Here is a 50,000-nt window from a genome sequence, read left to right as displayed (position 1 = left end):
GTTTTGGCGGAGGCGGTGGATTCGGCGGCGGAGGCGGCTGGGGCGGCGGCGGTGGCCTTTCCGGTGGCGGTGGTGCTTCGGGAGGCTGGTGATGATCCAACGTCTGTTCCGCCATGTATGTTCGCCGTCGGTACGTCGCGCGTTCCCGCCAGCCACGCTGCAGGCGATCACCGAGGCCATCGCCGCCGGTGAGCAGCGCCACGGCGGTCAGGTGATGTTCGCTGTGGAGGCCGATCTGCCTCTGTCCGCGTTGTGGCACAAGGTCACCCCGAGGCAGGCCGCCGAGCATGCCTTCGCACGCCTGCGCACCTGGGACACCGCTCACAACAACGGGGTGCTGATCTACCTGCTGCTGGCCGACCATGCCATCGAGATCGTCGCCGACCGCGGCCTGCATGGCCGGGTCAGCCCGGCGCAGTGGCAGCGGGTCTGCACCCATCTGCGCGAGGGCCTGCGTGGTTCCAATCCGGTGGAAGCGCTGCAGGATGCCATCGACGAGGTCTCCAGCCTGATCGAAGGGCACTTTCCGGCCTCGACCCGGTCGAACGATGACGCGTTGCCGAACTCGCCCCAGCTCCTTGGTTGAGCCGGGGCGGCACTGGCCCGAGAATAGGCGTTCAACCGCAAGGCACCTTCCATGATCTATTTCCACGACATCGACCCCATCGCCCTCTCGCTGGGGCCGATCAAGGTGCATTGGTACGGCATCATGTACCTGCTGGGCTTCACCGCTGCCTGGCTGCTGGGACGCACGCGCATCGCCGCCGGTCGCCTGCCGGGCGTCGACGCCAACGGCTTCTCCGACCTGCTGTTCTACGCCATGCTCGGCGTGGTGCTGGGCGGGCGCATCGGCTACATGCTGTTCTACGCGCTGGGCGATTTCCTGCACAACCCGCTGCTGCTGTTCAAGGTATGGGATGGCGGCATGAGCTTCCACGGCGGCCTGCTGGGCGTGCTGGGCGCCTGCTGGTGGTGGTCGCGCAAGCACCGCCTGCACTTCTTCGACACCATGGATTTCATGGCGCCGCTGGTGCCGCTGGGCCTGGGTTTTGGTCGCATCGGCAACTTCATCGGCGCCGAGCTGTGGGGCAAGTACACCGACGGTACCTGGGGCGTGGTGTTCCCGTCCGGCCTGCCGGCGCCGCTGAACCAGCTCGACCACGCCACCTTACAGGCGCAGTTTGCCACCGGCACGCTGAACCAGTTCGCGCGCCATCCCTCGCAGCTGTATGAAGCGCTGCTGGAAGGCCTGGTGATGTTCGTGGTGCTGTGGACGGTGTCGGCCAAACCGCGCCATCGTTACCTCGTCGGTGGCCTGTTCGCGCTGATGTATGGCCTGTTCCGCTTCGCGGTCGAGTTCGTGCGCATGCCCGACAACGGTGTCTACGTCGCGTTCGACTGGCTGACCCGTGGCCAGATCCTGAGCCTGCCGCTGATCGCCTTCGGCCTGGTGCTGCTGGCGATGTCGCGCCGCGCGCCGGTGCTGCAGCCGCAGCCGCTGGTGGCCGCCGGGGGCAAGGCATGAAGGCCTACCTGGACCTGCTCTCGCATGTGCTGGAGCACGGTGCGGAGAAGAGTGATCGCACCGGCACCGGCACCCGCAGCGTGTTCGGCTGGCAGATGCGTTTCAACCTGGCCGAAGGCTTCCCGCTGGTCACCACCAAGAAACTGCACCTGCGCTCGATCATCCACGAGCTGCTGTGGTTCCTGAAGGGCGATACCAACATCGGCTACCTGAAGGACAACCAGGTACGTATCTGGGACGAGTGGGCCGATGAAAACGGCGACCTCGGCCCGGTCTACGGCAAGCAGTGGCGCAGCTGGGCCACCGCCGATGGCCGCGAGATCGACCAGATGCAGTGGCTGGTGGACGAGATCAAGCGCAACCCCGATTCGCGCCGGCTGGTGGTCAGCGCCTGGAACGTGGGCGAGCTTTCGCAGATGGCGCTGATGCCGTGCCACAACCTGTTCCAGTTCTACGTGGTGGACGGCAAGCTCAGCTGCCAGCTCTACCAGCGCAGCGGCGACATCTTCCTCGGCGTGCCGTTCAACATCGCCAGCTATGCGCTGCTGACCCACATGGTGGCGCAGGCCACCGGCCTGGGAGTGGGCGACTTCGTGCACACGCTGGGTGACGCGCACCTGTACTCGAACCACTTCGAGCAGGCCCGCGAGCAGCTGGCGCGCGAACCGCGCGCGCTGCCCAAGCTGTGGTTGAACCCGGAGGTGACCGACCTGTTCGGATTCCGGTTCGATGACATCCGCATTGACGGCTATGACCCGCACCCGGCGATCAAGGCGCCGGTGGCGGTGTGAGTGCCATGAAGCTGTCGATGATCGTGGCGCTGGACCGCAACCGTGGCATCGGCCAGGGCAATGCCATGCCCTGGCACCTGCCGGATGATTTCAAGCACTTCAAGGCGCTCACCCTGGGCAAGCCGATCCTGATGGGGCGCAAGACGGCCGAGTCGATCGGCCGCGTACTGCCGGGGCGCACCAACCTGGTGCTGACCCGCAGCGGCCAGGTGCCGTTCGCGGGCATGCGCGCGGTGGCGTCGCTGGACGAGGCCAAGGCGATTGCCGAAGGCGAGGGCGCCCGCGAGCTGTGCATCATCGGCGGCGGCGAGATCTTCCACCAGCTGCTCGACCAAGCCAGCGACCTGTACCTGACCTGGGTCGATGCCGAAGTGCCTGCCGATACCCATTTCCCCGAAGTCGACATGCGGGACTGGCGGAAAGTCAGCAGCGAGCCGCACCCGGCCGACGAACGCCACGTCTACGCGTTCCGCTTCGTGCATTACGTGCGCCGCTGATCGCGCAAATACCAACGAAAACACCGACGGGGATATCGACGGGGTAGAGTCGACTGTTAGTCGACTGCTCTCGGCGGCCCCCCGAAAAACCCGCGCTGCGCGCGATAGTCGACTGACAGTCGACTCTGCCTGGGCTGTCGCTACGGCATCCGGTAATGCCCGATGGTGGCGTGCTGGAACCGCGGGTCCTCTTCGCGCGTGCTGCGCCCAGCGGCGAAGACGCGCAACGGCTGCGATGGACCGTGGGCGGTGCTTCCACCGCCGGTGGTGGCCGGGCCCGGGGTGGGCAGCGGCACCCGTCCATGGTGCCGGGAACGATCAGGTCACGCCTGCGGCGGGGTCCCGTTGTTGCCAGGGCCTGCGGAGCCGCCCCCACCGCCGCCACGGCGACGACGACGGCGCGGGCCACGGTTGCCCGGGTTGGCGGCCGCGGCGTTGGCCCCGCCCGGATCCCTGCCCTGCGCCGATGCAGCCGGGCGCTCGCGTGCTGGTCGCGCTGGCGTGCGTGCGTTGGGCACGGGTGCGGGGACATCGCGGCCCGGCACCTGCACCACGCGCAGTTCATCGGTATCGAGCTGGATCGCGGTCAGCTTGCCGCCCCAGACTGCGCCGGTGTCGATGGCATGCACGCCCTGGGTGATGGTCAGGCCCAGCGCCGACCAGTGGCCGCAGACGATCTTCAGGTCGCGCTCGACCCGGCCTGGCACTTCGAACCAAGGGTACAGTCCCTGTTCCTGCGTGCCCGGCGTGCCCTTGTCCTCGATGCCGATGCGCCCGCGCGGGGTGCAGTAGCGCATGCGGGTGAGCACATTGATGATCGCCCGTGAACGGTCGTAGCCGGACAGGTTCGGCGCCCAGCTCGGCTTGTCGCCGTACATGTTGCGGAACAGCTTGCGGTAGCCGCCACCGTGCAGTTGCGCCTCGACCTCGGCGGCATGCTTTTCGGCCATCTGCGTGGTCCACTTCGGTGCCAGGCCGGCGTGCACCATCATCCAGCCCAGCTCGCGATCCACGTGCACCAGCTTCTGCAGGCGCAGCCAGTCCAGCAGTTCGTCGCGGTCCTCGGCCTGCACGATGCGCAGCAGGTCCGGATTGACCTTGCGCTGTTCCTCTTCGGTGCGTGCACCGACGGCCAGCAGCGAAAGGTCATGGTTGCCCAGCACCACCACGCTGTGCCCGCGCAGCGAATGCACCAGCCGCAGCGTTTCCAGCGACTGGCCACCGCGGTTGACCAGGTCGCCGCAGAACCACAGGGTGTCCTGCGCCGGGTCGAAGCGGATCTTCTCCAGCAGGCGCTGGGTGACGTCGTAGCAGCCCTGCAGGTCGCCGATCGCCCACACACTCATCGTTCGGCCTCCGTGTCAGTGCAGGGTACGCGGGATGGCCAGCACGAAAGGTGCGACCGGCGCGGCGAATTCGGTGCCGTCGTCGGCGACCATGTCGTAGTGGCCCTGCATGGTCCCGTGATCGGTCCCCAGCATGACACCGGACGTGTAATGGAAGTCTTCACCGGGACGCAGGCGCGGCTGCTCGCCGATCACCCCGTCGCCATCGACATGCTCGACGCGGCCATTGGCATCGGTGATGCGCCAGTGGCGTGCAACCAGGCGCGCGGCAACACGGCCCTGGTTGTGGATGCGGATCGTGTAGGCGAACGCATAGCGCCCGTCTTCCGGCGCGGATTGGTCGTCGAGGAAGCGCGGTGCGACTTCGACGGAAATGGCGTAAACGTCAGCGTCTTCCATACCGGCAGTGTAATCAGGAGGCATTGGCCAAAGCGATGAATTCAGCCACATCCAGCTGTTCGGCGCGGGCATCGGGGCGCACGCCGGCGGCGACGAACTGCTCGGCCGTCACGACGTTGTTGAGCGCATTGCGCAGGGTCTTGCGGCGCTGCCCGAAGGCGGCCTTGACCACCTCGGCGAAACGGGCGTGGTCGTTGATGTTGATCGAGGCCGGGTCACGCGGCACCAGCCGTACCACGGCCGAATCGACCTTCGGCGGCGGCCGGAACGCGCCCGGCGGCACCACGAACAGCGAGGTCACCTGGCAATAGGCCTGCAGCATCACGCTGAGGCGGCCGTACACCTTGCTGCCGGGGCCGGCGGCCATGCGGTCGACCACTTCCTTCTGCAGCATGAAGTGCATGTCGCGGATCACCGCGGCATGTTCCAGTGCATGGAACAGGATCGGCGAGGAGATGTTGTAGGGCAGGTTGCCGACCAGGCGGATCGGCTGGCCGGCAGCCAGCTCGGTGAAGTCCACGCGCAGCACGTCGCGGTGGACGATGGTCAGCTCGCCCAGCGGCTCGGCGGCGGCGGTCAGCGGCGCGATCAGGTCGCGGTCGAACTCGATCACCGTCAGTTTCGGATGCACGCGCAGCAGCGGCAGGGTGATCGCGCCCTGACCGGGACCGATCTCGACCAGGCGATCGCCTTCTTTCGGGTTGACCGCCATCACGATCTTGTCGATGTAGTGGCGATCGGCCAGGAAATGCTGGCCAAGCTGCTTCTTGGCCGGTGCGGTGAACACCGGGCCGGAGGGGGAATGCGGGGAATTCATGCGCTCAGTGTACGTTGCCGCGCAAGCTGCGCACACAGCGTCGTTGCCGCCTGCAGGCTGGAAGGATCGGCAATGCCGCGGCCGGCCAGGTCCAGCGCGGTGCCATGGTCTACCGCCACGCGCGGGTAGGGCAGGCCCAGGGTCAGGTTCACCGCCTGCTCGAAACCGGAGTACTTCAGCACCGGCAGCCCCTGGTCGTGGTACATCGCCAGCACGGTGTCGAAACCGGCCAGCTTGGCCGGCAGGAACGCGGTATCGGCCGGCAGCGGCCCGACCAGGTCCATGCCCTCCGCGCGCAGGCGCTGCAGCAGCGGGATGACCAGGTCCAGTTCCTCGCGGCCCAGATGGCCGTCTTCGCCGGCGTGCGGGTTCAGGCCGAGCACGGCGATGCGTGGCGCGGGCAGGCCGAACTCGCGGCACAGCGCGGCGTGCACGGTGCGAAGGGTGTGTTCCAGGCTGGGCGCGGTGATCGCATCGGCCACCTCGCGCAGCGGCAGGTGGGTGGTGGCCAGGGCCACGCGCACGATGGGGTTGGCCAGCATCATCACCACCTTCACCCCGGCCTGGTCGGCCAGCAGTTCGGTGGTGCCACTGTAGGCGATGCCGCCTTCGTTGATGACCGCCTTGTGCACCGGGCCGGTGACCACGCCGTGCAGTTCGCCGGACAGGCAGGCCTGGCCGGCAGCGAGCAGGGCGCCGATGACGGCCCCGGCATTGGCCGGGTCGGCCTGGCCGAAGTGGCTGGGCATGGCATTGGCCACCGCGCGCACACGCAGGTCGCCCGGGGCGCGGGCTTCGGCGTCCTCGGGCAGCAGCTGCAGGGGCAGGTTCAGTGCGACGGCGGCCGCGCGCAGGGTATCCGGGTCGGCGAAGGCCAGCAGCCGGCAATCTTCACGCGGCTGCTGGACGAGGCGGACACACAGCTCCGGGCCGATCCCGGCGGGCTCGCCCGGTACCAGAGCGAGCTCGGGGCGCATCGGTCAGGACTGCGGCGGCGTGGCGGTATTTTCCGCGCGGTCCCCGCTGCGGAAGCTGACATAGGCTTCGCCACGCAGTTCCTGCAGGAAGCGGTTGTACTCGTCTTCCAGCTTGCGGCGGCCGATGGTCTCGCGGATCTGGGCGCGCTGGTTGTCGTTGGTCACGTCGGTCTGGCGGGTGGCCACGCGCTGCACGATGTGCCAACCGGCATCGGTGCGGAACGGCTGGCTGACGCCGCCGTCCTGGATGCCGGCCACCTGCTGGCCGAACGCCGGACCGAACGCGTCGACCGGGAACCAGCCCAGATCGCCGCCCTGGCCCTTGCTGTTGTTGTCCTCGGAGGATTCCTTGGCCACGGTTTCGAAATCCGCGCCGCCGGCGATGCGGGCGCGCAGGGTATCGATCTTGGCCTTGGCGGCAGCGTCGGTCTGGTGATCGTCCACGCGCACCAGGATGTGGCGGCCGTGGTATTCGGTGACCGTGTGCGCGCCACCGCTGGCGGCGCTGGCATCACGCACTTCCACCAGCTTCAGCAACTGGAAGCCGCTGGGGCCGCGGATCGGGCCGACCACTTCGCCGGGCTTCATCTTTTCCATCAGCTGGGCAAAGGCCTGCGGGATTTCATCCAGGCTGCGCCAGCCCAGATCGCCGCCTTCCAGCGCGTTCGGGCTGTCCGAATAACGCACGGCGGCAGCGTTGAAGTCCAGCTCACCCTTGTCCAGCAGGGCCTTCACGCCCTCGGCCTTCTTCTGGCCGGTGGCGATCTGGTCGGCGTTGGAGCCGTCGGGCAGGGCGATCAGGATGTGTGCCAGGTGGTACTGGTTGCCCACCGTGGCCTGCTGCTTCAGCGCGGCGTCCACTTCACCCTCGCTGACGCTGATGCGGCTCTGCGCGAAGCTCTGGCGCAGGCGCTGCACAGTGATTTCATCGCGCACCGAAGCACGGAAATCGTTGAAATCGATGCCGTCGTGGGCCAGGCGCTGGCGCAGTGCATCCAGGTCCGAGCCGTTCTGCTGGGCGATGGCATTCATCGCCTGGTTCAGCTCCTGGTCGCTGACGCGGATGCCGCTGCCCTGGGCGCGGGCGACCTGCAGCTTGACCAGCACCAGTCGCTCGAGCACCTGGCGGCTGAGCACGTCTTCCGGCGGCAGCTGGTTTTCACGGCCGGCGTACTGGGCCTTGATGTTGGCGATCGCACGCTGGAGCTCGCTCTGCAGGATCACGTCCTCGTCGACGACGGCGGCGATGCGGTCCAACGGCTGCGCCTCCTGCGCGAGCACCTGCAGAGGGGCGGACACGCTGGACACCGCCAGCAGGGAGGCGAGAAGAACGGGGAAGCGCTTGGTCATGGGATCTGATTCGGATCGTAGTCATCGCGGGTCACCCCGGTGTTGCTGGGCGGCACGAGATAGAGGTCGTCGCGGTTGTAGCCGAGGATAGCACGGCGCAGGGTGCGGTCCGTGTCCTGGCCGATGGAGCTCAGGCCCTTCAGGACGAACTCCACCTGGATGGAATTGTTCATCTCGCCCTCGCGATTGCGGACGTAGCGGCGGCCGACCACGCGCACGGCCAGGCAGCAGCTGTCCCACTGCACGCCGCCGATGATTTCCAGCGGCTCCTTGTCCTGCAGCGAGTAGTAATAGCGACCGACCAGGCTCCAGCGCGCATTCAGCGGGTACAGGAACGACAGGTCAGCCTGCTCCAGCAGGGTGCGGTCATGCTTGTTGGCCGTCGCCGGGGCGCCGGCGTTGATGCGGTAGCGGTAGCTCAGGTTGATCACGCCATCGTTGGGCATCAGGTAGCGGGCGCGGACGCTGGCCAGATCCTCGCGCTTGTACTTCGGGTCCCACTGGTAGGTGGCGCCCAGGGTCCAGCGGTCGTTGATCATGTAGTTGCCGTCGGCGATCCACGCCGACTTGCCCTTCTCTACCGGCGCGCCGCCCGGCGTGACGGTCACCCGCGACTCGTCGAAGTACTGGATCTGGCCGATCGAGGCCGAGAACCGCTCCTTGCCGGTGGTCTGGTCGATGAAACGGGTACTCAGTGCCAGGGTCAGCTGGTTGGCATCGTTCTGGCGGTCGGCGCCGGTGTAGCGCGAATCGCGGAACAGCTGGCCCCAGCTGAAGGTGAAGTCACGGGTGTCGAAGATCGGCAGTTCGTCCTGGTTGCGGTACGGCGTGCGCAGGTAGAACAGGCGCGGCTCCAGCGTCTGCAGGAAGGACTTGCCGCGGATGCTGGTCTCGCGGTCGAAGAACAGGCCGGCGTCGATGCTGCCGATCGGCAGGCTGCGGCTGGGCGAGGTGTTGCCGCGCAGCTGTTCCGGGGTGGCGGTGGTCGGGTCGATGCCCTGCGAGCGCAGAATCTGGCCACGGATGCCATTCACGCCGTCGACCAGGCCGCGATCGAGCTGGTAGGCCGTATACCGATACGCCAGGGTCGGCGTGATGTACCAGGCCGCGCCGCTGATGGGGAACGACACGTACGGCTTCACGTCCAAGCGCGAACCACCGCTCACACCGATTCCGGATCTCTGTTGGACGCCATTGCGCGTGTACTGCAGGTCCGGACCGGCATCGGCGCCGTACTTGAAGTTGATGTCGTCGTGGGTGAAGCGCACGGCCTCGGCGTAAATGCCGGTTTCCAGCCACGGCAGGATCGGCTTGTCCCAGTTGAAATACAGGCGCGGCTGGCGGTTGTAGGGCAGCGCGCTCTCGTTGAGGGTGTAGTCGGTCAGTTGCCAGCGGTCGGCCATGATCCCGGCCGTCCAGTTCTGGCCGGTGCCGTACAGGCCAATGGTGCTCTGCAGGTTGGAGGCGGTCACGCCCACCAGGCGGTTGGCGAAGTCCTCGACATAGCGCTCGTCGCTCACCCAGGCCAGGTTGGCGCGGGCCTGCCAGTGGCTGTTCACGTTGTGGTAGCCGTCGAACATCACCCGGCCGCGGTCGCGGTCACGCAGCCTGTCGCTGGGCATGTAGCTGGTCAGCACCTCGCCACGGCCGCCGTTGTAGAGGTAGCGGAACTCGTTGTCGAGCAGCAGGCCGCGCCGGCTCATGTAGCGCGGGGTCAACGTGTCGTCGTAGTTCGGCGCCAGATTGAAGTAGATCGGCTGCGCGTAGTCGAAACCGTTGCGGCCGGACATGCCCAGCTGCGGGAACAGCAGGCCGGTCTTGCGGCGGTCATCGATCGGGAACTTGAAGTACGGCGCCCACAGCACCGGCACCTTGCCGATCCGCAGCACGGCGTTGCGGGCGGTGCCGAAGCCCTCGTCGTTGTCCACTTCGATCTGCGGCGCCGACAGCTTCCACACCGGCTGTGACGGGTCGCAGGTGGTGTAGGTGGAGCGGTGCATCTGGCCGACCGCGCCCTGCAGGTCGACCGACTCGGCATCGCCGTTGCCGCGGCGCGACACCAGCTGGTACTTGATGTCGGTGATCTTGTGGGTGTCGCTTTCCTGGTTGCCTTCGGCGCGCTTGGCGACCATCCGGATCGACCCGTCCTGGTAGCGGACATTGCCGTCGGCGATGTAGTTGCCGGTCTCGGTGTCGAAACTGAGCTTGTCGGTACCGACGAACTGGTCGCCCCGGCGCAGCGCCACGTTGCCCTCGTACTGCGGCACGGTGGTGGTACCCAGCAGTTGGTCGCCTTCGATGTCGGTCGGCTGGTTCTCGCGGGCGGCCGCAGCGGCAGCCTTGTCCTGGCCCGGGACCGGCGTGGGGGCGTCGGTGAACGCGGGAATGACGTCGGTGGCCGGGCACAGGCCCCAGTTGAGCGGCTTATCATCAGCCATTGCCGGAAGGCTGATGGCGATGCTCAGAGGCAGGGGAAGCAGGCGGAGGGCTCGGCGCACGCGGTTCGGATTCGGGCGAAAACGGACGGTAGCTTGCCCCATCCCTTGCATAGGGGCAATGAAGGACGCCGGAGCCTGCCGGTTCGGGTTCATCCGGCGGAGGTGCCGGCGGATGGCGTAAGCAGGGCCTGGACATGGGCCACGCTGCACTCGGCCAGGGCCTGCAGGTCATAGCCGCCCTCCAGCATCGACACCACCCGGCCAGCCGCGTGGCGGCGTGCCAGCGCGTGCAGCTCACCGGTGATCCAGGCGAAATCGTCGGTCTCCAGCATCAGATCCGCCTGTGGATCACGCAGGTGGGCATCGAAGCCGGCCGAGATCAGCAGCAGCTGCGGGCGGAAGTCGTCGATGGCCGGCAGCATCTCGTCGGCCCAGACGTTGCGGAAGCGGAAGCCGCCGCTTCCCGGCGGCAGCAGGATGTTCATCAGGTTGCCGGCACCGCGGTCGCGGCGCAGGCCGGAATTGGGGAACAGCCCGGCCTGGTGGGTGCTGTAGTACGAAACCCGGGCGTCATGCTGGAAGATGTCCTGGGTGCCATTGCCGTGGTGCACGTCGAAATCGACCACCGCGATCCGTTCCAGGCCATGGCGGTCGCGGGCATGGGCGGCGGCGATGGCGATGTTGTTCAGCAGGCAGAAGCCCATGGCGGTGCTGCTGGTGGCGTGGTGGCCCGGTGGGCGTACCGCGCAGAAGGCCAGCGGGTCCTCGCCCAGCATCACCGCATCGACTGCGGCGACGCCGGCACCGGCGGCGTGCACGGCGGCGCTGGCCGAGCCCGGCGAGGTCCAGGTGTCCATGTCCAGCTGGCGCAGCGGTGCGGTCTGCGGCTGCAGCACGAAGTCGAGCAGGGCGCTGTCGTGGACCCGGGTCAGTTCGCCGAACTTCGCCGGCGGCGCCTCGCGCCAGTCCAGCTGGCCGGGGAAGGCGGTGTGCAGCGCGTCCAGCACCTGCTGCAGCCGTTGCGGGCATTCGGGATGGCCGGGACCGGGGTCATGCAGCAGGCAGGACGGGTGGGAATAGACCAGCATCGTGCCGACTCAGCGCTGGCGCTGCTGTGGCTGCCACAGCGCTTCGCCATGGCCGTCGGCGCGGGCCAGCACCCGGGCCAGCACGAACAGCAGGTCCGACAGCCGGTTGAGGTATTGCAGCGCCTCGCTGCGGACGGCCTCGTGGCGGGCCAGGGTGACCGTCTCGCGCTCGGCGCGGCGGACGATGGCGCGGGCCAGATGGCAGCGCGCGGCAGCTTCGCCGCCGGCCGGCAGGATGAATTCCTTCAGCATCGGGAGGTTGGCGTTGTAATGGTCCAGCTGCTGCTCCAGGGCCGAGACGTCGGCGGCATGGATCGCGGCGTGGCCGGGAATGCACAGCTCGGCGCCCAGATCGAACAGCTGGTGCTGCAGATGCACCACCAGCGCGCGTACATCCTCGGGCAGGGGCGCGGCCAGCAGCAGGCCGAGCGCGGCGTTGGCCTCGTCGACGGTACCGAAGGACGCCACGCGGGCGTCATCCTTGGCCACGCGTTGGCCGTCGCCAAGGCCGGTACTGCCGTCGTCGCCGGTGCGGGTGTAAATGCGCGAGAGGCGATGACCCATGGCGCGCGGCTCAGTGGCGGATGTCGCGGCGGGCCTGCTGGAGCTTCAACACCTGCTCCACGGCCAGCTGCAGGGCAGCGGCCAGCGCCACATAGATCGCCGTAGTGCGCAGGTAGGGCCCGAACCACTGCGCGTAGTTCTGTGCCCAGCCGGCCAGGGTCGGCTCGGCCACGTTACGGCTGGTCCAGTAGAAGCCGCCCTGCGCCAGCAGGTGGCAGATCGCCACCGACGCGACCAGCAGCAGCGCACCCTTGGCCAGCACCGGCCAGCGCGCGCCCTGGTAGTTGCGGCCCAGCAGCATGCCGCCGGCCCACAGCGAGAAGTACGCCGGCAGCAGCAGCCAGTAACCCGGCGACACGCAGTAGTGCTGCCAGAAATCCAGGCCGCTGCTGCGGATCACGATCCAGTCCACCAGCACGGCGAACACCATCAGCAGCGGAAACGCCCAGCGTGTCCACGTGGCCAGATAGAAGCCACCGATGAAGAACACCGCCCAGGAGGCATCCGGAATGGCCGCGAAGTGGTTGACCCGGGTCGCCGCCAGCAACAGCACGAGGACGGACAGGACGAAGGCGCGGTTGGCGGTGGCGGACATGGCAGCGGGCCCGGAGCGGATTCAGGTTTCATTCTAGCCCGCCGCGCCGGTTGGCGCAGGCGCCGCTTGTTCGGCGTACAGTCGGGGCGAGCGCGTATCATGAACACATGAGTGAACGACATGACGTGCTGATTGTCGGTGGTGGCCTGGTGGGTGCCAGCCTGGCCATCGCCCTGGACCGGCTGGGCCGCGACGTGGGCCTGCTCGAGGCCAGCCCGGCCGGCGAGCTGCCTGCGGTGTTCGACCAGCGCAATCTCAGTTTCGCCGCTGCCACCGTCAATGCGCTGACCGCGCTGGGGGTGATGCAGAAGCTGGCGATGGCACCGGGCCCGATCCGGCGCATCCATGTCAGTCGTGCCGGCGATTTCGGCCGTGTGCAGCTCGAAGCGGCCGATTACGACCGGCCGTGGTTCGGCCAGGTGGTGGTCGCGCGCGATTTCGGCCAGGCGCTGGAAGCGCGGCTTCAGGAGCTGCCGCGCCTGCGCCGTTATCGGCCGATGCGGTTCCTGGGACTGGGCGAGGTGGTGGACGGCTACCGCCAGGTGCGGGTGGCTGACGAGGCGGGTGAACGCGTGCTGCTGGCACGTCTGGTGGTGGGGGCCGATGGCACCACCAGCGGCGTGCGTGGCGCGCTGGGCATCGAGGTCGACCGCCATGATTTCCAGCAGACCCTGTTCGTCGCCCGCGTGCGCAGCCAGCGTGCGCCGGATGGCACGGCCTGGGAGCGCTTCACCGATACCGGCCCGACCGCCCTGCTGCCGCGCGGTGACCGCCACTTCGGCACCGTGCATGGCGTGGCCCGCGATCAGGCCGATGCGGTGATGGCGCTGGACGATGCGGCCTGGCTGCAGCGCCTGCAGGACGCGATCGGCTGGCGTGCCGGCCGCCTGCTCGAATCCGGTCCACGCAGCGCTTATCCGCTCATCCAGGTGCTGGCGCGCGCATTGGCCGGTGAACGCACGGTGCTGCTGGGCAATGCCGCGCAGACCATCCATCCGCTGGGTGCGCAGGGCTTCAACCTGGGCCTGCGCGATGCGCTGACCCTGGCCGAACTGCTGGAGAATGCGCATGAGGATGCCGGCAGTGATGCATTGCTGCAGGCCTATGTTGCACGCCGCGAGGAAGACCGCCGGCAGACGGTGGCGTTCTCCGGCGGCCTGGCACGGCTGACCAGCAACCCGGCGCCACTGATGCGGCCGCTGCGCAGCCTCGGTCTGGTGGCCGCACAACGCGCCTCGGTGCAGTCGATGCTGGTCGGTGGTGCGATGGGCTTCCGTGGCGAAGTACCGCGGCTGTGCCGTGGAGAAACCGCATGAGCCGCCGCGCGCGCCTGGATGTGGCCATCGTCGGCGGTGGCGTGGTCGGTGCCGCGTGCGCGCTGGCGCTGGCCGATGCCGGCCTGTCGGTGGCGTTGGTGGAAGGTCGTGAGCCCGCGCCGTGGCAGGTTGCGCAACCGGACCTGCGCGTGTTCGCCTTTGCCGCCGACAACGTGCAGCTGTTGAACCGCCTCGGCGTGTGGCCGGCGATCGCCCAGGCCCGTGCCTGGCCCTACCGGCGTATGCAGGTGTGGGATGCGGCCGGTGGCGAAGATCTGCTGTTCGATGCCGATCGCTTCGGCCGTCGCGAACTGGGCTACATCGTCGAGAACGGCCTGCTGCAGGACCGCCTGTGGGCGGCGCTGCCGGCGGCGGGCGTGCAGCTGCACTGCCCGGCACGGGTGGAAGCACTGGAGCAGGACGAGGACGGCGTGCGCCTGCGCCTGGATGACGGTCGCCGCCTGGAAGCGGCGTTGGCGGTGGCCGCCGACGGTGCCGAATCGACCCTGCGCCAGCTGGCCGGGATCGAGGTTGAAAAGCATGACTACCACCAGCGTGGCGTGGTGGCCTACGTGGACAGCGATCTTTCCAACCAGGCCACGGCCTGGCAGCGTTTCCTGCCGGGCGGTCCACTGGCGCTGCTGCCGGTGGCCGAGCGCCGCAGCTCCATCGTCTGGACCCTGCCCGAGGATGAAGCGGCTCGCGTGCTGGCGTTGGACGAGGACAGCTTCAACCGCGAACTGACCCGCGCCTTCGCTGCACGCCTGGGCGAACTACGTCTGGCCTCGCCGCGTGCGGCGTTCCCGCTGCGCCGCCAGCTGGCCCGTCACTATGTCGCCGGCCGCGTGCTGGCGCTGGGCGATGCCGCGCATGTGGTGCACCCGCTGGCCGGGCAGGGCGTGAACCTGGGGTTGCGCGATGTCGCCGCCCTGCAGCAGTGGCTGGCGCCGTCGGCCGAGCGCCGCGGCCAGCCGCGGCTGTCGCCGCAGCGCCTGCAGCGCTGGGCACGCGAACGGCGCAGCGACAACCACATCGCCGCCTACAGCTTCGATGCGATCAACCGCCTGTTCTCCAACGACGAAATGCACCTGACCCTGGCCCGCGGTCGTGCGCTGGGCTGTGTCGGCAAATGGCCGCCGCTGGTGCAGGCATTCTGGAAGCGCGCCGCCGGGGTCTGAAGCAAAAAGGGGACGGAGGGGATTAAGTCGTTTGTGCACATACGACTTAATCCCCTCCGTCCCCTTTTTCAATCCACCAGCCAGCCGGCCAGGTCGGCGCGGTCCAGCTTGCCGCGGTGCCTGCGGTCCAGCGAATTGAATTCGTCGGCCAGCGCCGGGTTGGCCTGTGCTTCCTCGCGGCTGATGAAACCATCGCCGTTCACATCCAGCGCGGCGAAGTGGATGCGGTACTGGCCGACCACGCTGCTCGGTTCCAGCGAACGCACGGTCACCTGTGCCTCGCCGGCCGGTCGTGCAATCTCGACGCTGCCGCTGACCCGGCCCGCATCCAGCGGTTGCTGGCGGATCGCGCCGCCGGTGGGGCCCAGCGGCTGGCTCTGCGCAGGGGTGTGCGGCAATTGCTGGGCCACCGCTGGTGCGGCGGCCAGCAGGGTGATCAACATGGCGAGCGAGTGGTATCGCATGGTTCCCTTCCTCGGTAGCGCCGGGCCCATGCCCGGCGGGCATGTTCCTCAGCGCAGCGGCGAGGCCAATACCGTGATCTCCTCACGGTCGTGATAGAGCTGCTTGGCGCGTACCACCAGCGGCTTGCCGGCCTGGTCCTGGAACAGGTCCAGGCACAGGCGGGTTTCGTCCCAGCGCTTCTTCATCGGCAGCTTCAGATTGAAGATGGCGTGCCTGCACCAGCCTTCGCGGAACCAGGTGGCCATGCGTTCGGCCACGCGGCGCGGCTGCTCGACCATGTCGCAGACCATCCAGTCCAGCGGCTGTTCGGGGTGCCAGTGGAAACCATCGGCGCGCAGGTGCTCGACCAGACCGGTGTCCAGCACGTGCTGGCGCAGCGGGCCGTTGTCGATGCTCAGCACGTGCATGTGCTGGCGGGTCAGTACCCAGGTCCAGCCGCCGGGGGCGGCGCCCAGGTCGGCCGCACGCATGCCGGGCTTGGCCAGTGCTTCGCGTTCTTCCGGCGTCAGCAGGGTCAGCAGTGCTTCGTCCAGCTTCAGTGCCGAACGCGAAGGCGCCTCGGGCAGCAGCTTCAGGCGCGGGATGCCCAGTGCCCACGGCGCGCTGTCGGCCGGGTCGGCCACGCAGACGAAGGCATGGGTGCCGTCGACGAACACCACGTGCAGGCGCGGCAGGCGGTTGTTTGGCTTATCAGTGAGCTTGCCGGCCTTGCGCAGCGCCGGGCGCAGTGCATTGCCGAAGGCTCGCGCCAGCCCGGACAGTGGCTTGCCAGCGTCCGAATCGGGGTGCTCCACCCACAGGTCGCCGAAGCGCGGCGCATCGGCCAGCACCTCCAGCATCGGGGTGATGCGATCGCTCGGGTCCAGCTGCGGCAGCTCGGCCAGCACGACCAGCTTCTGCCGCGCGAAGATCAGTTCTCGCCAGCGCAGGCGTGGCGCCAGTGCTGCAGTGTCGTCGCACATGAAAAGCACATAGCCGTCATTGCGCTGGGTGCGCGCATAGCCAGCGAAACCGGCTTCACCGGCGCGGAACTGCAGCTCGCCGGCCAGCTCGGGTTCAAAGCCCTGCCGGCACAGGCACAGCAGGCCGATGCCGGTCTCAGTAACGGGCGCCATCGCTTTCCCCATAGGTTCGCAGCACGCTGCGCGCGGCGTCGCGGTCCAAGCCCTGCACCACTTCGATGCCACGCTTGTTGAGCTCGCCGACCCAGTCGGCCGGCAGCGGGCCTTCATCGAACGGGGTCAGTTCCTCGACGTCGGCCGCACTGGCACCGATCAGCAGGCGGTCGATGCCGGCCCACACGGTAGCGCCATAGCACTGGCAGCATGGCTGCGAACTGGTGGCCAGGGTGACCGGCGACAGCACCGCGTTCAGGCGCGGGGTCTGCAGGCGCTGCTGGGCCAGCATGTAGGCCATGTTCTCGGCGTGCGCCAGCGAAGTCGCGTGCGGCATCACCCGGTTCACGCCAGCGGCGATGACCTTGTCGTCCGGGCCGAACACCACCGCACCGAACGGGCCGCCACTGGCGTGCTCGACGTTCAGCCGCGACAGCTCGATCGCCAGCGCGACCTTGGCCTCGTCGCCCGGATATCGACGATCCAGGTCGATCTGGCCGTGGATCCAGGCGGGAAGGGTCAGGTGGACTTGCGCGTACAGCATCGCGGGGGTGCCTCGTGTGGGATGGAAAAAAGTGCGGTTGCTTGGGGAACCGGCGCGCAGTGTAGCCGCACCGGCCTGTATCGGGTGTGGGCGTGGGTCAGCCTGGCGAGCCGGTGCGGACCACCACGTACTGCTTGCGGAATTCCAGCCCTGCCTGCGGCCAGCTGGCCGCGTAGGCGCGCAGCAGGGGCAGGGCGGCGGCGAAGTCGTGGCCGTTGACCCGGCAATCGGCCTCGCACAGGCCATCGGCATCGCGCGAGGCGAACAGGCGGATGGCCAGGAAAGAACGCGTCTTCAGCAGCGCATCGAATGCATCGATGCTGCGCGTGAACAGGCAGCAGGGGCAGGAGCCATGATCGTCTTCGCTGCGGGGGCCGGTGTCCATCTCATGCTCGCGGTAATGCGCCAGTGGACCGAGCACTACGGTGCGTTCGAGTTCCTGGCCGTCAGCGCCGGCCGGATAGGTCAGGCCCATCATCGGCAGGCCCTGCGCGTCTTGGGCGCCGATCGCGGTCTGCAGGGTCACCAGGTCCACCCGGGCCCAGGCCTGGAAGCCGGACAACAGCGATGCCTGCTCATCGGCACCATTTGCGTGCTGGTACTCGAACAGGCCATCGGCGAACAACTGCGGATGCTGGCTTTCAATGACGGTGGAGGTCTGCCAACCACCGTTGTCGCGCGCGTGTGCGGCCATTGCATGCGGGGTCAGGCGCAGGCCGCTGTCCAGCAGCAGCGCGTTGCCGTCGACGCGGCTGGCGGTGCCGGCGTCCTGAAGGACCTGCTGCAGCAGCGGGAGGAGGGCAGCGGAGGTCGTGGTCATGTCAGGCCTGTCGGTGGATGGGGTGGAACATCCAGGCAGGGCCTGGAAAATCTAATGGTCGAGCGCGTCGAGCTCGGCGCGATATCGCTGCGCGTCGGGCTGCTGCTGCGGATCGTTGCCGTGGTCGCGCAGCCAGGTTTCCAGCTCGCGGCGATAGTCCGCGCGGAAATCGGCATTGCCGGGGCTGAAATGCAGCTTGCGCGCCGCCACTTCCACGCGCTCGCGCGCGCTGGCACGGGCCTGGGCGATGCCGTGCGGGGATTCGTTGGTGAGGATGACGAAGTTGCGTGGGAAGCCCGGCGTGTACTTGACCACGAACGGCTGGTCGCGCGCCGGGATGCGGATGGCGTTTTCCAGCGGCCACAGCGAAGCGGTGTTGGTGTAGAACACCACGTCCACGTCGCGGCCCTCGGCGGTATGCAGCACCCCTTCGTAGCGCCAGATGTACTGTTCGTTGAGCGTGGAACTGGTTCGCTCGGCCTTGACGATCACCGCTTCACCACGCTCGCCCACCACGTTGAGGAAGGTGGCGTTGAGGAAGTGGCCGAGGAACATGTTGAGCATCGCCAGCGGAAACACCACGATGGCGTAGCCCGGAAAGCGCCGCCACCACGAGACCAGTCCGGCCAGCACCATCGCTGCAAAGAACGTCAGCAGCGGATGCTGCGAGATGAACCAGAACAGGACGGAGAGGGCGGTGATCATTGTCGATGGCGTGCGGGCGCCATGCTGGCGCCCGCGCAGGTCCTCAGGCCGACCAGGTATCGCGCAGGGTCACGCTGCGGTTGAACACCGGCTTGGCTTCGGTGTGGTCGCGGCGGTCGGCGACGAAGTAGCCGGTACGTTCGAACTGGAACGACTGCTCCGGTGCGGCGCTGGCCGCGGCCGGCTCGACATAGCCGGTGACGGTGCGGCGCGATTCCGGATTGAGGTAATCGCGGTAGGTCTTGCCTTCCGAGTCATCATCCGGGTTCGGCACCGAGAACAGGCGGTCGTACAGGCGGATCTCGGCCGGCACGCCATGCACGGCGCTGACCCAGTGGATGGTGCCCTTGACCTTGCGGTTGGCGCCTTCCATGCCCGGACGTGATTCCGGATCCAGCCAGCCGCGCAGCTCGGTGATGGTGCCATCGGCATCCTTGATCACTTCGTCGCAGCGGATGATGCCGGCGCCGCGCAGGCGCACTTCGCCACCCGGCACCAGGCGCTTCCAGCCCTTCGGCGGCACTTCGGCGAAGTCCTCGCGATCGATCCAGACTTCGCGGGCGAACGGCACTTCGCGGCTGCCGAAGCTCTCGTCCTTCGGGTGGTTGCTGAAGGTCAGCAGCTCTTCGTGGCCTTCCGGCAGGTTGGTCAGCACCAGCTTGACCGGATCGACCACCGCCATGCGGCGTGGGGCGGCGCTGTCGAGGTCCTCGCGCAGTGCGCCTTCCAGCACGCTGAAGTCGATCAGCGAATTCTGCTTGCTGATGCCTACGCGCTCGGCAAACAGGCGCATCGCAGACGGGGTATAACCACGGCGGCGCAGGCCCTGCAAGGTCGGCATGCGCGGGTCGTCCCAGCCGTCCACCAGCTGTTCGGTGACCAGCGCCATCAGCTTGCGCTTGCTCATCACCGTGTAGTTGATGTTCAGGCGCGAGAACTCGATCTGGCGCGGCTTGGCAGCTTCGCGCGGCAGGCCGGCATCGACCAGCGGCTGGGTCAGCGCATCGTCATGGGCGAAATCGACGTTGTCCACGCACCAGTCGTACAGCGGGCGGTGGTCTTCGAACTCCAGCGTGCACAGCGAGTGGGTGATGCCCTCGATCGAATCACCCAGCGCGTGGGCGAAGTCGTACATCGGGTAGATCGGCCACGCGCTGCCGGTGTTCTGGTGCTCGACGTGCTTGATGCGGTACAGCGCCGGATCGCGCAGGTTGATGTTGCCGCTGGCCATGTCGATCTTCGCGCGCAGGGTGCGTGCGCCATCCGGGAATTCACCGGCGCGCATGCGGCGGAACAGGTCGAGGTTCTCCTCGACGCTGCGGTCGCGCCACGGCGACGGGCGGCCCGGCTCGGTGAGAGTGCCGCGGTAGGCGCGCACTTCCTCGGCCGACAGGTCGCAGACATAGGCCTTGCCCTGTTCGATCAGCTTCTCGGCGGCCAGGTAATAGGCCTGGAAGTAGTCCGAAGCATGGCGCAGCTCGTTCCACTCGAAGCCCAGCCAGCGCACGTCGTCCTGGATCGCGGCCACGTACTCCGGATCTTCCTTGGCCGGGTTGGTGTCGTCGAAGCGCAGGTTGCAGACGCCGCTGAATTCGCCGGCGATGCCGAAGTTCAGGCAGATCGACTTGGCATGGCCGATGTGCAGGTAGCCGTTCGGTTCCGGCGGGAAGCGGGTCTTGATCGCCTGGTGCTTTCCGCTGGCCAGGTCCTCGCGCACGATCTGGCGGATGAAATCGCGCTTTTCGTGGCTGTCGGCGGGGGTCTCGGGGCTGGCGGGGGTGTGCTCGGACATGAGTCGGCGAAAAGAAAGGCAGAAAGACCAACAGTCTAGCGCGTACCGGGCAGAACTGCCGGCAACTCTCGGATCCCGCCCTCTCCACCATTCGGCCCCCAGGCGTATGCTGGACCCTTGTCCCGAGGAGCCGCCGCATGCACATCGTGTACAAGGCCGACAATCTGTTCGACGCCCATCTGGTCAAGCACGCCCTGGAAGACGCCGGTATCCCCGCGTTTGTGTTCGGAGAGCAGTTGCTGGGCGGGATGGGCGAGCTGCCGCTGTTTGGCGTGTTGCGGGTCGGCATCCCCGATGCGGCACGCCCGCAGGCCGAGGACATCGTGGCCGCGCTGGACTTGGGCCACGCGCCGGACGCCCCCATTTCAGATGCAGACGACATAGCCGGCCTTCCGGCGTAGGAGCGCATCATGTTGGGAATTGGCCAGGGCATCCTCGGCATCGGGGCCTTCAAGCAGCGCCTGCCGCGCCCGGAAGAGGCGCTGCCGGGACGCGAGCAGCCGTTGCCGCTGCACAGCAACCAGCACTTCGTGAACAGCCATCCGCTGAAGGACCGCTTCGCCGGCCTGCAGCAGATCCGCTTCGCGCTGGGCTGTTTCTGGGGCGCCGAGCGCAAGTTCTGGACCGAACCGGGCGTGTACAGCACCTCGGTGGGCTATGCCGGCGGCATCACCCCGAACCCGACCTATGAAGAGGTCTGCTCGGGCCTGACCGGCCACACCGAAGTGGTGCAGGTGGTGTTCGACCCGGCGGTGGTGAGCCTGGAACGGCTGCTGCAGCTGTTCTGGGAAAGCCATGACCCGACGCAGGGCATGCGCCAGGGAAACGACACCGGCACCCAGTACCGTTCGGCGATCCATGCCACCGACGAGGGCCAGTACAAGGCCGCGCTGGCCAGTCGCGAGGCCTACCAGGCGCAGCTGGATGCGGCCGGCTACGGCCCGATCACCACCGAGATCGTGTACCCGGCACCGGCGTACTACTACGCCGAGGACTACCACCAGCAGTACCTGGCGAAGAATCCGAACGGCTATTGCGGCATCGGCGGCACCGGCGTGAGCTGCCCGATCGGATTGGATGTGGAGGCGCCGCGCTGACGCGCGGTGGTCCGCCTGCGGCGGGCAACGTCAACGGCTGAAAGCCAAAGCCAAAGCCAAAGCGGCTCTGGGTCGCTGCTTGTTGGGTGGGGCGGTGTGGGTTGGCAGACACGCCGTGAACCCCGCTCCGCGGTCCGGCCCAGCCGCTGGCGGCTGTGCGTTCGGGCGCTTGCGAAGCAGTGCTTCGCAAGCAAAGCGCCCTCACCCCTGGGGGCTCGATGGCGCCATCCATGGCGCCAACGGTCCTGCCAACCCACACCGCCCCACCCCCGACAGTTTCCCGGTGACGGTGGGAAAGAGCATTGGGTTACTGACGAACTGATGGAAAACAAAAAGGACGCGGCGTTCGCCGCGTCCTTTTTGTTTGGTTCTGCATTGCCCTTGTAGAGCCGAGCCATGCTCGGCTCCGAGCAAGCGAAGCGCGCGACCCGCTGCTGCTCTTCTTTCTTTCTTCCGTGGCGGGCGGCCGCAGGAAACTGTCGAAGGCAGGGTGGGTAGGCCGTGCAGGGGCGTGAGCCGCATGGATGCGGCGACCGAGCTTACAGGGACGTACTTGCAGCGTCCCCTGCACGGCCTACCCACCCTGCCAACCACATGACCCGCTCTTCGCGACCAAGCCCCCCGCCACGAGGGGCTCAGCCGTTGGCCGGAATCCTCACAGTGCCGCGCGGATCCGCTCGCGCAGTGCTTCCAGATCCTTGGCAAACGCCTCGATGCCGGTCGCCAGCTTCTCGGTGGCCATCGGATCGGCCGCCAGGTCCGCCGCGAACTTCGCCGCGTCGATCGGGGTCACCGCCGCGCCGTCCGCTGCACCGGCTACCAGCTTGCGCGGCAGCTCGCCGTGGTCGGCGTCCAGCTTCTCCAGCAGGTCCGGCGAGATCGTCAGGCGGTCGCAGCCGGCCAGTGCTTCGATCTGCGCGGTCGAACGGAACGAGGCGCCCATCACCACCGTCGGCGAACCGCGACGCTTGAATTCGGCGTACACGCCGCGCACGAACTTCACGCCCGGGTCTTCGTCGATGGTGGCCGGGGTCTGGCCGTTGGCCACGTACCAGTCGAGGATGCGGCCGACGAACGGCGAGATCAGGAACGCGCCGGCTTCGCTGCAGGCCAGCGCCTGGGTCGGGTTGAAGATCAGCGTCAGGTTGCAGTCGATGCCTTCGGCCTGCAGGATGCGCGCGGCTTCCACGCCTTCCCAGGTCGCGGCGATCTTGATCAGGATCTTCTCGCGCGGCACGCCGGCGTCGGCGTACATCTGGATGAACTGGCGGGCCTTGGCCACGGTGGCCGCGGTGTCGTGAGCCAGGTCGGCATCCACCTCGGTGGATACCCGGCCCGGCACCAGCGTGCTAAGCAGCGCGCCGACGCCGATGGTCAGGCGGTCGGCCACCGCGTGCACCACGGCTTCGCGGTCGCCACCCTGCTGGCGGCCCCAGGCCAGTTCGCGTTCGATCAGCTCGGCGTAGACCGGCAGGTCCAGCGCCTTCTTCACCAGGGTCGGGTTGGTGGTGCAGTCCACCGGCTGCAGGCGCTTGATCGCCTCGTAGTCACCGGTATCGGCGACGACCACGGACAGTTCACGCAGCTGGGACAGTTTGGACGGGGTACTCATTGCGGCTCCTGGTGCAAGGGAATCGAATCGCGCGCGGTGCGCAGCGGTAATCAGGGGCGGTCGTTATGGACCGCGGTCACGCGCAGGCGCAGCTTCCGGCCACCGGGCGCGTTCCAGTCGATGCTCTGGCCGATCGAAAGGCCGAGCAGGGCACTGCCGACCGGGGCCAGCACGGAGACCTTGCCTTCATCGACGTTGGCTTCGCGGGGGAAGACCAGGGTCAGGACGTGCTTTTCGCCCGACACTTCATCTTCGCATTCCACGCGCGAATGCATCATGACGATGCCTTCGGGAATCTGGTCCGGTGCCATCACGGTGGCCCGGTTGAGTTCTTCAGCAAGCGCGAGCGCGGCAGGCGTCTGGCTCAGCGCGGGGGATTCGAGCATGGCGTCCAGGCGGTCCATGTCGAAAGTAGAAACGGTGATCGACGGCGGCAGGCCGCTGGCGGTACTCATGGTGAAGCTCCTTGGTTGAAAGCCATGCAAAAGGCGGCACCTGCTGGCGCCGCCTGTCTGTATTGTGGGGACAAATGCGGCCGGAATCGACTCCTGCCGATTCCGGGCCGATGCTGCAGGGGTTCAGCCGTTCAGCGCCGGGCCGGGCAGGGATGCCGCATCGGACGTGGCGTTCAGCGCCTCCAGCGTGAACAGCGCCTGCGGCAGACGCTTGAACTGGTCGGCCAGGTCCATCAGGAAGTCGTTCATGGCCGAGCTGCGGCGCCAGATCATGGCGATGCGGCGGCTGGGACGGCCCTCGCCGGTGAAATCGAGCAGGCGGATGTTGTTCGAGCGCGGCACTGGCGGCTGCACCGACAGGCTCGGCAGCAGGGTGATGCCGACGTCGGCGGCGACCATCTGCCGCAGGGTTTCCAGGCTGGTGGCGCGGAATTCGGACTTCTCATTGGCGCCGAACAGGCGGCAGACTTCCAGCGCTTGGTCGCGCAGGCAATGCCCGTCTTCCAGCAGCAGCAGCTTCTGCGTCGCCAGTTCCTGCACGTCCAGATGTTCGCGACGGGCCAACGGGTGGCGCCCGGAGACAGCCAGCAGGAACGGCTCCTCGAACAGGAATTCGGCATGCAGCTGGTCGTCGATCACCGGCAGGGCCAGCAGTGCAGCATCCAGCTTGCCTTCGCGCAGGCGGTCCAGCAGCACGTCGCTCTTTTCCTCGACCAGCAGCAGTTCCAGCTCCGGGAAGCGCTCGCGGATGCGCGGGATCACATGCGGCAGCAGGTACGGGCCGAGGGTCGGGAAGATGCCCAGGCGCACCGTGCCGGCTTCCGGATCGCGGCTGCGTCGCGCCGCTTCCTTCAGCTGTTCCACTTCGGACACGATCACCCGCGCCCGTGCCGCCGCTTCCTGACCGGCCGGGGTCAGCATCACCTTGCGCGGTGCGCGTTCCACCAGCGGCAGGCCCAGCTCTTCTTCCAGCTTGCGGATCTGCGTCGACAGCGTGGGCTGGCTGACGAAGCAGGCGGCGGCAGCCCGGCCGAAATGCTTGTGGTCGGCCAGGGCTACCAGGTACTTCAGATCACGTAGGTTCATCCTTACACCCCAGGGGTAACGGACCGGCTGACGGCGTGGTTACCCGACAGGCAGACAATGTTCCCGGTGATCTGGGAACGGTGGATCAGGCCGCTTCAGCAACGGCACCGCTGCTGTTGCTCACCGACGAGCGGATCAGGTGGTCGAACGCGCTCAGTGCGGCGGTGGAACCGGCGCCCATGGCGATGATGATCTGCTTGTAGGGCACCGTCGTGCAATCGCCAGCAGCGAACACACCCGGCAGGTTGGTCTGGCCGCGGTCATCGATGACGATCTCGCCACGCGGCGAAAGCGCCACCACATCCTTCAGCCACTCGGTGTTGGGCAGCAGGCCGATCTGCACGAAGATGCCTTCCAGCTCGACGCGGTGGGCATCGCCGCCGATGCGGTCCTTGTACACCAGGCCGGTGACCTTGCTGCCGTCGCCCAGCACTTCGGTGGTCTGTGCGCTGGTCAGCACCGTCACGTTGGCCAGGCTGCGCAGCTTCTTCTGCAGCACTTCGTCGGCACGCAGGCTGGAATCGAACTCCAGAAGGGTTACATGCGACACGATGCCGGCCAGATCGATGGCCGCTTCCACGCCGGAATTGCCGCCGCCGATCACCGCCACGCGCTTGCCCTTGAACAGTGGGCCATCGCAGTGCGGGCAGTAGGCCACGCCCTTGTTGCGGTACTGGTCTTCGCCCGGCACGTTCATCTGCCGCCAGCGTGCGCCGGTGGACAGGATCACCGAACGGGACTTGAGCACCGCACCGTTCTCCAGCTGCACCTGCACCAGGCCGTCTTCGCCGGCCGGCACCAGCGCGCTGGCACGCTGCAGGTTCATGATGTCCACGTCGTACTCGCGCACGTGCTGTTCCAGCGCCGTGGCCAGCTTCGGGCCCTCGGTCTCCTTCACCGAAATGAAGTTCTCGATGGCCATGGTGTCCAGCACCTGTCCACCAAAGCGCTCGGCGGCGATGCCGGTGCGGATGCCCTTGCGCGCGGCGTAGATCGCCGCTGCCGCACCGGCCGGGCCACCGCCCACCACCAGCACGTCGAACGCGTCCTTGGCGGCAATCTTCTCGGCATCGCGCTTGCCGGCATTGGTGTCCAGCTTGGCCACGATCTGCTCCAGGGTCATGCGGCCCTGGTCGAACACTTCACCGTTGAGGTACACGGTCGGCACCGACATGATCTCGCGCTTCTCGACTTCGTCCTGGAACAGCGCACCATCGATGGCCACGTGCTGGATGCGCGGGTTGAGCACTGCGGCCAGGTTCAGCGCCTGGACCACGTCCGGGCAGTTCTGGCAGGACAGCGAGAAGTAGGTTTCGAACCGGTAGTCGCCTTCCAGGTTCTGCACCTGCTCGATCAGCTCGGCGGTGGCCTTGGACGGATGACCGCCCACCTGGAGCAGCGCCAGCACCAGCGAGGTGAACTCGTGGCCCATCGGCAGGCCGGCGAAGGTCAGGTGGATGTCCTGGCCCGGGGTGCCCAGGTCGAAGGACGGCACGCGGCCCTGCCCATCGCGCAGCACCTGCAGCGAGATCTTGTCCGACAGGCTCTCCAGGGTCTGCAGCAGGTCCAGCATTTCCTGCGACTTGGCGCCATCGTCGGCGTGCGCGGTGATCTGGATCGGGCGGGTCACGCGTTCCAGATAGGTCTTCAGCTGCGACTGCAGGTTGGTGTCCAACATCGGGTCATCTCCTGGCTTCAGGCAAACAGGGGGCGTGGCACCGCTGTAGAAGGTAGCGGACCAGCAGGGGGTAGGGGTGAACCCAAGACAGCGACCGTGGAAGGGGCTGGCTGGCCAAGGCGGGCGAGCGTTGGCTGTCTTGGGTTCACCCCCACGCCGGCGGGGGGACCGGCACGGGGATGAAGGGCGCGCCGTGGCGTGGGGCCACGGCAGGCCGGTAGGGCTTAGATCTTGCCGACCAGGTCCAGCGACGGGGTCAGGGTCTTCTCGCCTTCCTTCCACTTGGCCGGGCAGACCTGGTTCGGGTTGGCGGCGGTGAACTGGGCAGCCTTGAGCTTGCGCAGGGTCTCGGACACGTCACGGGCGATCTCGTTGGAGTGGATCTCCAGGGTCTTGATCACGCCTTCCGGGTTGATGATGAAGGTGCCGCGCAGGGCCAGGCCTTCTTCTTCAATGTGCACGCCGAAGGCGCGGGTCAGCTGGTGGGTCGGGTCGCCGACCAGCGGGAACTGGGCCTTGCCGACGGCCGGCGAGGTCTCGTGCCACACCTTGTGCGAGAAGTGGGTGTCGGTGGTGACGATGTAGACCTCGGCGCCGGCCTTCTTGAACTCGGCGTAATGGTCAGCGGCGTCTTCGATCTCGGTCGGGCAGTTGAAGGTGAAGGCGGCCGGCATGAAGATCAGGACGGACCACTGGCCCTTCAGGCTGGCGTCGGAAACCTTGATGAACTCGCCGTTGTGGTAGGCGTTGGCTTCGAACGGCTGGATCTGGGTATTGATGAGGGACATCATTTTTCCTCTTGGTGAAGGGGAGTGGGTGAATCGACAGGAGCTAGGTTACCCATTCGCTCGCGATAAGAACAATCCATTGATTGCATCTATTCGATAGATGGAGTCTATCGAATGGCCCTTAGCAGACACTGAACCTCGCCATCGCCATCCTGCAATTGCCTGTGTGACAAGGGAAATCTCGGCAGACCGCTGCTTGGGGCCGATAGTCCCTCCTTATCCCGCCCGGCGGAACCTGAACGGATTCCGGTTTTGTAGAGCCGAGCCTGTGCTCGGCTGCTCCAGAAGCGGCCGAGCACAGGCTCGGCTCTACAATTGCAGCATGTCCTTTCAAGCCCAACCCACCCTGCGTCAGGTCGTAGCCGACGCCAGTGCTCGCTTGGGCAGCAGCGACGCCCGCCACGAGGCGGAACTGCTGCTGCTGCATGTACTGGAGCGCCCGCGCAGCTGGCTGTTCGCCCATGCCACCGATCCGCTGGCCGCCAATGACCAGGCCGCCTTCGAAGCTTTGCTGGCCCGCCGTGTGGCCGGTGAGCCGGTGGCCTACCTGACCGGGCGCCGCGGTTTCTGGACGCTGGACCTGGAGGTCGACCCGGCCACGCTGATCCCGCGTCCGGAAACCGAGCTGCTGGTGGAGCTGGCGCTGGAGCGCCTGCCGCTGGACCGCGCCCTGCAGGTAGCCGACCTCGGCACCGGCAGCGGTGCGATTGCCCTGGCCGTGGCCAGCGAACGGCCGCAGGCGCAGGTGCTGGCCACCGACGCCAGTACCGCCGCACTGGCCGTCGCCGCGCGCAATGCCACGCGCCATGAACTGCGCAACGTGCGCTTCGCCGAAGGCGGGCACGACTGGTATGCGCCGCTGCAGGGCGCGCGTTTTGATCTGATTGCCAGCAACCCGCCGTACATCGCCAGCGACGATCCGCATCTGGAGCAGGGTGACCTGCGCTTCGAGCCGGCCACCGCACTGGCCTCGGGTCCGGATGGCCTGGATGACATCCGCCGTATCGTCGACGGTGGCCAGGCCCACCTGCGGCCCGAGGGCTGGCTGTTGATCGAGCACGGTTGGGACCAGGGCGCGGCGATCCGTGCGCTGTTCGACGCGGCGGGATTTGTCGAGGTGCAGACCGCACAGGACCTGGAGCAGCGCGACCGCATCACCCTGGGCCGGCGTCCGGCCTAGAATGGAGGTTCTCCTGCCCCGGCAGGGCATCACCCTGGAGCTGCAAGCATGCGTACGCTGTACCCCGCCATCACCCCCTACGACGTCGGCACCCTGAAGGTCGACGACCGCCACACGCTGTACTTCGAACAGTGCGGCAACCCGGAAGGCAAGCCGGTGGTGATGCTGCATGGTGGCCCGGGCGGCGGCTGCAGCGACAAGATGCGCCAGTTCCACGACCCGTCCAAGTACCGCATCATCCTGTTCGACCAGCGCGGTGCCGGCCGTTCCACCCCGCACGCGGATCTGGTGGACAACACCACCTGGGACCTCGTTGCCGATATCGAGAAGCTGCGCGAGCACCTGAAGGTCGATCGCTGGCAGGTGTTCGGTGGCAGCTGGGGCTCGACCCTGGCCCTGGCCTACGCCGAAACCCACCCGCAGCGCGTGACCGAACTGGTTCTGCGCGGCATCTTCATGCTGCGTCGCTGGGAACTGGAGTGGTTCTACCAGGAAGGCGCCAACCGCCTGTTCCCCGATGCCTGGGAGCATTACCTCAAGCCGATTCCGCCGGTGGAGCGCCATGACCTGATCTCGGCCTTCCACCGCCGCCTGACCAGCGACGACGAAACCACCCGCCTGGAAGCGGCCAAGGCCTGGGCGGTGTGGGAAGGCGCGACCAGCTTCCTGCATGTCGATGATGACTTCATCAACAGCCACGAAGACCCGCATTTCGCGCTGGCGTTTGCCCGCATCGAGAACCACTACTTCGTCAACGGTGGTTTCTTCGAGGTGGAAGACCAGCTGCTGCGCGACGCGCACCGCATCGCCGACATCCCGGGCGTGATCGTGCACGGCCGCTACGACGTGGTCTGCCCGCTGGCCAACGCCTGGGACCTGACCAAGGTGTGGCCGAAGGCGAAGCTGGAAATCACCCCGGCCTCGGGCCATTCGGCGTTCGAGGCCGAGAACGTGGATGCGCTGGTGCGCGCCACCGATAGCTTCGCCTGATCGGTAGTGCCGGCCAGCAACGCGTCGGCCAGCACCTGCAGCTTCGGCGAGTGCTGGCGCGACGGCGGGTAGATCAGCGACAGCGCACGGCTGCGGCCCTCGAACGGCTGCAGCACGCGCTGCAGGCGGCCGTCGGCCAGGGCGTCGGCCACGGCGAAATCCATCACCTGCACGATGCCGATGCCGGCGATGGCCGCTTCCACCAGCGGATCGCCGCTGTCGAACACCATCCGCGCCGGTGGTGTGACCTCACGCAGTTGCCCGTCCTGCAGGAACTGCCAGTCCACCAGCCGGCCACTGCGCAGGTTGCGCACGGCCAGGCACGCGTGGCCCTGCAACGCCGCCACATCGTCCGGTGCGCCACAGCGGGCCAGGTAGCCGGGGCTGGCCACCGTCACCCAGCGCAGCGGCCGCAGTGGCCGCGCGACGATGCGCTGGTCGGCGATGACGCCGGTGCGCAGCGCGGCATCGAAACCTTCCTCGACCAGATCGACCAGGCGGTCGTTGAGCACGGCTTCCACCTGCAGTTGCGGGTGCTGCTGCAGCATCGGCCCCAGCAGCGGTACCAGCACCTTGCGCCCGAACATCGAGGGCGCACTGATCTTCAGGGTGCCCGAGGGCGTGCACGGACGGTCGGCCAACTGGCGTTCGGCGTCTTCGAGACCGCACAGCAGGGGCGCGACCTGATCGACGAACTGGCGACCATCCGGGGTCAGTGCCACGTTGCGGGTGTTTCGCTGCAGCAGCTTCACCCCCAGCGTGGCTTCCAGCCGACTGATCGCGCGCGACAGGCCTGACTGGCTCAGGCCCAGCTGCCCGGCGGCGACGGTGAAACTGCGTGCTTCGGCCACCTGCACCAGCATGCGCACGGCATTGAGGTCCATCGAGGTTCCATTCATGCTGAAAATCATGACAGATATGGCTGGAAAGGGGTTTATTGATAGCTCTGCATCAATGAGACTGCGCTCCCCCACAGCACCGGACCGACGATGCCTCCCCTCAAGTACCCGCGCTGGGCGCTGGCCCTGCTGGCCACCGCCCAGCTGATCATCGCCCTGGATGCCACCATCATCTTCGTCGCCCTGCACGACATGGGGCGCGCGCTGCAGATCAACGCACAGCAGCTGCAATGGGTCGTCAGTGCCTACACCGTGGCCTTCGGCGGCAGCCTGCTGCTGGGTGGCCGTGCCGCCGACCTGATCGGCCGTCGCCGCTTCTACCGGCTGGGCATGCTGCTGTTCGCACTGGCGTCGCTGCTCGGCGCGCTGGCGCCGAACGCCACCCTGCTGATCATCGCGCGTGCGGCGCAGGGCATCGGCGCGGCATTGCTGTTCCCGGCCACGCTGGCGCTGATCAACACGTTGTATGCGGAAGGTCCGGTGCGCAACCGTGCACTTGCGATCTGGAGCATGGCCAGCGCGGTGGGCCTGGCGCTGGGCACGCTGCTCGGCGGCGTGCTGACCCAGGCGTTCGGCTGGCCGGCGGTGCTGGCGGTGATCGTGCCACTGGCCACCACCTGCGCGGTCGCTGCGGGCGCGTGGTTGCCGGCCGATGGCCCGCGTCTGCAGGGCCGTTCCTTCGATCTGGCCGGTTGCCTCACCGTCACTGCCGGCGGCAGTCTGCTGGTCACCACCCTCGTGCAAGGGCCGGAGTGGGGCTGGACTGCGCCGGCCACGCTGGGCTGCCTGTTGCTGTCGGTGCTGCTGCTGGTGGCGTTCGTGCAGATCGAACAGCGCAGCCGCGATCCGCTGATGCAGTTCGCGTTGCTGCGGCTGCCCGGACTGCGCGCGGCACTGGGCCTGACCTTCGCCTTCATGAGCAGCTATGGAGTGCAGTACTACTTCATGGCGCTGTACTTCCAGGACGGCTACGGCTGGAGCCCGCTGCAGGCCGGCCTGGCTTTCCTGCCGGCGACGGCGGTGTGCACGGTCGGCATCCAGCTGGCGGAGTGGGCGCTGAAGCGCTGGAGTGCACGCAAGGTGCTGGTGCTCGGCCAGCTGGCCGGTGCCGTTGGCATCGCCTGGGTCGCAGCAACACTCCCGCACGCCTCGAACTTCTGGCCGCTGCTGCCCGGCGTGGTAGTGCTGAGCATCGGCCAGGGCATGACCTGGACCTCGATGTGGATCGTGGCCGGGCAGGGCGTGCCGTCCGCACAGCAGGGTGTTGCATCTGGCATGGCGGCGACCGCGCAGCAGATCGGTGGTGCGCTGGGCCTGGCGGTGCTGGTGATGGTGGCCAATGCCCATGCGGGTGCAGCCGGTTCGCCGAGTGCACTGGCCGGGCTGGTGCGCGCCGAATACGGTGCCGCCTTGTTTTCACTGTTCGGCGTGGTGATCGCGCTGGGCCTGCGCCCGGTGCCGGCCGAATCGGCCGCCACCGTCTGCCCGGCCAACGAGGCATGATTGAAGGCGCTGCCGTGGGTGGATGTGCCGCGCCTGTGGCAGTGCCGGCCGCTGGCCGGCAAACACATTGATCCAACTACCCTGAGGTTTCCAGCCAGCGGCCGGCACTACCGATCCGGAATGGATCCACGCGCATTCAACCCAGCGCCAGCAACTGCGGCTGCAACGCGCTGAAGATCCGCGCCAGCCGCTCTGCCCACGCCTGCTGCCCGGCGGCATCGGCGATCAGGTCCTGGCGGATCTCCAGCTCCACGTGCACCAGGCCGCGCCCTTCACCATGCACCGGTACCGCGTAGTCGCTGGTACTGCTGACCGAATACGGTTCGTTGTCACCGACCACCAGGTCGCCTTCATCGCGCAGTGCCTGCAGCAGGGCATGCGCAAAGCGCGTGTCCTGGTGGTACAGCACGCCGGCGTGCCACGGTCGCTGCGCGCCGTTCATAACAGGGGTGAAGCTGTGCATCATCACCAGCAGGGTGGGGCGGCCGGCAGCGCGGCGCGCGTCCAGTTCCGCATCGATGCGGGCGTGGTACGGTGCGTGGATCGCATTGATGCGCTGCTGCCGCTGCGCCGCCGACAGCGCGGCATTGCCGGGCACCACGGTGTGGTCGCTCACCTCCGGAATCAGCGTGGGCGAGGCCAGTGGGCGGTTGCAGTCGATCAGCAGCCGCGAATAGGTCTGTTCGATCGCCCAGGCATCCAGCCGTTTAGCCAGTGCACGGGTGGTGCCGGCGATGCCGATGTCCCAGCCGATGTGGCGGTCCAGTTCGCTCTGCGGCAATCCAAGATCGGCCAGCGCACGCGGCACCTGCTGGCCGGCGTGGTCGGCCAGCAGCAGGTACGGCGACGCGCCCTGCGGCCGGTGGAGGGTGTAGATCGCCGGGTCGTCGGCGCCGAGCAGCGCCGGCAGCGCATGCAGGTCGGCGTCAGCCACGCGGGCGTCCGTCCAGGTGATGCTCGATCATCCACAGCCCGGCCCAGAGCTTGGCATCCAGCTCGTAGCCTTCGCCCATCTTCTGCACCAGCCAGGCCGCTGCCTCACTGCGCGGAATCTCGTGGACGATGATGTCCTCGCTGTCGTCGCCACCCCCTTCGCCGATCCGGCGCAGGCCGGTGGCGCGCACGAAGGCGATCTTCTCGCTGCTGGCGCCGGAAGAGGTCGGGCCGATCAGCAGCACTTCGGCGTGATCGGCGGTCCAGCCGGTTTCTTCCTCGAGCTCGCGCACGGCCGAGACTTCAATCGATTCGCCGGCGTGGATGTCGCCGACCAGGCCGGCCGGCATCTCGATGGTGGGGGCCTGCAGCGGTACACGGAACTGTTCGACGAACAGCACCTTGTCCTCCGGGGTGACGGCGATGATGATCGCCGCCAGGCCGCCGGCGTGGGTGCGTTCGCTGTATTCCCAGGTGCCGCGCACGACCATGCGCTGGTACTTGCCTTCATAGACGACACGCGGGGCTTCGGTATTGCGCTGGCTCATGCGGGCTCGCTGTGGGTGGGAAGAGGGTCGGCCACGCCAGCGGCATCGAACAGCCGGCGGCGGGTCATCGGGCCGAATCGAAGGGTCTGGCACAGGCCACCGAGCAGTTCCGGGTCGGCCGCCTGGCGCAGCAGGCCGGGTTGGCTGCCTTCCAGCGGCGCGTCCAGCGCGATGGTGGTCAGCTGGCGCCAGAGCCGGGCATGCTCGCGCTGCTCGCGCAGGCGCACCGCCATCTGGGCCGCGCCGCGCAGGCGCAGGAACGGCACTTCGTCCAGGCGTTCGTACAGTGCATCCATGCTGCCGAAATGGGCCAGCAGCACGGCGGCGGACTTGCTGCCCACGCCACTGATACCGGGAATGTTGTCCACCGCATCGCCGCACAGCGCCAGGTAGTCGGCAATCTGGTGCGCGTGCACGCCGTGCCGCGCCTTCACCCCGGCCACGTTCCAGCGCTGGTTGCGCGCATAGTCCCACTGCTCGTCATGGTCGGCCAGCAGCTGCGACAGGTCCTTGTCGGCGGAGATGATCACGCCGCGATGGCTGCTGCGGTGAACGTGCAGGGCGCTGCCGATCAGGTCGTCGGCCTCGTATTCGTGGTGCGCCAGCACCGCCAGGCCCAACGCCGCGCATAACGCCTTGCAGTGCACGAACTGCCGCTTGAGTGCTTCCGGTGCCGGATCACGGTTGGCCTTGTAGGCCGGGTACAGGCGGTGGCGGAAGCCGCTGTCGAGCGCTTCATCGAAGGCGATGGCGATGTGCTGCGGGCGCTCGCGCTCGAGCAGGTCCAGCAGGAAGCGGGCGAAACCGTGCACGGCATTGGTCGGCCAGCCCTGCGCGTCCTGGAACTGGTCCGGCAGCGAGTGCCAGGCGCGGAACACGTAGATGCTGGCATCGACCAGGTACAGCGAAGGCGGCGGTGCCGGCAGGCTCATGCCGGCGGCGTCCAGTCGCGCAGCAGCGCGGCCGGGTCCGGACGCTCGCGCTCGGGCACGGCGGCCTTCGGCGTACCGATATGGATGAAACCGGCGACGCTCTCGCCCTCGGCCAGGCCCAGGTAGGCGTGCACGGCGGGGTCGAAGGCCATCCAGGCGGTCAGCCACTGCGCGCCGAAGCCCAGCGCCTGCGCGGCCTGCAGCAGGGCGAAACAGACGCAGCCGGCGGTCATCAGCTGTTCCTGTTCGGGCACCTTCGGGTCCGGCCGCGGGCTGGCCACCACCACGATCACCAGCGGTGCGTGGCTGAAACGCTGGCGGTCCTTCTCGAACACGGCCTCGCCCGCATGTGGGTCGCGCTGGCGGCTGCGTTCAGCCAGGAAGTCGCCCAGAGTGTGACGTGCATCGCCGGCGATCTTCAGGAAGCGGAACGGTACCCGCTTGCCGTGGTCGGGCACGCGTACGGCCGAGGCCAGCATGCGCTGCAGGGTTGCCGGGTCCGGGCCGGGCTCGCCCAATTGCCGCGAGGGCACCGAGCGGCGGGCATCCAGGGCAAGCAGGGCAGTGGGGTCGGGCATGGAGTCTGAACCGGTCATCACGGGCATTTGATTATAGTCGGGGTGGTCGAAGACGCCGTCTGGGTCGCGTCCAGCCCCTGAATACCAAACTGTGATGAACATCATGCCACTGGCGGGAAAGGGACGGCCGCCTGCTCTCGCCTCGTGGGCCTTGCACGGCTTACGATATCCATCTTGCCGGGCCGCCGGTCATGAGGTTTGAAGTGAGGACTGTTTCACTGTCCGTGACGGGCTGGCCGGCCTACCATCGACGTACCGGTACATGGGGTGTGCCGGCCGCCGCGATGTCCATGCTGACTGTCGTACCAGAGAAGGTGGGGAGCCTTCCCGAATGATGAGCGCGCCCACACCGATGGGATCGCCGGGTCGTGACCCGGTCCAGTTGCAGCGTGCCCGGGACATGGTCCTGCCCGCGCTGTGCCAGGTTTTCGGGGCCGCACTGGCGCGTTTCGACGACGCACTGTTCGACCGCGCCGGCAATGCCGGTTCGTCGCAGCTGCTGTTCCTGGATGCGATGCGTGAACTGCGCCGCCGCCGCGAGGACATCGCCGGTGCCTTCGCCGGCCATCTGCAGCGGGCTTGGGACGCGCTCGCCAGCGGCGAGCCGCTGTCGGCCGAGGCGACCCTGTCCGGTCCTGCCGAAGATGGCCTGAGCCTGCTGGCCGAACATGTACTGGAATCGCGGCTGGCGGTGCGCAATTTCGCCACCGTGCTGCTGCGCGACTTCAAGCCGGTGCTGGCGCGGCTCGACCGGCGCCTGGGCCGCCTGATCGGCGGCGCCGAGCTGGATGCCGACCACAACCCGGTCAGCCCCGAACACCTGGGCGTGGCCATCCACGAGGCCTTTGCCGGCTGCGAGCTGGCGCCGGAAGTGCACCTGGTGCTGATCAAGCTGTGCGAGCGCGACCTGCGCGCGCCGGTGGGCCGCATCTACGAGAAGCTGGACGAGCAGCTGGCCGCCGCTGGCGTGATGTCGCAGGTGGGGGCCCCGCGGCGTCCATTGTCGGCCGCGCCCGACCCGCGCATGGCGGCGGGGGCGGATGATCTGGTCGAGCCGCGCCACGCGGCGGGCTTGGAATCCGAGTTCAGCGATGATGAGCAGGCCGCGCCGGCCTGGGCGCAGCGCTTCGCCGCGCGCTGGTCCGAGCGCCGTGGCCACATGCAGCAGCATCTCGGGGGCGACGATGCCGGCAACGGCGAGGCGTATGCCGGCCAGCAGGGCATGCTGCTGGAGGCCCTGCATGAGCTGCTGCAGCAGACCCGTCACGTTCGCGAGGATGCCACCTCGGCCGCGCAGGTCGCGGTCGGCCAGCATCGCCCGTTGAGCCAGCGCGAGATGATGTCGGTGCTGTCACTGCTGCAGGCCACGCCCAGCGCCACCCTGCGCGCGGCCATCGGCGAGGACGGCGAATCCCTGGCGCAGCGCTTGAAGAGTGAAGTACTGTCCAGCGCGACCCGGCTGGGCGTCGATCCGGGCCAGACCCGGCTGGACCCGCAGGACGAGGATGCGATCGACCTGGTGGGCATGCTGTTCGACGTGATGCTGGACGAGCGCGAACTGGAAGGCCGCTCGCGCGAGCTGATCGGCCGCCTGGTGGTGCCCTTCGTCAAGGTGGCGATGCTCGACCGTCGCATGTTCGTGCAGAAGACCCATCCGGCGCGCAAGCTGCTCAACTCGCTGGCCGAGGCCTGCGAAGGCAACACCGGCGAAAGCCAGGCCGAGCGCATGCTGATGGCCAAGGTCGAGGAGATCATCGAACGGCTGGTGGCCGAGTTCAACGAGAACCTGGCGATCTTCCTGACCCTGGAAGAGGAATTCCGCGAGTTCCTCGTGCAGCACCGCCGCCGCGTGGAAATCGCCGAGCGGCGCGCCGCCGAAACGCAGCGTGGCCAGGAAAAGCTGGAAATGGCCCGCAGCCGGGCAGGTGCCGAACTGGACCGTCGCATCGGCGATGCCTCCCTGCCGCCGGCCATCGCCGAGTTCCTGCGCCAGCCGTGGCAGCACCACCTGACCCTGGCCCTGCTGCGCGAGGGCGAGGAGGGCGCGTCGGTGGCCGAGGCACTGAGCCTGGCCGACGGCCTGCTGGAGGAAGTGGCCGAGGCGCGCCGCCAGATCGTCGGCAAGCCATGGCTGCAGGCCTGGCAGCCGGCGCTGGCCAAGGTGTTCGGCAGCGTTGGCGTGCACGGTGATGCCGCCACCGGCGCCATTGATGCCCTGCATGACACCTTGCAGGGCATTGCCGAATCGCGGCCGGAGCTGCAGCGCGCGCTGCCGGAGCTGCCGCAGGTCGCGTTGCCGGTACCGCCGGTGGCTGAATCGCCAGCGGTCGAGCTCGGCGGGCAGATCGACGCCGACGATTTCGACAACGCCGATGCCGACCGCTTCCGCCGCATGGAAATCGGCAACTGGCTGGATTTCGTCGACAAGGACGGCAAGGTCCAGGCCGGCAAGCTGTCCTGGGTCAGCCCGATTTCCTCGCGTCTGTTGTTCGTCAACCGTCGTGGCGTGCGCTTCTGCGTGGCCTCGCCGGAAGAACTGGCGGTGATGGTGCGGCTGGGCCGCCTGCGTGCCCACGTTGACGATGGCGCCTTCGACAGCGCGATGCAGGGTGTGATCGATCGGCTGGACCCGGGCAGCGCAACGCTGCACTGAGCCGTGGCCGCCTGCTAGGATCGGGAAAACTCACCGATCAGCGGGGACCTGCATGGCCGTGGCGTTGCTGGGGATCAAGGAGACCGCGCCGGGCGAACGGCGCGTGGCGCTGACGCCGGAAACCGCGCGCAAGCTCGGGGCCATGGGCATTGCCGTCTGGTATGAGGCGGGCGCGGGTTTGGCCGCTGGTTTCACCGACGCCGCCTATGACGATGCCGGTGCACGCGTCTTCGACGCGGGCCGCTGGGCCGAGATCGACATCCTGCTGTGCGTGCAGGCCCCCCCTGCGGCGGTGCTGGAACAGCTCAAGCCCGGCGCCAGCGTGGTCGGCCTGCTGGCCCCGGCCAGCGATCCGGCGCTGGCCGCGCTGGCGACCGATGGTCGCCTGCAGCTGTTCCCGCTGCAGCAGCTGCCGCGCACCACCCGTGCGCAGGCGATGGATGTACTCAGTTCGCAGGCCGGCATGGCCGGCTACAAGGCGGCGCTGATCGCTGCAGAACGTGCACCGCGTTTCTTCCCGATGCTGACCACCGCCGCCGGCACTGTGCGCCCGGCCAAGGTGCTGGTGATCGGTGCCGGCGTGGCGGGCCTGCAGGCCATTGCCACCGCGCGCCGCCTCGGTGCACAGGTGGAAGGCTTCGACGTGCGCCCGGAAACCCGCGAGCAGATCCAGTCACTGGGTGCACGCTTCCTCGACCTGGGGGTGAGTGCGGCCGGCGAGGGCGGTTATGCGCGCGCACTGAGTGATGAGGAGCGCGCCGAGCAGCAGCGCCGGCTGGCCGACCACCTGCGCAGCGTGGATGTGGTGATCTGCACCGCAGCGGTGCCGGGGCGACCGGCGCCGACGATCGTGACTGCGGCAATGGTGGAGGGCATGGCTGCTGGCAGCGTGATCGTGGATCTGGCTGCCGAGAGCGGTGGCAACTGCGCTCTGACCCAGCCGGGGCAGTGCATCGAACACCAGGGCGTGACCATTGATGGCCCACTGGGCCTGGCCAGCCGCGGCGCGACCCAGGCCAGCGAGATGTATGCGCGCAACCTGCTCAACTTCGTCGCGCTGTTCGTGCGCGAAGGGCAGCTCGGTTTCGACTGGGAAGACGAGTTGCTGGCCAAGACGCGCTGGCAGGCGTGACCTGACCTGCATGCTGTAGAGCCGAGCCCATGCTCGGCTTGCGCAGACGCGATGAAGCAGCCGGGCGTGGGCTCGGCGCTACAGAGGATTGAATCTGGCCTTACCGGGGCTTCGCCGGCGGCGGGTTGTCGCGCACCCAGTCCTTGCGCTGTTCCGGCGTCATCTGTGACCAGCGCTCGCGCAGGGCATCGCGCTGCGCGGGGGGCAGCCCCCGCATCTGGCCGAACAGGGCGCGGGCCTGCTCGCGCTGTTCCGGGCTCATGTGCTCGAAGCGGCGCAGGCCGCGGCGGGCCTTGTCGCGCTCTTCCGGACTCATCGATTGCCAGCGCTGGCCGTGCGAGAGCATGCGCTGGCGCTGGCCGGCATCGGCGCTGTTCCAGCGGTCGCGTAGCGGCGCCAGCAGGGACTCCCGCTGCGCTTCACTCAACTGTTCCCAGGCCGGCAGCGGTGCGGCCGGCGCAGGGCGTGCGGCAGGGGCGGGCGCGGCGGTCTGCGCCACCGCCGGGACGGCCGGCAGCAGCAACAGGGTCATCAGCAGGGGCAGGGTGTGCAGTCGGGGCATGATTCACTCCATCGCCAGGTCGGTATCGCCCAGCCACAGGTACAGATCGGGATTTTCGTCGTAGAGCGCGCTGTTGTCTTCCACCGCGGCAAGCACAGGTGCCGGCGCAGGGCCCGTCAGCGTGCCATGGCCGGTGAACTGCAGGCCTATCCCCAGCGCCACCACCAGCGAGCATGCACTGGCCAGCCACCAGCGCCAGCGCCCCCGGTGGGCGGCCGTGGCGCCGTGGCGAGCGTGGCGCAGCCGGGCCAACGTTGCAGGCGACAGGGCCTGCAGCGACTGCGCATGCAGGCTGCGCAGGGTGTCGTCGGAAGGCAGGGAGCGTTTCACGGGTGGATCTCCAGATAATCCTGCAGCGCCTGCCGGGCGCGTGCCAGATGGGTTTTTACCGCGCCTTCGCTGCAGCCCATGGCGCGGGCAGTGGTGGCCCCGTCCAGGTCCTGCAGCACGCGCAGGGTGAAGGCCTCGCGCTGGCGGGCGGGCAGGCGGCGCAACGCGTCCACCAGCTGCTGGTACTGCTGGCGCTGTTCATGCGCCTGTGCCGGGTCGGGGCCGGGATCGGCCCAGTCGATCCCGCCGCCTTCCGCGTCCTGGTTGTCGCGCCAGAACGGCAGGCGGAAGCGGCGCCGGCGCTGCACGTCGATCACGCGCCGGCGCAGGATGCTCCAGAACAGCGGCGCCCATTCGGCCGCCGGCTTGTCGGCGTAGTCCAGCATGCGCATCAGCGCGTCCTGCACCGCATCCATGGCGTCTTCGCGCTGGCGCAGGCCGGCCTCGGCGAAGCGGAACGCACGCGGGCCGACGCTGGCCAGGAACGCCTCCAGCGATGCCGGCGGGGCATCGGTCTCGGCGCTCGGGGGGACGGGGCTGCTCACCAGCACAGGGTACGGTTCCTCGCTCGGGGTCACCATCGACAACGCGTGAGCGCCGCTTCGGTTGACGCCGGGTGCACGCGGGGTTCAGCCCATGGTTATGATGGGACGACGAAGACAGAGCAGGAGCGTTGCCAGTGAGTGACGGGTTCGTGGCGCTGTACATCTTCATGCTGGCGGCCATCGCCGGCCACGTGATCATTTCGCGGGTGCCGGTGATCCTGCATACGCCGCTGATGTCGGGCTCCAACTTCATCCACGGCATCGTGCTGATCGGCGCGATGGTGGTGCTGGGGCATGCGCAGACGCCGCTGGAGAAAGCCCTGGGCTTCCTCGCCGTGGTGCTCGGTGCCGGCAACGCCGCCGGTGGCTACGTGGTCACCGCGCGCATGCTGGAAATGTTCAAGCCGAGCGCGCCCAAGGGTGGCCAGGACGAACCGAAGGAGCCGCAGGCTTGAACATCAGCACCGTCGAACTGCTCGATTGGCTGGTCAAGGCCAGTTACCTCGCTGCCGCCACGCTGTTCCTTCTGGGCCTTCAGCGCATGGCCTCGCCGCTGACCGCGCGCAGCGGCATCCGCTGGGCAGGGCTGGGCATGCTGCTGGCCACGGTGGCGACCTTCTTGCTCCCCGAACTGCACAACGTGCCGCTGATCCTGGTGGCGCTGCTGCTCGGCGCCGGCCTTGCCTGGTGGTCGGCCGGCAAGGTCGCCATCACCGACATGCCACAGATGGTGGCGCTGTACAACGGCATGGGCGGTGGCTCGGCGGCGGCGATCGGTGCGGTGGAACTGCTGCGCTACGCCTTCCTGGCCCATCGCGATACCCGCCACTGGAGCGCGCAGGCGCTGGCCGACCTGGCCGCGCGCCAGCCGTCGGGCACGGTGCTGCTGCTGGCGGTGGTCGGCGCGGCGATCGGTGCCGTGTCGCTGTCCGGTTCGGTGATTGCCTGGGCCAAGCTGGATGGGCGCCTGGACAAGCGCGTGACCTGGCCCGGCCAGCAGGTGATGAACCTGCTGGTGGCGCTGGCCGTGGTGGTGCTGGCGATCATCGCCGCCAGCACGCTCAGCACCTGGGCGATCGTCGCCTTCTTCGTACTGGCGCTGGCGCTGGGCGTGCTGATGACGCTGCCTATCGGTGGCGCCGACATGCCGGTGGTGATCTCGCTGTACAACGCGTTCACCGGCCTGGCGGTGTCGTTCGAAGGCTACGTGCTGGGCAACGAGGCATTGATCATCGCGGGCATGATGGTCGGCGCCGCCGGCATCCTGCTGACCCGGCTGATGGCCAAGGCGATGAACCGGCCGATCCGCAATGTGTTGTTCTCCAACTTCGGTGGTGGCGCCGGCGGGGAAGCGCAGGCGATCAGCGGTGCGCAGAAGCCGATTGAAGCGTCGGATGTCGCGGCGATGATGGCCTACGCAGAACGCGTGGTAATCGTGCCTGGTTACGGCATGGCCGTGGCGCAGGCCCAGCACAAGATCTGGGAGCTGGCGCAGCGGCTGGGCCAGCGCGGGGTGAAGGTGAAGTTCGCCATCCATCCGGTGGCCGGGCGCATGCCCGGGCACATGAACGTGCTGCTGGCCGAAGCGGGTGTGCCCTACGACCTGATCGCCGACATGGACGACATCAACCCGGAGTTCGCCAACACCGACGTGGTGCTGGTGATTGGTGCCAACGACGTGGTCAATCCGGTGGCACGCACCGACCCGGCCAGCCCGATCTACGGCATGCCGGTGCTGGACGTCGTCAATGCGCGCAACGTGGTGGTGATCAAGCGCGGCAAGGGCACTGGTTTTGCGGGCATCGAGAATGCGCTGTTCTACGCCGACAACGCCCGCATGCTGTACGGCGATGGTGCCGAAGCGGCAGCCTCGCTGGTCAGCGAGTTGAAGGCGCTCGACGGCGGGCATTGAGGCCGTACCGGTAGCGCCGGGCCATGCCCGGCGGCGTTTCGTGCGGACCGCTGCGCTCGCCGGGCATGGCCCGGCGCTACCCTCATCCACGCGTGACGTGGATCTGCGCGGTCAGCGCGCCAGCCAGGCGCCCACGGCCACGCCCAGCGCCAGCCACAGCCATTCCACCGCGCCATTGGCGAGGGCGATCAGGGTCCAGGCCAGGTGCGGGCCCATCCGCAGGGTCGCGTCCCACAGGTCCAGCCCGATCGAGCCGCCCATCCAGGCGCTGGCGATGGTCCAGTTGGCGACGGCGGTCACCAGCAGGGTGCCCAGCACGACCAGTGCAATGCGCAGCCGGCCCGGGCCCAGCGTACCCATGCGCAGCATGAACACCAGTTCCAGGGCGGTCACGACCGCCATCCAGCCGACCTGCCGGCCGGTCATCAGCGCCAGCACCATCCAGGCGAGGGGAGCAACAAGCAGGCCCAGCAACAGCATGATGGGCCAGAGCCAGGTCACGGTCCTGGCACGCGCGGCATTGGAGGACATCGAAGCTCCCTGAAGATCACCCACAGGATACTGTGGTTTGCCGCAGTGCACCGGCGGCGGCAGGGCGGCTGGGCTAGAATGCCGTCTTGCGTGGCCCCGGCCACGGCCCCATATCGGTCCCCATGTATTCCCGTAGCAGCGAACCTGTCCACTTCGAACGCGATTGCGAGGCCGTGATGGTCCCGCAGGGCGACACCGTGACCCTGCCCGCCGGCAGCTATGGGTACATCACCCAGGCGCTGGGCGGCAGTTATTCGGTGTTCGTCGAGGGCAACCTGTTCCGCATCGCCGGCAAGGACGGCGACGCCATCGGCAAGGAAGCGCCGGCACCGCTGGAACTGCCGGCCGACGCCACCGATGAACAGGTGGAACAGCTGGTATGGCAGCAGCTGCGCACCTGCTTCGACCCCGAAATTCCGGTGAACATCGTCGAACTGGGCCTGGTCTACGAGGTCGAGATCAAGCACCTGGACGAAGGCAAGCGCGAGATCGATGTGAAGATGACCCTGACCGCACCGGGTTGCGGCATGGGCGAGATCCTGGTCGACGACGTGCGCAGCAAGCTCGAAATGATCCCGACGGTGGCCGAGGCCGACGTCGACCTGGTGTTCGACCCGCCGTGGAACCAGCACATGATGTCCGAGGCGGCCCGGCTCGAGACCGGCATGCTTTGACCCACGGCCCGCAGTGACGCGGGCCCGGCAATACCCGCAACCAGAACAGGAAATCTCCGGTGTCCCAGTCCATTCCCAGCTTCGCCGTCACCCGTTCGGACCACCCGCGCAGCGCTGAAGAGCGCGCCAAGATCCTGGAGAAGCCGGGCTTCGGCCTGCACTTCACCGATCACATGGTGGAAGTGCGCTGGGACAAGGACACCGGCTGGCACAACGCCAGCGTGCGTGCCTACGGCCCGCTGCAGCTGGACCCGGCCGCGGCCGTGCTGCACTACGGCCAGGAGATCTTCGAAGGCATCAAGGCCTACCGCCATGCTGACGGCTCGATCTGGACCTTCCGCCCGGATGCCAACGGCCGTCGCCTGCAGCGTTCGGCGCAGCGCCTGGCGCTGCCGGAACTACCGGTGGAGATCTTTGTCGAATCGCTGAAGCAGCTGATCGCCGTCGACAGCGACTGGGTGCCGTCGGCCGACGAGTCGAGCCTGTACTTCCGCCCGTTCATGATCGGCGATGAAGCCTTCCTCGGCGTGCGCGGTGCGCACAAGGCCGGCTACTACGTCATCGCCAGCCCGGCCGGCCCGTACTTCGCCAAGGGCGTTGCCCCGGTGTCGATCTGGCTGTCTACCGAATACGCGCGTGCGGCCAAGGGCGGCACCGGTGCTGCCAAGTGCGGTGGCAACTACGCCGCCTCGCTGCTGCCGCAGCAGAAGGCGCAGGCACAGGGCTGCTCGCAGGTGCTGTTCCTCGACCCGGTCGAAGGCAAGTACCTGGAAGAACTGGGCGGCATGAACGTGTTCCTGGTCTACAAGGACGGCACGCTGGTCACCCCGGAACTGTCGGGCAGCATCCTCGAGGGCATCACCCGCGAGAGCATCCTGCAGCTGGCCCGCGACCGCGGCATGAAGGTCGAAGAACGCAAGGTCAGCATCGACGAGTGGAAGGACGGCGTCGCCTCCGGTGCGATCAGCGAAGTGTTTGCCTGTGGCACCGCCGCGGTGGTCACCCCGATCGGCCAGCTGAAGGGCGAGGGCTTCTCGGTGGGCGACATCAACGCCCCGGCCGGCGAGGTGACCATGTCGCTGCGCAAGGAACTGACCGACATCCAGTACGGCCGCCTGCCGGACCGCCACAACTGGCTGGTCAAGCTGGGCTGATCGCCCACATCGAATCGTAGAGCCGGGCCCGCGCCCGGCTGCGCTTCTGGAAAGCCCGTCCCCGCGACGGGCTTTCTGCATTTCAGGCCAAGGGGGTCAGATCCCTTTCCGCGTGAAAAAGGATTTGACTCCGGATCGGCGGACGCCGATGTCGGCAAAGTCATTCCGGGACATGTGATGGCCCAGTCAGGTCTGTGCAGGACGCGAGAAAGTTCCTTCACCTTCACAAACCCTTGACCCGAAAAGTCTCAGAACGAACATTTCATCTAGCTGAAAAGACGCTGAAAATCTTGTGGTGTCCGGTTTCGGCCATTAGCGTCATCTGCACGGCGGATCGTTAGGGGGATCCGCTGGCTCGCCGGACTTCGAACCTCGCCAATGCAAGCCAGCCCAGGGTTCGGGCCGGTGCTTCTGCCGATTCCGGCATTCACACCACAAGAAAGGGAAATACGATGTCCCAGGTAACGCAACCGCGTGTGCGTCGAGTGTGGGTGGTCCTTGGTGCGTCCGTTCTGTCATCGCTGCTGCTGGCCACGCCTGCGCTGGCCGGCGATGTCCAGCTCAGCGGCCTGCAGTCCGCGCCGACCCACCAGCGTTTCATCGTGAAGTACCGCGACGGCAGTGCGCCGGTGGCCAACACCACCGCACTGGCCTCTTCACTGAAGAATGCCGCCGCCGGCCTGGCCAGCAGCCAGGGCCGCGCACTGGGCCTGCAGCAGGTCCGCAAGCTGGCCGTCGGCCCGACCCTGGTCAGGACCGATCGCCCGCTCGACCAGGCTGAATCCGAGCTGCTGATGCGCAAGCTGGCCGCCGATCCGAACGTGGAGTACGTCGAAGTCGACCAGATCATGCGCGCGACGCTGACCCCGAACGACACCCGCTTCAGCGAACAGTGGGGCTTCGGTACCTCCAATGCGTCGATCAACGTGCAGCCGGCCTGGGACAAGTCGACCGGCACCGGCGTGGTCGTGGCGGTGATCGACACCGGCATCACCAACCACCCCGATCTCAACGCCAACATCCTGCCCGGCTACGACTTCATCAGCGACGCCGCGATGGCGCGCGATGGTGGCGGTCGCGACAACAACCCGAACGATGAAGGCGACTGGTACGGCGCCAACGAGTGCGGCTCGGGCATCCCGGCCTCCAACTCCAGCTGGCACGGTACCCACGTCGCCGGCACTGTGGCGGCAGTGACCAACAACAGCACCGGCGTGGCCGGTACCGCGTTCAACGCCAAGGTTGTGCCGGTGCGCGTGCTCGGCAAGTGCGGCGGTTACACCTCCGACATCGCCGACGCGATCGTATGGGCTTCCGGCGGCACCGTCAGTGGCGTGCCGGCCAATGCCAATCCGGCTGAAGTCATCAACCTCTCGCTGGGTGGTGGCGGCAGTTGCTCCACCACCTACCAGAATGCGATCAATGGCGCTGTCGGCCGTGGCACCACCGTGGTGGTCGCCGCCGGCAACAGCAACACCAACGTGTCCTCGTCGGTGCCGGCCAACTGCCCGAACGTGATTGCCGTGGCGGCCACAACCTCGGCCGGCGCGCGTGCCAGCTTCTCCAACTACGGCACCGGCATCGACATCTCGGCACCGGGCCAGAGCATCCTGTCCACGCTCAACACCGGCACCACCACGCCGGGCAGCGCCAGCTACGCGTCGTACAACGGCACCTCGATGGCGGCGCCGCATGTGGCCGGCGTGGTTGCGCTGATGCAATCGGTCGCGCCAAGCCCGCTTAGCCCGGCGCAGGTCGAGAGCATCATCAAGAGCACCGCACGCCCGCTGCCGGGGTCATGCTCGGGTGGCTGCGGTGCCGGGATCATCGACGCCAACGCTGCGGTGTCCGCGGCCATCAACGGGGGCGGCACTCCGAATCCGGGCGGCAACGTCCTGCAGAACAATGTGCCGGTCACCGGCCTGTCGGCCAGCAGTGGTTCATCGCTCAGCTACACCGTCAATGTCCCGGCCGGCAGCAGCCAGCTGCGCGTGGCGATCAGCGGCGGCACCGGTGACGCCGACCTCTACATCCGCCAGGGCAGCGCGCCGACCGACACGGTGTACACCTGCCGTCCGTACCTGAGCGGCAACAGCGAGACCTGCACGGTGAACAGTCCGGCCGCCGGTACCTGGTATGTGCGGGTGAAGGCGTACAGCACTTTCTCGGGCGTGACCCTCAACGCCCAGTACTGAGCCCAAGTCCCTCTCCATGGGCACGCCCCGGCCCAGGCCGGGGCGTTCTTGCATGGGGCCGGCGGTGGTACGTGCCGCCGCGCCATGGTGGGTGCCGACCTTGGTCGGCACGCTGTTCCTCAGACCGATTCGAAGCGGTTCGCGGCCACGTTCTTGCGCACGTGCTGCGGGTCGAAAATGCGGCCGTTCATGGCGATGTACACGCCGCTCGGCAGCGACTGCACCGCACCGATCGCACAGCCGATGTTGAACTCCGCATCCGAGCCGCGGAAGCGTGCCGGGCTCAGTGCACCGGTCATCACGATGGTCTTGTCCGGAATCGTCGCCAGCACCTTGCCGGTCTGCACCATCGAGTCGGTGCCGTGGGTCACCAGCACGTGCCGGGTCGGCTGCGCGGCGATGGTGGCGCGGATCAGCTCGCGGTCCTCATCGTTGATGTGCAGCGAATCCTTGCGCAGGATCGGAATCACGTTGAAGCGGAACGTCACGCCCAGCTCGCGCAGGATCATGCCGATCTGCGGATCGCCGATCTGGTAGTCCGACTTGTCGTCGAAGTAGATCTTGTCGATCGTGCCACCGGTGGTGACGACCAGGAGCTCTTCCATCATGTGCATGCGCGAAACCAGGACAGGTGCAGCGGCGCGGGGCCGGGAGCACAGATGATACGGCCCGGCGGGCGCAGCGTCAGCGTCGCTTGCCGAAGCGGGCGCGCAGCCCTGGCAGGCTGGCGCTGAAGATCACCAGCAGGGCCAGTGTGATTTCGATCAGCGCCAGCCAGCGCGTCTGCGGGTGGCTCCAGGCGCTCATCACGCCGTGGCTGAACCAGCCCAGGGCCAGCACCGAGGCCCAGAAACCCGTCCTGCGCCATCCCAGGCGCAGCGCAATGGCCAGCGCGAGCGGTGGCGCGGTAAACACCAGCTGGGTGGCCAGCCAGTGCTTGTCATTGATGAACCAGCCGGCGAACAGCGCAGCCAGCCCCATCAGGGCCAGCAGCAGGACCGTGCGCTGCCCGGTGCTCATCGGGCCAACCGCTGCGCGATGTCGGCCACCCGGCGGCCAAGCGCGCGCGCAAGCACGGCTTCATCGTCGGTCGGCTGCGGGTCGTCGGCGGCACCGGCCACGTGGCTGGCGCCATACGGCGTGCCGCCACTGGTGGTGTGGCTCAGCGCCGGCTCGGTGAACGGGATGCCGACGATCACGCAGCCATGGTGCAGCAGTGGTACCTGCATCGACAGCAGGGTCGATTCCTGGCCGCCATGCATCGAAGCAGTCGAGGTGAACACCCCGGCCGGCTTGCCCGACAGGGTGCCGTTGACCCATTCGGCGCCGAGCCCGTCGAGGAAATGCTTCACCGGCGCGGCCATGTTGCCGAAGCGGGTCGGGCTGCCGAGCAGCAGGCCCTGGCATTCGGCCAGGTCCTGCACGCTCACGTAGGGGGCGCCATCGTCGGGCACCGGCGGCTGTGCGGTCTGGGTCACCGCAGCCACCGGCGGCACCGTGCGCAGGCGCGCGCTCATGCCAGGCACTTCGCCGACGCCCCGCGCGATCTGGCGCGCCAGCCGTGCCACCGAACCGCCCCGGCTGTAGTACAGCACCAGAATCTCGCCCATCGTGCCCGCTTCTCCTCGTCGTGTGGCCACCAGTATGGCTATCCTGCCAGCATTCCGCATCGGGTACCCTTTCGCCGATGGAACCTTTGGATACGCTCAACCTGTGGATGGAGCGCGCGCGGGATCGCGCACGGGCCATCAGTTTCGGCCGCTTCCTGTGGCATCGCTTCCTCGACGACCGCCTGTTCCAGGCAGCGGCGGCGCTGGCCTATACCACGGTGTTCGCGCTGGTGCCGCTGGCCATCGTGGTGTTCGGCGTGCTCTCGGCCTTCCCCGTTTTCGACCGCTGGAGCGACCAGCTCAGCGACTACGTCTTCTCCAACTTCGTGCCCAACGCCGCGCGCGCGGCCGAGGGCTACCTGCGGCAGTTCTCGGCCAGCGCCGGCCAGCTCACCGCCGCCGGCTTCATCGCGCTGGTGGTATCGCTGCTGATCACCCTCAACAGCGTGGAAGAGACCTTCAACCAGATCTGGCGGGTTGGCTCCACCCGGCCCAAGCTGACCCGCTTCCTGGTCTACTGGACCGTGCTGACCCTGGGCGCGATGCTCGCCGCTGCGTCGCTGGCGGTGTCGGCGCGGGTGTTCGCGTTGCCGTTGTTCGGTACCCAGGAGGGCCGTTGGCTGGCCGAACTGGCCCTGCGGCTGGCGCCGATCCTGATCGAGTTCGTCTGCATCACGCTGATGTTCCGGGTGGTGCCGCACCACACCGTGAAGTGGCGGCACGCGATACCCGGCGCGATTCTGGCGGCGGTGATCCTGGAGCTGGTGAAGTGGGGCATCGGGGCCTATCTGGGCAGCTTCCAGTCCTACCAGAAGCTGTATGGCACGGTGGCCTTCGTGCCGATCCTGCTGCTGTGGATCTACCTGTGCTGGGTGGCGGTGCTGCTGGGCGCATCATTGTCTTCGTCGATGGCGGCCTTCCGCTACCAGCCGGTGGAACTGCGCCTGCCGCAGGGGTATGAGTTCTATGGACTGCTTCGCCTGCTCGGCCGCTTCCAGCATGCACGGGCGAAGGGCAAGGGCCTGGCCGATGACGAGATCCTGCGGCTGGAGCCGATGCTGACCGATTCACTGCTGCAGGACCTGATCTGCAATCTGCAGGACATCGACCTGCTGCGCCGCGATGAGCGCGGCGAGTGGCTGCTGTCGCGCGATCTGGACCAGGTCAGCCTGGCCGATCTTTACGAATGCACCCAGCTGCGCATCCCGGTGGCCGAGCAGCACTTGCCGTATCGTGATGACAGCCTGGGACGTGCCGCATTGGCGGCGCTGGACGATCTGCGACTGCCCCTGCGTGAACGCCTGAAGCGCAGGGTCAGCGATATCTACACCGATTCCGGAGACATGCCATGACCCGCAAGACCCCGTTGCTGCTGCCGCTGGCACTGTTGCTGGCGCTGTCGGCCTGCAAGCCGGCCCAGGAGCCCACCCCCGCCAGCAGCCAGCCACCGGCACAGGCACCGACCCCGGCCACCCCCGCAGCGGTGGAGGAGACCCCGGCCGAACGTACCACCGCCGAGTTCCCGACGCTGAAGATGAAGGCGGTGGACGGCAGCGACTACGACCTGGCCGCGCACCGCGGCAAGTGGGTGGTGGTGAACTTCTGGGCGACCTGGTGTGCCCCGTGCCGCAAGGAGATGCCCGAGCTGTCGGCGCTGCATGCGATGCGCAGCAACATCGAAGTGGTCGGCCTGGCCTATGAAGACATCGAGGTGCCGGAGATGCAGTCGTTCCTGACCAAGCATCCGGTGACCTATCCGATCGTGATCGTGGACCCGTTCGATCCGCCGGCGGACTTCGCCACGCCACGCGGCTTGCCGTTGACGCACCTGCTGGATCCGCAGGGCAAGCTGGCGCACACGTTCCTTGGCCCGGTGACCGCCGCCGACATCGAAAAGCAGATCGCTGCTGCCAAGTAGGTTGGGTATCGGCAGGGCTGCGCCCTGCACCCGCCGAAACTTTCAAGCAAAGGCAACAGCAACTGCCAAAGTGCGATTTCCGTGTTGTGGCGGGGCGGTGTCGGAGTGCGGGGACGCCGCAAGTACGTCCATGTAGGCTTGGCAGCCGCATCCATGCGGCTGACACCCCGCACTCCGACACCG

The 50,000-nt window shown here is 67.8% G+C and carries 50 protein-coding genes and 2 pseudogenes; 20 read left to right on the top strand and 32 right to left on the bottom strand.

Features of this window, described 5'->3' with window-relative positions; all coding sequences use genetic code 11:
- Nucleotides 1-91: 91 nt before the first annotated feature.
- The 4 genes from O0J15_RS10180 to O0J15_RS10165 are packed head-to-tail and all read left to right on the top strand — an operon-like array spanning nt 92 to nt 2,813.
- Nucleotides 92-586: a TPM domain-containing protein gene (locus tag O0J15_RS10180; RefSeq protein ID WP_019661113.1), complete on the top strand. Its 495-nt coding sequence runs from the start codon at nt 92-94 to the stop codon at nt 584-586.
- 51 nt (nt 587-637) lie between these two features.
- On the top strand, nt 638-1,525 hold the full coding sequence (gene lgt / locus O0J15_RS10175) for a prolipoprotein diacylglyceryl transferase (RefSeq protein ID WP_308305594.1): 888 nt from the start codon (nt 638-640) through the stop codon (nt 1,523-1,525).
- Nucleotides 1,522-2,316, top strand: a complete 795-nt coding sequence (locus O0J15_RS10170; RefSeq protein WP_164145321.1) for a thymidylate synthase — start codon at nt 1,522-1,524, stop codon at nt 2,314-2,316. Before lgt ends, O0J15_RS10170 begins: the two co-directional genes overlap by 4 nt.
- A gap of 5 nt (nt 2,317-2,321) precedes the next feature.
- Nucleotides 2,322-2,813: a dihydrofolate reductase gene (locus O0J15_RS10165; protein ID WP_308305593.1), complete on the top strand. Its 492-nt coding sequence runs from the start codon at nt 2,322-2,324 to the stop codon at nt 2,811-2,813.
- A gap of 323 nt (nt 2,814-3,136) precedes the next feature.
- Here the strand turns inward: O0J15_RS10165 and O0J15_RS10160 are convergent, their stop codons facing one another.
- The 9 genes and pseudogenes from O0J15_RS10160 to O0J15_RS10120 form a co-directional block, all read right to left on the bottom strand.
- Complete coding sequence (locus O0J15_RS10160) at nt 3,137-4,159, bottom strand: symmetrical bis(5'-nucleosyl)-tetraphosphatase (protein WP_180877913.1); 1,023 nt, start codon at nt 4,157-4,159, stop codon at nt 3,137-3,139.
- Between the two features lie 15 nt (nt 4,160-4,174).
- Nucleotides 4,175-4,558, bottom strand: a complete 384-nt coding sequence (gene apaG / locus O0J15_RS10155; RefSeq protein WP_005412297.1) for a Co2+/Mg2+ efflux protein ApaG — start codon at nt 4,556-4,558, stop codon at nt 4,175-4,177.
- A 13-nt stretch (nt 4,559-4,571) separates the two neighbouring features.
- On the bottom strand, nt 4,572-5,375 hold the full coding sequence (gene rsmA / locus O0J15_RS10150) for a 16S rRNA (adenine(1518)-N(6)/adenine(1519)-N(6))-dimethyltransferase RsmA (RefSeq protein ID WP_021203187.1): 804 nt from the start codon (nt 5,373-5,375) through the stop codon (nt 4,572-4,574).
- On the bottom strand, nt 5,372-6,352 hold the full coding sequence (gene pdxA / locus O0J15_RS10145) for a 4-hydroxythreonine-4-phosphate dehydrogenase PdxA (protein ID WP_019661120.1): 981 nt from the start codon (nt 6,350-6,352) through the stop codon (nt 5,372-5,374). Before pdxA ends, rsmA begins: the two co-directional genes overlap by 4 nt.
- An 18-nt stretch (nt 6,353-6,370) precedes the next feature.
- A pseudogene (locus tag O0J15_RS10140) lies at nt 6,371-7,702 on the bottom strand (peptidylprolyl isomerase); the annotation flags it as partial.
- Complete coding sequence (gene lptD / locus O0J15_RS10135; RefSeq protein ID WP_164145323.1) at nt 7,699-10,200, bottom strand: LPS-assembly protein LptD; 2,502 nt, start codon at nt 10,198-10,200, stop codon at nt 7,699-7,701. The pseudogene O0J15_RS10140 and the gene lptD, both read right to left, overlap by 4 nt.
- An 89-nt stretch (nt 10,201-10,289) precedes the next feature.
- Entirely contained in the window at nt 10,290-11,228 is a 939-nt protein-coding gene (locus O0J15_RS10130; RefSeq protein ID WP_019661122.1) for a histone deacetylase family protein, read from the bottom strand.
- A gap of 9 nt (nt 11,229-11,237) precedes the next feature.
- On the bottom strand, nt 11,238-11,792 hold the full coding sequence (locus O0J15_RS10125; protein WP_308305592.1) for a cob(I)yrinic acid a,c-diamide adenosyltransferase: 555 nt from the start codon (nt 11,790-11,792) through the stop codon (nt 11,238-11,240).
- A gap of 10 nt (nt 11,793-11,802) precedes the next feature.
- Nucleotides 11,803-12,387: a hypothetical protein gene (locus O0J15_RS10120; RefSeq protein WP_019661124.1), complete on the bottom strand. Its 585-nt coding sequence runs from the start codon at nt 12,385-12,387 to the stop codon at nt 11,803-11,805.
- 107 nt (nt 12,388-12,494) lie between these two features.
- Here O0J15_RS10120 and ubiH point away from each other — a divergent pair, with 107 nt between their 5' ends.
- On the top strand, nt 12,495-13,703 hold the full coding sequence (gene ubiH / locus O0J15_RS10115; protein WP_019661125.1) for a 2-octaprenyl-6-methoxyphenyl hydroxylase: 1,209 nt from the start codon (nt 12,495-12,497) through the stop codon (nt 13,701-13,703).
- Complete coding sequence (locus O0J15_RS10110; RefSeq protein ID WP_171953546.1) at nt 13,700-14,881, top strand: UbiH/UbiF family hydroxylase; 1,182 nt, start codon at nt 13,700-13,702, stop codon at nt 14,879-14,881. The genes ubiH and O0J15_RS10110 overlap by 4 nt, the downstream gene beginning before the upstream one ends.
- Nucleotides 14,882-14,949: 68 nt before the next feature.
- On the opposite strand, the gene O0J15_RS10105 is transcribed toward O0J15_RS10110, so the two are convergent.
- From O0J15_RS10105 to O0J15_RS10080, 6 genes are all read right to left on the bottom strand, one after another.
- Complete coding sequence (locus O0J15_RS10105) at nt 14,950-15,345, bottom strand: EF-hand domain-containing protein (RefSeq protein WP_308305591.1); 396 nt, start codon at nt 15,343-15,345, stop codon at nt 14,950-14,952.
- Nucleotides 15,346-15,393: 48 nt separating this feature from the next.
- A complete protein-coding gene (gene rlmM / locus O0J15_RS10100; RefSeq protein WP_308305590.1) occupies nt 15,394-16,461 on the bottom strand; it encodes a 23S rRNA (cytidine(2498)-2'-O)-methyltransferase RlmM in 1,068 nt (355 codons plus the stop codon).
- Nucleotides 16,445-17,005: a nucleoside deaminase gene (locus O0J15_RS10095; RefSeq protein ID WP_180877914.1), complete on the bottom strand. Its 561-nt coding sequence runs from the start codon at nt 17,003-17,005 to the stop codon at nt 16,445-16,447. Before O0J15_RS10095 ends, rlmM begins: the two co-directional genes overlap by 17 nt.
- Before the next feature lie 97 nt (nt 17,006-17,102).
- Nucleotides 17,103-17,825, bottom strand: coding sequence for a DUF6348 family protein (locus O0J15_RS10090; RefSeq protein WP_021203194.1), 723 nt, complete (start codon nt 17,823-17,825; stop codon nt 17,103-17,105).
- 51 nt (nt 17,826-17,876) lie between these two features.
- Entirely contained in the window at nt 17,877-18,530 is a 654-nt protein-coding gene (locus O0J15_RS10085; protein WP_155028984.1) for a hypothetical protein, read from the bottom strand.
- A gap of 43 nt (nt 18,531-18,573) precedes the next feature.
- Nucleotides 18,574-20,322, bottom strand: a complete 1,749-nt coding sequence (locus O0J15_RS10080) for a glutamine--tRNA ligase/YqeY domain fusion protein (RefSeq protein WP_111102383.1) — start codon at nt 20,320-20,322, stop codon at nt 18,574-18,576.
- Nucleotides 20,323-20,459: 137 nt separating this feature from the next.
- Here O0J15_RS10080 and O0J15_RS10075 point away from each other — a divergent pair, with 137 nt between their 5' ends.
- Together O0J15_RS10075 and msrA are read left to right on the top strand one after the other, a co-directional pair.
- Complete coding sequence (locus tag O0J15_RS10075) at nt 20,460-20,723, top strand: DUF2007 domain-containing protein (protein WP_005408153.1); 264 nt, start codon at nt 20,460-20,462, stop codon at nt 20,721-20,723.
- A 30-nt stretch (nt 20,724-20,753) separates the two neighbouring features.
- Nucleotides 20,754-21,419 (top strand): peptide-methionine (S)-S-oxide reductase MsrA, encoded by a 666-nt coding sequence (gene msrA / locus O0J15_RS10070; RefSeq protein WP_031270096.1) that lies wholly within the window; start codon nt 20,754-20,756, stop codon nt 21,417-21,419.
- Nucleotides 21,420-22,074: 655 nt separating this feature from the next.
- On the opposite strand, the gene O0J15_RS10065 is transcribed toward msrA, so the two are convergent.
- The 5 genes from O0J15_RS10065 to ahpC all read right to left on the bottom strand — a co-directional run bounded on the left by O0J15_RS10065 (nt 22,075) and on the right by ahpC (nt 27,038).
- Nucleotides 22,075-23,031, bottom strand: a complete 957-nt coding sequence (locus O0J15_RS10065) for a transaldolase (protein WP_308305589.1) — start codon at nt 23,029-23,031, stop codon at nt 22,075-22,077.
- 50 nt (nt 23,032-23,081) lie between these two features.
- Nucleotides 23,082-23,486: a nucleoside diphosphate kinase regulator gene (rnk, locus tag O0J15_RS10060; RefSeq protein WP_019661134.1), complete on the bottom strand. Its 405-nt coding sequence runs from the start codon at nt 23,484-23,486 to the stop codon at nt 23,082-23,084.
- Between the two features lie 123 nt (nt 23,487-23,609).
- A complete protein-coding gene (locus O0J15_RS10055) occupies nt 23,610-24,572 on the bottom strand; it encodes a LysR substrate-binding domain-containing protein (protein ID WP_171952427.1) in 963 nt (320 codons plus the stop codon).
- A gap of 85 nt (nt 24,573-24,657) precedes the next feature.
- On the bottom strand, nt 24,658-26,250 hold the full coding sequence (ahpF, locus tag O0J15_RS10050; protein ID WP_308305588.1) for an alkyl hydroperoxide reductase subunit F: 1,593 nt from the start codon (nt 26,248-26,250) through the stop codon (nt 24,658-24,660).
- Between the two features lie 224 nt (nt 26,251-26,474).
- Nucleotides 26,475-27,038, bottom strand: a complete 564-nt coding sequence (ahpC, locus tag O0J15_RS10045; protein WP_005415368.1) for an alkyl hydroperoxide reductase subunit C — start codon at nt 27,036-27,038, stop codon at nt 26,475-26,477.
- 322 nt (nt 27,039-27,360) lie between these two features.
- Here ahpC and prmC point away from each other — a divergent pair, with 322 nt between their 5' ends.
- Together prmC and pip are read left to right on the top strand one after the other, a co-directional pair.
- Entirely contained in the window at nt 27,361-28,218 is an 858-nt protein-coding gene (gene prmC, locus O0J15_RS10040) for a peptide chain release factor N(5)-glutamine methyltransferase (protein ID WP_308305587.1), read from the top strand.
- 48 nt (nt 28,219-28,266) lie between these two features.
- Nucleotides 28,267-29,208: a prolyl aminopeptidase gene (gene pip, locus O0J15_RS10035; protein WP_005415370.1), complete on the top strand. Its 942-nt coding sequence runs from the start codon at nt 28,267-28,269 to the stop codon at nt 29,206-29,208.
- Between the two features lie 8 nt (nt 29,209-29,216).
- On the opposite strand, the pseudogene O0J15_RS10030 reads toward pip, so the two are convergent.
- Nucleotides 29,217-30,092: pseudogene (locus tag O0J15_RS10030) on the bottom strand (LysR family transcriptional regulator); the annotation flags it as partial.
- Nucleotides 30,093-30,197: 105 nt separating this feature from the next.
- Here O0J15_RS10030 and O0J15_RS10025 point away from each other — a divergent pair.
- The gene (locus tag O0J15_RS10025) at nt 30,198-31,610 is read left to right on the top strand and encodes an MFS transporter (protein WP_308305586.1); all 1,413 of its coding nucleotides are present in this window, start codon (nt 30,198-30,200) and stop codon (nt 31,608-31,610) included.
- 136 nt (nt 31,611-31,746) lie between these two features.
- On the opposite strand, the gene O0J15_RS10020 is transcribed toward O0J15_RS10025, so the two are convergent.
- The 4 genes from O0J15_RS10020 to O0J15_RS10005 are packed head-to-tail and all read right to left on the bottom strand — an operon-like array spanning nt 31,747 to nt 34,601.
- Entirely contained in the window at nt 31,747-32,544 is a 798-nt protein-coding gene (locus O0J15_RS10020; RefSeq protein WP_308305585.1) for an N-formylglutamate amidohydrolase, read from the bottom strand.
- On the bottom strand, nt 32,537-33,091 hold the full coding sequence (locus tag O0J15_RS10015) for an NUDIX hydrolase (RefSeq protein ID WP_019661142.1): 555 nt from the start codon (nt 33,089-33,091) through the stop codon (nt 32,537-32,539). The genes O0J15_RS10020 and O0J15_RS10015 overlap by 8 nt, the downstream gene beginning before the upstream one ends.
- Entirely contained in the window at nt 33,088-34,023 is a 936-nt protein-coding gene (locus tag O0J15_RS10010) for a 5'-3' exonuclease H3TH domain-containing protein (protein ID WP_019661143.1), read from the bottom strand. Before O0J15_RS10010 ends, O0J15_RS10015 begins: the two co-directional genes overlap by 4 nt.
- Entirely contained in the window at nt 34,020-34,601 is a 582-nt protein-coding gene (locus tag O0J15_RS10005; RefSeq protein ID WP_308305584.1) for a nitroreductase, read from the bottom strand. The genes O0J15_RS10010 and O0J15_RS10005 overlap by 4 nt, the downstream gene beginning before the upstream one ends.
- 331 nt (nt 34,602-34,932) lie before the next feature.
- Between O0J15_RS10005 and O0J15_RS10000 the strand changes: the two genes are divergently transcribed.
- Together O0J15_RS10000 and O0J15_RS09995 are read left to right on the top strand one after the other, a co-directional pair.
- Nucleotides 34,933-37,254 carry a DUF1631 domain-containing protein gene (locus tag O0J15_RS10000; RefSeq protein ID WP_021203205.1) on the top strand — a complete coding sequence of 774 codons (2,322 nt, stop codon included), beginning with the start codon at nt 34,933-34,935 and terminating at the stop codon, nt 37,252-37,254.
- A 52-nt stretch (nt 37,255-37,306) separates the two neighbouring features.
- Entirely contained in the window at nt 37,307-38,386 is a 1,080-nt protein-coding gene (locus O0J15_RS09995; RefSeq protein ID WP_019661146.1) for an NAD(P) transhydrogenase subunit alpha, read from the top strand.
- 100 nt (nt 38,387-38,486) lie between these two features.
- Here the strand turns inward: O0J15_RS09995 and O0J15_RS09990 are convergent, their stop codons facing one another.
- From O0J15_RS09990 to O0J15_RS09980, 3 genes are read right to left on the bottom strand one after another with little or no spacing between them, the layout of a single operon-like run.
- The gene (locus tag O0J15_RS09990) at nt 38,487-38,948 is read right to left on the bottom strand and encodes a DUF3106 domain-containing protein (RefSeq protein ID WP_308305583.1); all 462 of its coding nucleotides are present in this window, start codon (nt 38,946-38,948) and stop codon (nt 38,487-38,489) included.
- Between the two features lie 3 nt (nt 38,949-38,951).
- On the bottom strand, nt 38,952-39,278 hold the full coding sequence (locus tag O0J15_RS09985) for a hypothetical protein (protein ID WP_019661148.1): 327 nt from the start codon (nt 39,276-39,278) through the stop codon (nt 38,952-38,954).
- Complete coding sequence (locus O0J15_RS09980) at nt 39,275-39,859, bottom strand: RNA polymerase sigma factor (RefSeq protein WP_019661149.1); 585 nt, start codon at nt 39,857-39,859, stop codon at nt 39,275-39,277. Before O0J15_RS09980 ends, O0J15_RS09985 begins: the two co-directional genes overlap by 4 nt.
- A gap of 98 nt (nt 39,860-39,957) precedes the next feature.
- Between O0J15_RS09980 and O0J15_RS09975 the strand changes: the two genes are divergently transcribed.
- Both O0J15_RS09975 and O0J15_RS09970 read left to right on the top strand, forming a co-directional pair.
- Nucleotides 39,958-40,278: an NAD(P) transhydrogenase subunit alpha gene (locus tag O0J15_RS09975; protein WP_019661150.1), complete on the top strand. Its 321-nt coding sequence runs from the start codon at nt 39,958-39,960 to the stop codon at nt 40,276-40,278.
- Complete coding sequence (locus tag O0J15_RS09970; RefSeq protein ID WP_134735891.1) at nt 40,275-41,735, top strand: NAD(P)(+) transhydrogenase (Re/Si-specific) subunit beta; 1,461 nt, start codon at nt 40,275-40,277, stop codon at nt 41,733-41,735. Before O0J15_RS09975 ends, O0J15_RS09970 begins: the two co-directional genes overlap by 4 nt.
- Before the next feature lie 111 nt (nt 41,736-41,846).
- Here the strand turns inward: O0J15_RS09970 and O0J15_RS09965 are convergent, their stop codons facing one another.
- Nucleotides 41,847-42,266, bottom strand: a complete 420-nt coding sequence (locus O0J15_RS09965) for a hypothetical protein (RefSeq protein WP_019661152.1) — start codon at nt 42,264-42,266, stop codon at nt 41,847-41,849.
- A 122-nt stretch (nt 42,267-42,388) separates the two neighbouring features.
- Between O0J15_RS09965 and sufT the strand changes: the two genes are divergently transcribed.
- The 3 genes from sufT (at nt 42,389) to O0J15_RS09950 (ending at nt 46,289) form a co-directional block, all read left to right on the top strand.
- Nucleotides 42,389-42,940 carry a putative Fe-S cluster assembly protein SufT gene (gene sufT / locus O0J15_RS09960; protein ID WP_005415385.1) on the top strand — a complete coding sequence of 184 codons (552 nt, stop codon included), beginning with the start codon at nt 42,389-42,391 and terminating at the stop codon, nt 42,938-42,940.
- A 59-nt stretch (nt 42,941-42,999) separates the two neighbouring features.
- Complete coding sequence (locus O0J15_RS09955; RefSeq protein ID WP_134735892.1) at nt 43,000-44,094, top strand: branched-chain amino acid aminotransferase; 1,095 nt, start codon at nt 43,000-43,002, stop codon at nt 44,092-44,094.
- Nucleotides 44,095-44,546: 452 nt separating this feature from the next.
- On the top strand, nt 44,547-46,289 hold the full coding sequence (locus O0J15_RS09950) for a S8 family peptidase (RefSeq protein ID WP_019661154.1): 1,743 nt from the start codon (nt 44,547-44,549) through the stop codon (nt 46,287-46,289).
- 119 nt (nt 46,290-46,408) lie between these two features.
- Here O0J15_RS09950 and O0J15_RS09945 read toward each other — a convergent pair whose 3' ends face one another.
- The 3 genes from O0J15_RS09945 to wrbA form a co-directional block, all read right to left on the bottom strand.
- Nucleotides 46,409-46,894: an asparaginase domain-containing protein gene (locus O0J15_RS09945; protein ID WP_010481766.1), complete on the bottom strand. Its 486-nt coding sequence runs from the start codon at nt 46,892-46,894 to the stop codon at nt 46,409-46,411.
- A gap of 79 nt (nt 46,895-46,973) precedes the next feature.
- The gene (locus O0J15_RS09940; RefSeq protein WP_019661155.1) at nt 46,974-47,309 is read right to left on the bottom strand and encodes a DUF2069 domain-containing protein; all 336 of its coding nucleotides are present in this window, start codon (nt 47,307-47,309) and stop codon (nt 46,974-46,976) included.
- A complete protein-coding gene (gene wrbA / locus O0J15_RS09935; RefSeq protein WP_021203211.1) occupies nt 47,306-47,899 on the bottom strand; it encodes an NAD(P)H:quinone oxidoreductase in 594 nt (197 codons plus the stop codon). Before wrbA ends, O0J15_RS09940 begins: the two co-directional genes overlap by 4 nt.
- Before the next feature lie 77 nt (nt 47,900-47,976).
- On the opposite strand from wrbA, the gene O0J15_RS09930 reads away from it, so the two are divergent.
- Both O0J15_RS09930 and O0J15_RS09925 read left to right on the top strand, forming a co-directional pair.
- Nucleotides 47,977-49,251, top strand: a complete 1,275-nt coding sequence (locus tag O0J15_RS09930; RefSeq protein WP_308305582.1) for a YihY family inner membrane protein — start codon at nt 47,977-47,979, stop codon at nt 49,249-49,251.
- Nucleotides 49,248-49,817, top strand: coding sequence for a TlpA disulfide reductase family protein (locus O0J15_RS09925; RefSeq protein WP_099591109.1), 570 nt, complete (start codon nt 49,248-49,250; stop codon nt 49,815-49,817). Before O0J15_RS09930 ends, O0J15_RS09925 begins: the two co-directional genes overlap by 4 nt.
- Nucleotides 49,818-50,000: the final 183 nt, after the last annotated feature.

It is taken from the genome of Stenotrophomonas sp. Sm10, from assembly GCF_030985515.1.
Taxonomy (GTDB): domain Bacteria; phylum Pseudomonadota; class Gammaproteobacteria; order Xanthomonadales; family Xanthomonadaceae; genus Stenotrophomonas; species Stenotrophomonas hibiscicola.
The sequence above is the reverse complement of the archived record's forward strand: the minus strand, read 5'-3'. Positions and strand labels throughout refer to the sequence as shown.

Coding starts and splice junctions, on each gene's coding strand:
- O0J15_RS10180 (WP_019661113.1), top strand. CDS start 92: ATGATCCAACGTCTGTTCCGCCATGTATGTTCGCCGTCGGTACGTCGC.
- lgt (WP_308305594.1), top strand. CDS start 638: ATGATCTATTTCCACGACATCGACCCCATCGCCCTCTCGCTGGGGCCG.
- O0J15_RS10170 (WP_164145321.1), top strand. CDS start 1,522: ATGAAGGCCTACCTGGACCTGCTCTCGCATGTGCTGGAGCACGGTGCG.
- O0J15_RS10165 (WP_308305593.1), top strand. CDS start 2,322: ATGAAGCTGTCGATGATCGTGGCGCTGGACCGCAACCGTGGCATCGGC.
- O0J15_RS10160 (WP_180877913.1), bottom strand. CDS start 4,159: ATGAGTGTGTGGGCGATCGGCGACCTGCAGGGCTGCTACGACGTCACC.
- apaG (WP_005412297.1), bottom strand. CDS start 4,558: ATGGAAGACGCTGACGTTTACGCCATTTCCGTCGAAGTCGCACCGCGC.
- rsmA (WP_021203187.1), bottom strand. CDS start 5,375: ATGAATTCCCCGCATTCCCCCTCCGGCCCGGTGTTCACCGCACCGGCC.
- pdxA (WP_019661120.1), bottom strand. CDS start 6,352: ATGCGCCCCGAGCTCGCTCTGGTACCGGGCGAGCCCGCCGGGATCGGC.
- O0J15_RS10130 (WP_019661122.1), bottom strand. CDS start 11,228: ATGCTGGTCTATTCCCACCCGTCCTGCCTGCTGCATGACCCCGGTCCC.
- O0J15_RS10125 (WP_308305592.1), bottom strand. CDS start 11,792: ATGGGTCATCGCCTCTCGCGCATTTACACCCGCACCGGCGACGACGGC.
- O0J15_RS10120 (WP_019661124.1), bottom strand. CDS start 12,387: ATGTCCGCCACCGCCAACCGCGCCTTCGTCCTGTCCGTCCTCGTGCTG.
- ubiH (WP_019661125.1), top strand. CDS start 12,495: ATGAGTGAACGACATGACGTGCTGATTGTCGGTGGTGGCCTGGTGGGT.
- O0J15_RS10110 (WP_171953546.1), top strand. CDS start 13,700: ATGAGCCGCCGCGCGCGCCTGGATGTGGCCATCGTCGGCGGTGGCGTG.
- O0J15_RS10105 (WP_308305591.1), bottom strand. CDS start 15,345: ATGCGATACCACTCGCTCGCCATGTTGATCACCCTGCTGGCCGCCGCA.
- rlmM (WP_308305590.1), bottom strand. CDS start 16,461: ATGGCGCCCGTTACTGAGACCGGCATCGGCCTGCTGTGCCTGTGCCGG.
- O0J15_RS10095 (WP_180877914.1), bottom strand. CDS start 17,005: ATGCTGTACGCGCAAGTCCACCTGACCCTTCCCGCCTGGATCCACGGC.
- O0J15_RS10090 (WP_021203194.1), bottom strand. CDS start 17,825: ATGACCACGACCTCCGCTGCCCTCCTCCCGCTGCTGCAGCAGGTCCTT.
- O0J15_RS10085 (WP_155028984.1), bottom strand. CDS start 18,530: ATGATCACCGCCCTCTCCGTCCTGTTCTGGTTCATCTCGCAGCATCCG.
- O0J15_RS10080 (WP_111102383.1), bottom strand. CDS start 20,322: ATGTCCGAGCACACCCCCGCCAGCCCCGAGACCCCCGCCGACAGCCAC.
- O0J15_RS10075 (WP_005408153.1), top strand. CDS start 20,460: ATGCACATCGTGTACAAGGCCGACAATCTGTTCGACGCCCATCTGGTC.
- O0J15_RS10065 (WP_308305589.1), bottom strand. CDS start 23,031: ATGAGTACCCCGTCCAAACTGTCCCAGCTGCGTGAACTGTCCGTGGTC.
- rnk (WP_019661134.1), bottom strand. CDS start 23,486: ATGAGTACCGCCAGCGGCCTGCCGCCGTCGATCACCGTTTCTACTTTC.
- O0J15_RS10055 (WP_171952427.1), bottom strand. CDS start 24,572: ATGAACCTACGTGATCTGAAGTACCTGGTAGCCCTGGCCGACCACAAG.
- ahpF (WP_308305588.1), bottom strand. CDS start 26,250: ATGTTGGACACCAACCTGCAGTCGCAGCTGAAGACCTATCTGGAACGC.
- ahpC (WP_005415368.1), bottom strand. CDS start 27,038: ATGTCCCTCATCAATACCCAGATCCAGCCGTTCGAAGCCAACGCCTAC.
- prmC (WP_308305587.1), top strand. CDS start 27,361: ATGTCCTTTCAAGCCCAACCCACCCTGCGTCAGGTCGTAGCCGACGCC.
- pip (WP_005415370.1), top strand. CDS start 28,267: ATGCGTACGCTGTACCCCGCCATCACCCCCTACGACGTCGGCACCCTG.
- O0J15_RS10025 (WP_308305586.1), top strand. CDS start 30,198: ATGCCTCCCCTCAAGTACCCGCGCTGGGCGCTGGCCCTGCTGGCCACC.
- O0J15_RS10015 (WP_019661142.1), bottom strand. CDS start 33,091: ATGAGCCAGCGCAATACCGAAGCCCCGCGTGTCGTCTATGAAGGCAAG.
- O0J15_RS10010 (WP_019661143.1), bottom strand. CDS start 34,023: ATGAGCCTGCCGGCACCGCCGCCTTCGCTGTACCTGGTCGATGCCAGC.
- O0J15_RS10005 (WP_308305584.1), bottom strand. CDS start 34,601: ATGCCCGACCCCACTGCCCTGCTTGCCCTGGATGCCCGCCGCTCGGTG.
- O0J15_RS10000 (WP_021203205.1), top strand. CDS start 34,933: ATGATGAGCGCGCCCACACCGATGGGATCGCCGGGTCGTGACCCGGTC.
- O0J15_RS09995 (WP_019661146.1), top strand. CDS start 37,307: ATGGCCGTGGCGTTGCTGGGGATCAAGGAGACCGCGCCGGGCGAACGG.
- O0J15_RS09990 (WP_308305583.1), bottom strand. CDS start 38,948: ATGCCCCGACTGCACACCCTGCCCCTGCTGATGACCCTGTTGCTGCTG.
- O0J15_RS09980 (WP_019661149.1), bottom strand. CDS start 39,859: ATGGTGACCCCGAGCGAGGAACCGTACCCTGTGCTGGTGAGCAGCCCC.
- O0J15_RS09965 (WP_019661152.1), bottom strand. CDS start 42,266: ATGTCCTCCAATGCCGCGCGTGCCAGGACCGTGACCTGGCTCTGGCCC.
- sufT (WP_005415385.1), top strand. CDS start 42,389: ATGTATTCCCGTAGCAGCGAACCTGTCCACTTCGAACGCGATTGCGAG.
- O0J15_RS09950 (WP_019661154.1), top strand. CDS start 44,547: ATGTCCCAGGTAACGCAACCGCGTGTGCGTCGAGTGTGGGTGGTCCTT.
- O0J15_RS09945 (WP_010481766.1), bottom strand. CDS start 46,894: ATGGAAGAGCTCCTGGTCGTCACCACCGGTGGCACGATCGACAAGATC.
- O0J15_RS09940 (WP_019661155.1), bottom strand. CDS start 47,309: ATGAGCACCGGGCAGCGCACGGTCCTGCTGCTGGCCCTGATGGGGCTG.
- wrbA (WP_021203211.1), bottom strand. CDS start 47,899: ATGGGCGAGATTCTGGTGCTGTACTACAGCCGGGGCGGTTCGGTGGCA.
- O0J15_RS09930 (WP_308305582.1), top strand. CDS start 47,977: ATGGAACCTTTGGATACGCTCAACCTGTGGATGGAGCGCGCGCGGGAT.
- O0J15_RS09925 (WP_099591109.1), top strand. CDS start 49,248: ATGACCCGCAAGACCCCGTTGCTGCTGCCGCTGGCACTGTTGCTGGCG.